Here is a 57671-nt window from a genome sequence, read left to right on the forward strand (position 1 = left end):
TGATACTTATTTTCATTAACTCTCTTAGGACTTAAATAAGCTTTAGTTCTTGTGTACTATTTTGGTGGCTTTTTTTGATGTGTGACAGTTAGGGTGCGGAAGGTGGGTTACATGTATATAATTTTGCTTACTTCAATAATTAATGTATTTACTTTACTTAGTTTGTAAGTCTAGATAGAATAGCAACATTGAAAGGTTGTTTTCGTAACTCAGTAAAAATTTTTCTGAATTAAAGATGATTTTTATAGCAAATCCAAAGTTTGATTTGACTTTTATAAAAAATCAGCTTTTATTTTCAAGCTTAAAAGTAACAATCTATTAACTGTATCTATTTATTAGAACTAAATTTTCTACAATAATTAAAAAGACTTTTATAAAAGGTGTAAGTAAAAAATAATGTCTAAAACTGTGGCAGACGTGATGAGCAAAGACCCTATTCTCGTCCGTCCTGAAACTCCTTTAAAAGAAGCAATCCAAATTTTAGCAGAGAAAAGGATTAGTGGATTACCTGTAATTGATGATGCGGGTAAATTGGTGGGGATTATCTCAGAAACTGATCTGATGTGGCAAGAAACAGGTGTTACTCCTCCTGCATATATCATGTTTTTGGATAGTGTAATTTATTTACAAAATCCTGGAGCTTATGAGCGGGATTTACATAAGGCTTTAGGTCAAACAGTGGGAGAAGTAATGAGTAAAAATCCCATTACTATTGCTGCTGATAAACCTTTACGAGAAGCAGCAAAGGTGATGTACGATCGCAATGTTCATCGTCTTCCAGTGCTTGACAGTAGCTCTAAAGTGATTGGTATTCTGACTCGTGGTGATATTATTCGTGCCATGGCATCAGACTAGGTAACAAGTGACAGGGAGAAAAATTACCCTTCACTCATTACCAGTTACCATGTTAAAACTTTAGGATAAGAAATTAAAATGACCGTTTCCGCTGAATCTGTTAGAGAATTACTGAGTTCGGAAAATTTAGGCGATCGCTTGCGTGCGGTCAATCAAATTCGCGAACTGGAACCCAAAGTGGGTTTTGAACTGGTTCAAATTGCTATTGGTGATTCTAGTTCTCGTGTCCGTTACTCAGCATTGAGTCAAATGGATACTCTAGGGGCACAGGATTTAGACTTATCTTTGCAAATTTTGCGCGATCGCTTACTCAATGATCCAGAAGCTGATGTACAAGCGGCAGCAGCCGATTGTTTAGGTGCATTAAAACTACAATCGGCCTTTGAAGATTTACAAAATCTGTACCACTCTAGTCCTGAATGGTTAGTAAAATTTAGTATTATTGCTGCCTTAGGGGAATTAAGTGATCCCCGCTCCCTAGAATTACTGAAACAGGCTTTAGTTTCTGATAATGAGTTAATCAAAACTGCGGCCATTAGTTCTCTGGGTGAGTTGGGTGATCCACAAGGTATTAGTTTATTAACTCCCTATGCCACAGACCCAGATTGGCAAGTTCGTTATCGAGTCGTGCAAGCCTTAACTCGTTTAGGTGGTGCAGAAGCTCAAGCTATCCTGAAGACTATGGTTGATGATGAAGTAGAAGCGATTGCCACAGAGGCGAAAAGAGCTTTGTTTTGACCAGTCACCACTCTCAAAGTTGTGTTTAGTAGGGGCGGGTTCACATATACCTTGGGTGATGAATACAAGATATTGATAAACCCGCTCGTACAATACTGCCCGTACACATATACCTTGGGTGATGAATGCAAGATATTGATACATTCAGCCGTACAATTACTGTCCGTACAATACAAGATATTGACAAACCTGCCTACCACACCCTTGATTGAGGGGTAAGCCTTTTAACGAGCCAATACCAAACGCAAATTTGGATGTACTCCGCCCTATTTAATTGCTTTTCATCTTTACTGCGTGGGTTAATTTCTACCATTGACAGTTAGGAATTCCACAAGCACGGATTAGGACGGGTTTCAACCCAAATTTTCTATAAAAAAATAGACCTGGTTGGTCAAGGATAAAATTTCCACCAGATCGACAGTTAAGGTATGGATATTAAACTCTGTTTTTTAAAACTAAGCTTTGACTAGCTTGCGACGACGAGCAAAGGTCATACCTGCACCTACTAAACCTAAGCCGAGTATTGTAGCGGGTTCAGGTACTTGTAAAGCTACTGACCCGTTATATGAACCACCACCTAGTGTATTAATATCTGAAAATTGAAGTGCCGAAGCAAAGAGTGAGAAATCAGTCTCTCCTATGTTCTCGACTAATGGCACTAATTGATTTGGAGCTAAGTCAAACTGTAAGGAGTTATTGGTGTTATGGAAACCTATAAATTTAGTGCCAATTCCCCAAGTCAGCTTTGCTCCATTAGTAAATTGAAACACCAAGTCGTTGACAAGTTCATAAGTATAACTACTGCCTAAAGTGCTGACCCATTTAAATTCAGCTTCAGAATTTGCTACACCTTGAACAGGGCTACCATCAAATGGAGGGGTAAAATAGCCATTTTGGGTAGTAACGAAGTTAATATTGAAAGGATTAAACTTCACAGAAAAAGTATCCCCTGCCCCTGGAGCTACTTCACTAAACCAATCATCAGTACCGTCAGCGAAGGAAAGAGTACCAACTACACCAGCTTGAGCAGAACCAGCGAAAGATACAGCAGCAGCAACTGGTAATACAGCAGCAACACCTAATAGTTGAGATTTAAAGTTAAACATCGTCGCCCAAAGCTCCTGTCAAAATAAATTGGGAAAATAGTTGCTTTACTAATCAAACACAGTCCCAACGGGTTGCTAAGATATACAAAATCTACAAGTAGTATTCCCTAGCAACTTGAGATTTTATTTTTTATCCTTTAAGTAGGGATTCTTAGGATGATACGCAAGTGAGGAATGTAAGTATTGGACTTAGACTATTCAGTTGCTTGTGTATTCCCTACAATTAGGATAATTACATATCTAAGTGTTTTTTGGCAATCTATACTTAGATATCTTGACACAATCTTCATCAAGGAGCTTCGTGGGTTTTTCCGTATTAATACATCAAATATGATGTTTATATCAAAACAATAATTATGTAATTCTCAGATTATTAAATATTTTTTATAACCTCTAGCTGCTATTTCCGCAACCAGACATCTGCAAAATCTTAAAGTTATTGTAAAGCTATTCTATGGGTATTCAGTAAAAAATCTAACCGCTATAGACTTGTGGCCAAGTTGACCAAATAAAAGTGATGAGGGCGCTAATGGCTAGTATACCTTGAATTAAATTACCTACTAGAGTGCCTACTGTAATTCCTATACCAGCTTTAACTGCTGCACCCAAGTTACGTTGATAGAGATATTCACCAACGATCGCCCCTAATAAAGGACCGATTAACATTCCTAGTAGGGGTCCTCCAAAGGGTAATGCGGGTAAAAGTCCGAAAATTCCTAAAAACAACCCCACTAATGCCCCAATTTGCCCCCACTTGCTAGCACCTGCTTGCTTTGCTCCCAGATAACCAGCTAAAAAATCTACTCCCATACTCAGGATTAAGACAATACCTGTTACCAATAAAGGTATCTTGATGGCAGCAAAGGAACTACTAATAATTCCCCAAGCAATGACAGCAATTAAAATTAAACTGCTACCAGGAATGGCTGGAACTACTGAACCAATCACTCCTACCACCATGACAGCAATTAACAGCCAATAAATCACAACCATAATAAATTTTGCTCACGCTTTATTCACGAAATATTTATTAATTATGAATGATGAAAACTCAGAGTAACAGCTAATTTATCACTAATGGCAGAAATCCAATTTTCATCTTGTTTGGTGTAACTACGTGGTGCATTAGCACCCAAAATGATCACCCCTTGTTCACCAATTGGTTGACAAATTACACCTTGGGTATTTTCAGGTAAATAATCAAATTCAATTTTGCCGGGATAAATTTGTAGTGCTACTAAATAAACTGGTTTTTTCGTGGCTAATACCCTTTGCACAATTGGCCCTGGAGTGATTTCTGATTTGGAACCCAGAATACCGCGACGTAACAAAACTTTGCCTTGATAGTAAACTACGAGCGATCGCGTGACGGTATTAGTCAATAATATATGCGATGCCCAAGCTAATTCTGTTTTCACGGCTTCTGGTAAATTCTCAGCCAGAAAAAAACCTTCCTCTCCCATTAGTTCTACAACCTCAGGCGATCGCGGCTGTACTTGTTGCCAAATTAAACCTGTTAAAATTAACACCGCGCTCAAAATTACTCCCAGGACATCCCCCCGCGCTTGGGAATCTGTGAGTTCCGGTGTTAATAACCGATTGACTAGCAAAAGTGTAGCTCCTAAGCCACCGACAGCTAGGGGTAGAAGACGTAAAACTCCATTGGGATCAGGTTTTTTCATCAGTCATTGGTCATTTGGCATTGAGACAATAAATTCTTTTTGCTCTCACCTGTCACCTACTCTTCTCCTGGTTCAATGATTCTCTGGAATAAATATCCAGTTCCTCTAGCAGTGAGAATTAATTCTGGGTTACTGGGGTCGTCTTCTAATTTTGCCCGTAAGCGAGAGATATGCACATCCACCACGCGAGTATCTACATGGCGTTCTGGCGTATACCCCCATACTTCTTGAAGAATCTCGGAGCGAGAAAAAGCTTCACCAGAACGACTTACTAATAGCTCTAATAAGCTAAATTCCATTCCAGTTAAGCGAATTCGCTCATCTCCTTTATATACTTGGCGCTTATTCGTATCAATTTTGATATTACCAACATGAATTACCCCAGAGCTAGGAATTCCAGTCGCACCGGTTTTATCTACACGGCGTAAAACTGAGCGAATTCGCGCTTCTAGTTCTTTAGGAGAGAAAGGTTTAACTACATAGTCATCTGCGCCCAATTCTAAGCCAGTGATGCGATCGGCTACATCACCCAAGGCTGTTAGCATAATAATTGGGACATCTGATTCCTTACGTAATTCTTGACAAACACCATAGCCGTCTAGCTTTGGCATCATCACATCCAAAACCACTAAATCAGGGTCAGCTTTACGAAATGTTTCTAAAGCTTCTTCTCCGTCACCAGCAGTTACTACATCGTAGCCAATCATGGAAAGGCGTGTTTCCAAAATCCGGCGAATGCTGGCTTCGTCGTCTACTACCAAGATTTTTTCTTTATGACTTTCCAAGTTTCTCAACTCTCCTTAACTAAAATTTTTCATGATTAATTTTTAATACCATAATATTAAGATATCATTCCATCTATTGATTGGTAAAAAGCTTGCAATTATCACATTATTCAAATTTCCTTGCATCGGATAAATTAATAAAAAATTAAGATTATTTGCTAAAATTAAAGAATGCCAAAGCCAAAAACTATTTACATTTGTAAAGAATGCGGAACCCAGTATTCACAATGGTACGGCAAATGTTCTCATTGTGACACATATGATTCCTTAGTAGAACAAACAGCTAGTCATTATTCAGTAGATATACTAGGTAGAGGTGGCGTAAGTAACTGGCAGTCAACAACGAGTAACGGTAAATCTCATGGACAACCAGCTAAACCTAGAGCGTCACTCAAATTTGACCAAATTACTGACCGCCAAATTGCTCGCTGGGAGTCTGGATACGGGGAATTAGACCGGGTATTAGGAGGGGGAGTTGTTCCTGGTTCAATGGTGTTGATTGGTGGTGATCCTGGTATTGGTAAATCTACCCTACTTTTACAGGTATCAAATCAATTGGCGCAAAGATACAGAATTCTCTACGTAACAGGAGAAGAATCTGGTCAACAGGTGAAATTACGGGCTTCTCGTTTAGGAGTTTCCACCCCTGTTAGTGTAGTCAACCAGGATAATGAGTCAGCAACGACAGATGTTGAACCACAACCAGAAGCTGAAGTTGCTAGCGCAGATTTATATGTGTTACCAGAAACGGATTTAGAAGAAATTCTCAGAGAAATTGACTCCCTCAAGCCAAATTTGGCTGTAATTGACAGTATTCAAACAGTTTTCTTTTCTTCTCTGGCTTCAGCCCCTGGTTCTGTGGCTCAGGTAAGGGAATGCACGGCCGCACTGATGAAGGTGGCCAAGCATGAAGATATTACTATGTTAATTGTTGGTCACGTGACCAAAGAAGGGGCGATCGCTGGGCCGAAGGTGTTGGAACATTTAGTGGATACAGTATTGTATTTTGAGGGCGATCGCTTTGCTTCCCATCGTCTATTAAGAACCGTCAAAAACCGTTTCGGTGCTACCCACGAAATTGGTATATTTGAAATGGTATCCCACGGCTTACGAGAGGTTCCCAACCCCTCAGAATTATTCTTAGGCAACCGTGATGATCCAGCCCCTGGAACTGCAATTGTCGTAGCCTGTGAAGGCACAAGACCAATAGTAGTTGAATTGCAAGCCTTAGTTAGTCCTACCAGTTACCCATCTCCCCGGCGGGCGGGAACTGGCATTGATTATAACCGCTTAGTGCAGATTCTTGCGGTGTTAGAAAAGCGGGTGGGCATTCCCATGTCCAAATTAGACTCCTATGTTGCGTCTGCTGGGGGTTTGAATGTAGAAGAACCGGCAGTAGACTTAGGAATAGCGATCGCTGTAGTAGCCAGTTTTCGCGATCGGATAGTAGACCCCGGTACAGTGATGATCGGAGAAGTGGGTTTAGGAGGACAAGTCCGGCCAGTTTCACAAATGGAACTACGTTTAAAAGAAGCAGCCAAACTCGGCTTTAAACGAGCCATAGTTCCCAAAGGACAAAAATTTCCCGACCTCAACATCGAAATATTACCAGTCTCTAAAGTAATAGATGCAATCATTGCCGCGATTCCTCAGCATTCCTTAGAGGATAGTGATTTAGATCCTGATGAAGAAGAATAAGCAGCATCTAAATTTAGATGAGGTTTTCACCCAGACTATCGGTATTTAGCCTGGGTAGGGACAATAGCTAGAACTATGACTTGGTTGCTTGTGTTTCTTCTGGTGGTACTTCCGCGGGAGGAGCAAGTACAGCATCAGGTGCAATTTCTTCCACAGGGATAGTTAGTTTAGCTTCAGGTTGAGGTTGTGCAGCTTCTACTAGTTCTGGTGCAGGTGGGTTTGGGGGAATCACTTCTGGTACAGTTTCTGATTCCTCTGTTGTAGGAGCAGTGTGATCAATAATTGTGACAGCAGGTTTGGTAGTTGGTGTAGTTGATGGTTGACTTACTGCTGTTTTTTCTGTGGGTGTGGTTTTACTTTTGCTATTACTAAACAAATTACCAATGAATGCTAGTAATTGTCCTAGCTTTTGCTGTAGAGAAAACTTTGATACTTGTTCTTGGATACTAACTTTGACTAATTCAGGACTGGGTATAGGTGTTTGTTGGATTTCCGGTGTCAGTTGCCGACGTAATGAGAGAGTTTGCCAACCGAACCAAACTAAAAGTGCCACACTGGCTACATGACCAAGTAAGAGTCCCCCTGTAATTCGGGGGGCAAAAATCCACAACACTAAAGCGTAGAAAAAACCAATACCACTCCAGACAAAATCATTCTTGCGGTGAATTTCTGGAAAGAAGAAAGCAGCCATATAAATAGCTAAACTACCTATTGCGACTATTGAGGCGAGAAGATATGCCAGCATTTTTAAATACTCCTTACTCTTTCAATTGTGCCAATATTTCAATTTTGCAAGTTCTGCACATAAATTGTTGACTTAGATACAAATAAAAATTGATCATCTGTGTTAATCGTGATTTTTTGACTTTTTCAAAAACTCTTAATGTCTTCTTTAGGAGTGAAGCCAAAATCTCGGATTACCCTTATAGATGAAAGGATCTGCAAGAGTTAGCCAAACAAATTTATGACACTACAAAGCTTTGGTGTGATTGGATTAGCCGTTATGGGCGAAAACATTGCTCTAAACGTTGAGCGTAATGGCTTCCCAATTGCAGTGTACAACCGCTCTCGCGAGAAAACCGATGCCTTTATGGCCCAAAGGGCCCCAGGACGGAACGTCAAAGCAGCCTTTACCCTGGAAGAGTTTGTCGCTTCACTAGAACGTCCCCGCAAAATTTTGGTGATGGTACAAGCTGGTAAACCAGTTGATGCGGTAATTCAGCAGTTAAAGCCTTTGCTGGAAGAAGGCGATATTATTATCGATGGTGGTAACTCTTGGTTTGAAGATACCGAAAGACGTACTCAGGAGTTAGAACCAACTGGTTTACGTTATATCGGTATGGGTGTCAGTGGTGGTGAAGAAGGGGCGCTAAATGGCCCTTCATTGATGCCTGGTGGTACAAAGAGTTCCTATGAGTATTTATCTCCCATTTTCAACAAAATCGCTGCTCAAGTCGATGACGGCCCCTGTGTAACCTATATTGGCCCCGGTGGTTCTGGTCACTACGTGAAAATGGTACACAACGGCATTGAGTATGGCGACATGCAATTAATTGCTGAAGCTTACGATTTGCTCAAAAATATCGGTGGTTTGAGTGCTGCACAGCTACATGAAGTTTTTGCAGAGTGGAATACAACCGATGAACTCAATTCATTTTTGATTGAGATTACAGCCAATATTTTCCCCTACGTTGACCCAGAAACCAAGATTCCTTTGGTTGATTTAATTGTTGACGCTGCGGGACAAAAAGGAACAGGTCGTTGGACTGTACAAACTGCTTTGGAGTTAGGCGTTGCTATTCCTACAATTACTGCTGCTGTGAATTCTCGGATTATCTCTTCAATTAGAGATGAACGGATTGCTGCTTCTAAACAATTAACTGGGCCTGTACCTAATAAATTTAAAGACACAAGAACTTTTGTGAACATGGTGCGTGATGCGCTCTATTGTTCCAAAATCTGTTCTTATGCTCAAGGTATGGCGTTGATATCCACCGCTTCTACCACCTATAATTGGGGTCTGAATCTGGGTGAAATGGCACGGATTTGGAAGGGTGGTTGTATTATTCGTGCTGGCTTCTTGAATAAGATTAAGAAGGCATTTGACCAAAATCCCACTTTACCTAACCTGTTGTTAGCACCTGAGTTTAAGCAAACAATTCTCGATAGACAAGCTGCTTGGCGAGAAATCATTGTCACTGCGGCCAAAACAGGTATTCCTGTTCCTGCTTTTAGTGCTTCCCTCGATTATTTCGATAGCTACCGTCGGGAACGCTTACCTCAAAACCTCACTCAAGCACAACGCGATTACTTTGGTGCTCATACTTACAAACGGACTGATAAAGACGGAACTTTCCATACAGAATGGGTTCCCATTACCGAAGCGAAGAAGTAAGTTGCGTCTGGTTTCAGGTCTAACTGATTGAGACTTACAAATTGAGAAAGTGACTCTGTTTATCAGGGTCACTTTCTTTGATGGGGGAGAAAAGATACTCCTGAACTCCTGTAAGGTTAAACCAACTTCAAATCAGGATATTCAGCTAGCAAATCATCTGAGGTGAGGGTATCACCTTCGGCTTGAGGAGTCCACAGGACTTCTATCGCTAATAGCTGTTCGCTGGGAAGACTGCCAATTTGACGTAAGGCTTGGCGTAGGTCTTCGGTGCTGTTAATGGGAGGAATGGAGAATTTACCCAAGGTTGCAGCTAATAGGGTGACGATAATGTATTCTCCTGGCCCTTCACTGATGAGACGGGTGGGGTTATCTAATTCTTCGGCTGAGGGTAATGCTTCTTTAGCCAGGACTGATTTTAGTTGGTTGTTGACGTTAGTGAGGGTTTCTTCACTAAATTTGCTGCGTTCTGCTAAGGAAAGACGGTTGAATTGAGATTCGGCTGAGTTTAATTTCGCCTGTTGTGTGCCACCTCCTGCATATACCCAGTATTCAGGATGGCGTAGTAAGGCTAGACTAGCTTCTTGTAAAATTTCTGCTCTACCTTGGGGGGTATTAGTATCAGCAGCTTCGGCGATATGGTTGAGTTCTGTTTGTAGGTTTCTTGCTTGTGCTAATAAACCGACTTGTAGACGGGTAATGGCTACGGAAGGGTTGCTGCTGTAACCTGGGTCTTCTGTGTCGTTGCTGGTGACACGACGGAAGGTTTGGAAGATAAAGTTAGCGATCGCCAAAAAGATTAAAATCGAGAACAGGCTACCAAATCCACCACCAAAACCCCACAAAGGAAGTAGGAAGGGAAAGCCAAAGCCTCCACCACCATAGGGAGAATAATAACCCCCACCAGGAGGTGCATAGGTACGAGGTGTGTAGGTACGGCTAGAGGGCATTCTAAAGGAACCACCGCCAATGCGTCCACCTGTACGGGCTGCTAATGCACCGTCTGCATGACTGAAAGCTAAAGTCAGGACTAAACCCAAAACAAGGAATGTTTTTAACAGGGGTTTGAAGGTTTGTTGTAATTTTTTACGCATAATACATACTCTGGCAAAGGAATATCTTATAGTTTCTCCCCCTGGTGGCAGGAGTTTCGCTGTGTGTGGGTAACACTATATTCAATCTACCGCGTTTGATTAGGGGCAGTTAGCGATCGCTAGGGGGATTTCTCGCGTTGATAACCGTACCGCGAAACCACTGCAAAATCCCCTAACTTTGGAATCAATTAATGATTTATCTCCGTGATTGTTACCTCTACGACTGGCAAAATGTCGGGATTCAGTCATAGAGATGAAGATGAAATTATTTTAATTATTAATTATCTTTGTAGATTTTTTCCCGGATTGATCAAAAATGTTGAGTTAATTATAACTAGAAGGATTTAAGTTATTTCTCAGTAAACTTACTGTAGAAATCACAACCAATGCCTAAGTTTATCCATCCGGTTAAATCACAATTCATACTCTTGTAGGTGAGATGTTTTAAACTCATTATTCACCCACAGAAATGGCTGATATTGATTCCTTCAGGGATAGCTAATCTTAACCATGATTTGCAGAATTTTATATCTGAGACATATTTATTTACCAACTGATACACACTGGTAAAAATTTTATTGTTGTTGCAGAGTAAAATATATTACAAAAACACATTAACCATGACGATATTTTGGCATTTTGGCACACAAAATCAACAGATTTGGGATAATATATGGTTATGGGTAAGAAAAAGTTGTGATTTTGCCATCAGCGTTATCTATCAAAATAACAACAGAGCCATTGGCTAATTGCCACAAGACTTTTCCGTCAGCTTCCAAGTCAGCATATACTATTGCAAATAGCTAGATTTAAAATCAATTCAATTGTGAATTGATGGATTTATTGTTAATCAAAAAAAACAAATTTAATTATCAGAGATATTTACTTATAATCCTTTTTACTTGAAGTTTTACATCTTCAAGACTATTGTTTTTAGATTTTTTAGATAAAAGCCAATTTCCATAAATGTATGAACTTAATTCGCAATTAAAAACATAAATTAGCTAATTTAGCAAACTCAATCATGGAACATATTTCACAACTAGGCACACAAATTCAGGAAAAAACTGCTAATCCAGAGATTTTGGTCATATCGAGATTTTTTCGCCCTGCGGAAGCTGTGATTGGTGAATATGTTTATAACCGCTGTTTACAAGATCCAGACAGAATAATTATGCTAGCGGCTGGCTGTTCTGGGGATAAAATCTTTGATCAAGCCCAAAAATTTCCAGTGTATCGCTGGCCTAATTTGCATGTTTGCCGAGGTAATTTACTAGGAAATATTCTCCAGCCTTGGTTGCATATCATTGGTTCTTTATTAATAGCTATTAAACTGTATTTTCGCTATCATTATCGCTATATTGAATGGTGTCATGGATACGATTTCCCAGCATTGTTGTTACTCAGCTATATTTTACCCATTCGGTTTTTTATCTATTTACATGGTAACGATTTGCTGAATGTAGTCCGTAATCCTGTATGGCGATCGCTCTTTGCCTTTACTTTACAACGGGCTGAAGGGATAGTCTGCAATAATTCCTATCTGCGCGATGCTTTAAGACAGAGTTTTCGGTTTGATACCCCCACCCACGTGATTAATCCTGTGGTTAGACCGGAAAAATTTGGCCATGCTACTAGTCCCAGTCATTTAGATGATTTACGCCAGCGCATTCGTCAAATATATAATATTCCAGAAACAGCAATTGTGATTCTTTCTGTTGCTAATTTAGTCACCTATAAAAGTATTGAACGAGTAATTGATAATATTCCTTTGCTCTTAACTGTAGGTGTAGATGTTCACTACATTATTTGTGGCGAGGGAGATGAGCAACTACATCTCAAATCCAAAACAGAAAGATTGCGAATAAATGACAGAGTACATTTTTCTGGGCATGTTGCCGAACGAGAATTAGCGGGTTATTTTGCTGCTTGCGATATCTTTGCTCAACTGAATGTGTGGGATAGAAATAACCAAGATATATATCACTTTAATCTGGTTTATTTAGAAGCAGGTTATTTTAGTAAACCAGTAATTGCCTCCCGCACAGGTAGTGTTTTAGATGTAGTGCGTCATGAAGAGAATGGTCTGTTGGTCAATCCTGAATCAGGATATGAAGTATTTCAGACCTTTAATCGTCTGTGTCAAGACCAACAGCTAAGGGAAAAACTCGGTCGTCAAGGACAAGAATTAGCCAAGCGTAGAACTTATTATCGCTGGTTATATGAGCCTGAATCTCGTTCTTCCTGCCTATTAAACTAACCACCACCAACAATGGTTACAACTTCCAAGCGATCGCCACTTTGCAGATGAGTCTCTGACCAAAACTGACGGTGGAGAATTTCGCCATTATATTCTACCGCCACTAAGCGAGGATTAAAGCCCAACTGCTGAAGCACTTCTGGTAAGGGAGTGTGGGAAAAACAGTTTCTCGTTTCTCCATTTACTAGTAAGGTAATCTGATTAGACATAAAATGATGTACAGAAAAATTGCCAAATTTGTGGATTGATTATACCAACTGCAAAAATGATGGTAAAAGTGGGAAAAATAACTAAGCCATTTTTCCCCAACCTAATTAATGTGCTGCCTCTAAATACCAACTTTGTAAAGCCAGTCGCTGAATTTCTCGCCAAGGAACTTGATATTTCCGAGCTAATTCGGCACAATCTTCATATTCTGGCTGAACATTGGTGATAATTTTTTCTTGATTATTGTTTGGCCACGCCACCTTCACCCGCACCTTACCATATTGAGTGGCAACGGTTTGGATTTCTCGCTGGAGGATAGACCGTTGTTCAGTAGTCCGACGAATTCCCAAGGTACTGGTTTCGCGAAAAATGACGGCTTCGCAACTAGCCAGGTTTTCTGGATGACAAATGACCGTTAACAGAATACCTGGACGGGATTTTTTCATGCCGATGGGTTGGGTAAAAACATCGACAGCACCAGCAGTAAACAAAGCTTCAAATAAATAGCCAATGGCTTGGGGATTTAAATCATCAATTTGGGTTTTGAGGACAGAAATAGTTTCTAAATGGGGGCTAGTATCCGTTCCATGGCTGTGATGAGTGTGGGAATTTGTACTTTCGCCCAACCAGAGACGGAGAATATTGGGAATTGGTAAATCTAGGGAACCTGCACCCAGACCCACTTGTTTGATGGTCATAGGCGGTGGTGGGCCAAAGTTTGTGGCTAAAGTAGTAGCGATCGCTGCTCCTGTTGGTGTGACCAATTCTCGCTCAATGCCATTGCTATAAACTGGGCAACTTCTCATTTCCCATAACTTCAACACCGCCGGTACAGGAACTGCCATTTGCCCATGGGCAGCCCTCACCGTCCCACCACCAGTTGGAAAAGCTGAACAGTAAAGTAAAGGTAATCCTGACTCCGTACTGTCAATCCCCAACCAATCTAAACCTAAACAAGTCCCCACAATATCTACAATGGCATCCACCGCCCCCACTTCATGAAAATGAACTTTTTCCGGTGCAATGCCATGTACAGCCCCTTCTGCCACTGCTAACTGCCGGAAAACAGCTAAACTCCATGCCTCTGCTCTGGCTGGCAAGTTAGCCTTAACAATCATGTCTTCTATCTCTGGCAGATGGCGGCCGTGATGATGTTGATGATGATGCCCATGACCATGATGGTGGTGATGATTCACCAAATCTACATTAATTTTTGTTGCTTGTTGAGTTTGACGGTGAACAAATTCTCCTCGCAATTGATATTCTTGCTCAATTCCCAAGCCATTGAGCTTGGCGATTAAATACTCTAAGGGCACCCCTAGACTTACTAAGGCTCCCAGACACATATCGCCGGAAATTCCCGTCGGACATTGAAGATAAGCGATTTTACTCATAGAGTATGAATTGGTGATTGGTGATTGTTAATTGGTGATTGGTGAGTCAAGCTGGTTTTGGCGAGCCACTGCGGTCTTGGAGTCTTACCCAGAAAAAACAGTGGTGTAGTTTGTCCCATGAACAACTGACAAAGCCCCCAGGGGTGATTGTTCTTTTTTCATCACCCATTACTAATTACCCATTACCCATACCATTGTTACTATTTTCCTGCCAATGCCAAAATCCTATCTCTACATCAGCATCTTTTATGGCAAAAATTTTCCCGATCCATCCTGATAATCCCCAAAATCGTAGAATAGAGGAAATAAAGTTGGCGCTATTAAATGGCGCGATCATGCTCTACCCAACTGATACAGTCTATGCAATTGGTTGTGATTTAAATGCCAAGTCGGCAGTGGAAAAAGTGCGACACATTAAGCAGTTAGCAAATGATAAACCACTGACTTTTTTATGTCCTTCTCTTTCCAATGTATCTACTTATGCCTTCGTAAGTGATACGGCTTATCGGATTATGAAAAGGTTGATTCCTGGCCCTTACACTTTTTTGTTACCTGCTACTAAATTAGTTCCACGGCTGGTACAAAATCCTAAGCGCAAAACCACAGGAATTCGTGTTCCTAATCACCCGGTTTGTTTGGCATTACTGGAAGCTTTGGGTAATCCCATTATTTCTACTTCCGCCCATGTCCCCACCAATGACTATGACATAGACGATGAGGAAATAGATGACAAATATAAACAACAAATTTTGTCTCAGGTAGAGTTATTTGATCGCTTAGATAAAGTGGTAGATATCATTATCGATACTGGTGAAGAACCAACGGATGAAGTCTCCACAATTTTAGATTTAACGACAGATGAACCATTAATTACACGGAGGGGTTTAGGTTGGGAAGCAGTCGCAGCTTGGGTATAAGAATCAGATTTTTTCGGTGTAACCCTCTGTTTCGGAAATTGTGATAAACATACTCCACTTTTAAAATTGTCATAATCTCAGGCGCTCTGATTACTAGACAGGTGATCGCGTCAAATCTTCACCGAGTAAGGAAATCAAGTAAATGGAGCGCCTGCGGTAGACCTACATGCCACCTTTTATCTAGTTGCTTGTGAAAAAGCGACACACTTGACAGGCCCTTAACTTTTTAAATTTCTTACAGTCTTATATGTGAGCAGTCCAGGCGGTGCATCTTGCTGGGGTTTATCCATCAAGATTTTATCGCTAGCTCTGCCATGAAGCACTGTGTCTGCATTTGAGTTAAGGTGCAATACCAATCCCAGGAAAAGTCATGAAAGCTAATATCGCTAATCTGCCAACTTCTACATCTGCTTTTGACCACCATATTTCCGTTGAAGATTTGTCAGCTAATAACACTGAGACATTGGTGCAACTGTTATGTCAGGAAATGCAATCTCAGATGAAGGCTACACCTGGATGTATACAAGCTGTAGCAAAACGTATTGCTAAAGAGGTAGAACGTATTTGCGATAAAAGCTCTCGCATCCAAACTTCAGGGCAAATTAGGTCTTGGCAGATTACTTTGGCTAGACATCGCTTGCAAAAGTGCTTGCGTTATCACCAACTAGGTTCAAAACAAGGGCGTGTGGAACTACATAGTAGTCTGGGTGCTATTGTTTATCGCCATGTCACCGTTGCTGGTTCGGATTTGGGTTTTGATGCCCGTTACAATTTGATTGAAGACTTTCTGCAAGCGTTTTATATTGAGGCGATTAAGGCTTTTCGACGGGAAAATGAGTTACCTGAAGATTACACTCCCCGGACGCAATTACAATTAGCCGAATACATGGCATTCACAGAGCAGTATGCCAAACGTCGGATTAATTTGCCTGGTGGTGCCAATCAACAGTTAATTGTGTTACGCGCTCAAGGTTTTGCCCGTCGTCAACCCCAAGAAACGACTGTAGATATCGAAATGGCAGTGGATTCTGCTAAGACTGAGGAAGCGGAAACTTACCAACGGAATTTGGCTGTACAACAGATTCGCTCGCAAATGATTGCTAAACCAACTTTTGACCCTTCTGAGGAGTCAGAACGCGATCGCGTCATTACTGAGTTGATGAAATATCTGGAGTCTCAAGGCCAATCTGATTGTATGGACTATCTCTCCCTCAAACTCCAAGACCTCTCCGCACCAGAAATTGACCAAATCTTAGGGCTAACCAGTCGTCAACGGGATTATCTTCAACAAAGATTTAAATACCATGTGGAAAAATTCGCCAAACAACATCAATGGCAATTGGTTCATCAATGGTTAGGTGCTGGTTTAGAACATAAGTTAGGTTTATCTTCCCAGCAGTGGGAATATTTCTGTAATCAACTCAATGAACAGCAGCAGCAAATCTTGGAATTGAAAATTGCTCGTCAAAATGACCAAGCGATCGCTAAAGCTGTACAATGTACCCCCAAACAGCTACAAAAACGCTGGACACAGATGCTCGAACTAGCATGGGAAATTCGCAACGGTCATACAGAAGCCAAAATTAATTAACAGCCCAGGTAAATCCGCTTAATTTCAGGTTAGTCTCTACTTATCACATGTTGCCAGAAAGCGTTTCTTTCCTCTCATTCTCCCCGCTACTCATGGGAGAATAGGAGGAGAAATTATGGAAGTTAGAAATTAACAATTAAAAATTTAAAAATATATATAATACAGTTGTTTTCTCTTCTTCACTGCTGCTGAAATTAACAAACTTGCTATTGTCGCCCTATCTATAAATTTACCCCTTATATAATACATTTGTTTCTTAAGTACGCAAGTACCCATTTAAATTTTAATTAAAAAACACATGCTTGTTAATTTTTATTCAATGGAATGAAATTCCGATTTGATCCGTTACTGAGTTTTAGTTTATGATTAACCGTAGATAAAATGTATCATTAAAAATGCGTATCTCTTTATAAGAGAGATAAAATTTCTAGCCTATTCTTAAACTCGAATACACTAGAAAGCTTATCCTGCACTAATTTATTAAATATTTTTTATTTGGATGCTTTTGCTCACAACCTTTGTAAGTTATATTTATTGGTTTCCTCACAAATATAAATCATGATACAATTGTACTAAAAGCAATTGAACTACAGGTTAAAAAATGGTTTCTGTCAATAAGCTGGTCAAACCTTTTCTGAAATGGGCAGGAGGAAAACGACAACTCGTTCCATTAATTCTGGGAAATTATCTTCCTAAAAATTACAATTACCAAACTTACTATGAACCTTTTCTTGGCGGAGGAGCAGTTTTATTCGCTTTGCAACCTAAAAAAGCTGTAATTAATGATAGTAATACTGAATTGATTAATTGTTATAAAGTTGTTAAAGAATCTGTTGAAGAATTAATTGATAGTTTAAAAAAACACCAAAATAATGAGAATTACTATTATGAAATTCGAGATTGGGATAGGGACAATGGTTTTCACAAAAGAACGCCAATAGAAAGAGCATCAAGGATTATTTTTCTTAATAAAACCTGTTACAATGGGCTATTTAGGGTTAATTCCCAAGGACAGTTTAATGTGCCTTTTGGTAAGTATAAGAATCCCAATATCTTAGATGTAGCTGTTTTAAAAGCAGTGAGTAAATATTTGAATGAAAACGAAATTACAATTTTAAATTCTGATTTTCAAGATGCTCTTAAAGATGCGAAAAAAGGAGATTTTATTTATATTGATCCTCCATATGATCCAGTTTCAGATACTGCTTCTTTCACGGGTTATGATATACAAGGATTTAATAAAGATGAACAAATTAGATTGAAAGAGACATTTGCTGCTTTAGATAAAAGAGGTTGTAAGGTTCTATTGAGTAATGCTTATACAAAATTTATTGTAGATTTGTATAATGATTATAAATGGTCTAAGGTTTCGGCTATTAGATCCATTAATTCCAATGCTCAAAAAAGAGGTAAAGTAGACGAAATTTTAGTAAGAAACTATGACTGATATATCGAAAACAAAACAGCAATCTAAGAATGATACTGCTTGGGAGAAATTATTTCTAAAATATAATATTTTAGAAGAGATATCCAAGACAGGTTTTTTTGAAATTGAATCTTCAAGTATTAATGAATTTAGAGAAAGTAGATTAATGGCAAAATTTGATCACTATGACACATTGCCTAAAATTTTTAAGAAAAATGGACTCTCTATATTATCTATATCCAGAAATAAATACATTATTGGTAAATTTGATGCTTATTTAAAAGTTATATACGATAATAAAATAGAAGCAATTCCTGTGGATTTTCCAACAGGAATAGAAAGTATAGATTATACAAATTTATATTCAGAAAGTTCGGCATTAAGCTGTGCTTTTAATACAGGTATAATGAATGACTTAGTTAACGGAGAAGATTTATATCATACAGTTTATGGAAGAATGTCTACAGGAGTTTTTAAATTTAGTATAAATAAGATAGTAGATGACCTTCAACATACTATAGAAGTTAATAATGCTCAATGCGAAATAGATGCAGGATTTGAAAGTGAACATTACTTTTTGCTACTAGAAGCAAAATTATATGATGTAGATGATTTTTTGGTCAGACAACTATATTATCCATACAGGCTTTGGTCTAGTAAAATTACCACTAAAGAAGTAATTCCTGTTTTAATGACTTATTCCAATTCCACTAATATATTTAGCTTTTTTATATATAAGTTTAATGACATTACGAATTATAATTCTATAAAATTATTAGAACAAAGAAATTATGTCATAGCGCCTGAAATTATCACACATGATGATGTAGATAAAATTTTCAACTGTGTTAACTTAGCTCCTGAACCAGATAATATTCCATTCCCCCAAGCAGATCAATTTGAACGAATTATAGATTTATTAACAGTTTTATTAGACAAAGAATTAACAAAGGAAGAAATAACAGCAAATTATCAATTTGATGAACGACAAACCAGTTATTATACTGATGCAGCTAGATATCTTAATTTAATGGATAAATATGTAGACCAAAATACTAAACAAATAACATTTCGCTTAAGTTCTGAAGGTGGCAATATAATTAAGAAAAAATATAAAACAAAAATACTCTGTTTAATTGAGCAAATTTTGAAACATCAGGTTTTTTATAAAACTTTTGAATTTACTCTTTTAGATGGTAAGATTCCAGATACGAGAGTAATTTGTGATATTATGAATTCCTGTAGTTTAAACATTAATCCTACAACTATTAAAAGACGCTCAAGTACAGTTAGGGGATGGATTACATGGATTCTAAATATGCTATCAGATGAATAAATTATAAAATTATAATTGATTTTTGCAGAAATTTTATGGAATCGAATAACAAAATAAAGCTTGATTTTAGTGAGTCTACAATCATTGCCACTCTAAGTTTTTAATTTTTTAATCTTTTGAAATTTTCTACGGTATGGTTATTTGATTTTAATGGCGTACCATCAAACCAACGAAAGAACCACTATGTTTAATGTTATTAAATACATCATGGTTAATTTTATATTGTTTAACTAGCTCTCTCATTGGTCTGCAAAAGGGACGTGGGCAAGTTTGTTTGGGGATTTGACTTACCATTTACTTTAGGATTTCACCACAACGAGCTATTTAATCAAGTTCAATATAACTAACGAATCATATTTTATCTGAACTGAGTAATTTTCTATCCCTATAGATTACAATTAAGCTAAACAACTGGTTGAAAATAAACTTACAGTCTATAACAAGGTAATCTGCTTTCAAATGTTTGACGGATTTTGGGATAATGTCTTTCGCTACCCCCGCTACTTTATTACCATTCTTGTTGGTCTTTTCGTTAACACCTTTGCACCCTTAGTACCACTGTTTAAACGTCCAGTTACTTTGGTGGCCCTCATCGGGTTATTTCTGGGTGGTATATTTTTCCTGACACTCACCCTCCGTGCCATGTTGGGCTTGAGTGCAAGCTAAACTAGGGTGATATGGACTTTTGCTAGGGCTATCTGAGCCGCGAGCAATGTCCTTTCATCAGCATCTATATCATTATCGTACAACCTCTGTGAGAAGGCGGAATCTATATGGCTACAAGTCGCCGCGTTTCCCGCGTAGCTGAATTAATTAAACGGGAAGTTAGCCAAATGCTAGTTAACGGTATTAAAGACGACCGTGTAGGAACGGGTATGGTTAGCGTCACCGATGTGGATGTTTCTGGTGATCTACAACATGCCAAAATCTTCGTCAGTATTTATGGAACAGAGGAAGCCAAAGCCGAAACAATGGCAGGATTAAGGTCTGCTACTGGTTATGTTCGGAGTGAACTTGGTGCTAGGGTGCGGCTGCGTCGCACTCCAGAGGTCATCTTCATTGAAGACAATTCTATTGAAAGAGGCACTAAAGTATTGACCCTATTAAACCAACTCAGACAAGAACGCACAAATACGCCAGAGGAAGACGAAGAATTTGTAAGTGAATAAAAAAGCTTTCTCATGTCCTAACTGGCTTGTCTACACTTATATTTCTCAAAATTTGTAAAGTTTTGTTCTGACACCAAAAACCTGGCCTAGTGCCAGGTTTTTATTATGGACAATTTTAAGTTTTGTAACAATTACTGTGGTTAACCCCTCTTCTGTTTTCCCGATAGGTAACTTCACTTGTGATGAGGAAGGTAATATCAAGGCTTTTAGCTGTTAAGTCGGGATTTTCGGGCGGTTACACAATGTCTGTAACGACGACCACAAAAATAAGCTGTTAATAGTAGTACGGTTAAAAAAATATGAATAGATTGATAACTACAAAGCTGGGTAGTGTAACTTAGCGTTTGTAACTAGCGATCGCTTATATTTGCTTCACTCAAAATAATATTCCCACAGAATTCTTTACCAAAATTTAAAGAACTCTGCTCAGAATAGAAATGGAAAGGTTTACACGCTGCGATGTGTAAATCCTAAAAATCTCAGGAAACACAGGCTGCTACGGTGTTTCTTTTATTCGTAATGGCCTGGCCATACAGACCATTAACTTTAGTTGACTGTCAATTACTGGGTTTTGGGCTAAAGTTTGCTAATAATTTTTACTTAAAATGGAGGTGGAAAGCAGAAAAGTCAGCGTTTGTTGACAAATTTAATATTTCTTTAGATAATTTACAAAGGTATAGCGTCAAAATGATAATAGTTCCGTATAGCAAACTACAAAACCCTAGCCACAGGTCTGTTTATTGCCATGTTTGTTCCTCAACCAAGATTGGGAACACTATCTAAGTGTAATTTTGTGAGTAAAAAAAATGAGTGTGAATACGGTGCCTTCTATCAATTACTACTCTTTAGACGTAATCCAGGACGAAGCACGACGACTTGTGCAGAAGGGGATGGTTAGCCGTCAGCAGCCAATATATACACTCTGCCAATTCATCCCAGCTAGAGAGTGGGTTTGTGTTGAATGCGAATTAGAAAAATGTGATTTTTTATTACGCGATCGCATTGGTGATTTGATTGGACGTGAAGAATGGGATAACGACTAATCATCTGCTCAGATGCTGGTTTTGAATTGGGTGTTTAATTTTGGGAATTTCAAAAAAAATCATTTAACGTCCATATCGAGATAGTTTCTCTCAATCTGAATAAGTTTTTCCTAATTCAAAATCATGTGTCGGGGCAGTTGTTCATTTACAGCTGCTCCGATCATTTATGTACCATACTGCTGGAAGATCCGGGATGTGGGGTGTGATCCCGATGACAAATGAGAAATTAAAAATTAAAAACTCTCAAATCTAGACGCTACAAGAGTTTTCCTGTTGAAATTTATTGCTGGATTATGGATTGAAAATTAACCAACTTGCTCTAAATATTGGTTAATATCCTCAATCATGCGGGTTAATTCCGCTTCTGTTGTCAAGCGAATACCCATATTGCGAATGGTTAATAGAACCTTGGCAGCAAAAGGGCTAGGCCAAATATTAGGATTGCAAAAAACCTCTAAAAACACATCCCCTGTGTAACGGTATTCCAAAGGGGTTTGGGGTGTAGCTTTTCCAGTACCTGGAGTAGGTTTAGCAGCAACAACTTTCAGTCGTGCCATCAATTCATCAATCGCTGCTTTCAATTCCCTTGCTGCTTGGGGTGAAAAGCTGAAAGAAACAGATCCTTCCGTCAAGTTGAGAGTAAGAGGCGTAGAAGACATAAGGAAGAACAACTCATAGCTACTTACTTATGTTACTGGACAAGGTTATCCAGTCTGATTCAGAAATTGCTAATTTGGCTCAATTCCCAACGCTCTTAATTGTGCTTCTAATTGTGCTGCCCTTTGTTTAGCAGCTTCGGCTTCTTGTTTGGCACTCTCAGCCTCTTGTTTAGCCGCTTGTGCACTTTCTATACCTGTGGGTAAAATCGTGCCAGTGTTGTCACACCACCGTAACCAAACATCTTGTTTACCTTCAAAGATGCCTTCCCACAAACTTAAGCCTAAACCTACCCCAGCAAACCAGAAATTTTCCATTTCTAGATATTGCCTAATATTTAGTTGGTAGGTTCGCAGCAACTTATCCCCCAACATTTGCAAAGGATCAAATACAGCATAGTAGGGGACTCCCATTCTGGCGTAATCTTTTAATTTAGAACCGAGTTCATTACCTTCCCGGTTAGAAACAATTTCTATGACTACATCAGGTGCTTTACCAAACTGCCAAGTAAAATAACTACGATTCTTTTTTTCTCCCCAATCTTGAGGCATGGTTACATCAAGACTGAGAAAAACATCTGGGACAAGTGGTGGCAACCCAATATTATAAAATACTCCCACATTAGCAGAGGCAATAAAACTTTGTGTATCTGTGGGAGGAACCCAACCGTTGTATAAAACTTCTGTTAGTAGACGCTGTTGTTTTTCAGAAAGAAAATTATCCACTGGTGTGTCGTCTTCAGTAACAACATGGCTGAGATCAATTTCAGGAGCGAGTTCTGAAGATAAGGCTTCTTGTACCATGGCTGTCTCCTTGACGAGGGGCCTGCTTTATATCGTACCTGTTTCAATATCGTTAGTGCAGGAAGCAAAGTGCTGTATTTGACCAAATACTAGGAAATATTGTCATATTTCCATGAGGTTATTTTGTATGATTGGCCTGCTATTTTCCTGTTAATTTCACTAAGAAAATTCCACCAAAATATAAACCTAAAACGGCTCCAGCTAATAAACTTTGCGTGAGTGGGTCAGTGGAAGGTGTGATAACTGCACCTAAAACTACTGCGGCCATAATTACATAGCGCCAACCAGCCAACATAGTTTGAGAAGAAATGATTCCCAAATTAGCTAATATTAATTGGATGACGGGAATTTGAAATGCTAACCCAGTGCTGAATGCCAGTAAGAGTACGAATTCAAAATACTTTTCAATTGACCATAGTTGCTCAACTACGTCTGCACCATAGCTGATGAAAAACTGCAAAGCTGCGGGGATTAAAATTAAGTAGGCAAAAGCTAACCCACCAACGAAGAGAATACTAGAGCCAAATACGACTGGGCCCAACAGACGACGTTCTCGACGTGTTAGACCTGGTAATACAAACTGAATAATTTGATAAAGAATGAAGGGACTGGCAACGACTAAACCACTGTAACCTGCGACTTTCAGGGATACAAAGAAATACTCACCAGGTGCTAGTTGCAAAAATTTGATGCCTTTGGCTGGAACTTCTAGCAGTCTGACTAAAGGTTTAACTGCGATGAAACAACCAACCATACCCACTGCTACAGCGATGAGGGCATAAAAAATTCTTTGCCGTAATTCTTCAAGATGGTCAAACAGTGACATTTCCACTTCATCAGGCAATTCATCCAGGGGATTGACTGCCGAGTTGTTGTATGATTCTGGGTCGAGATTGGGGGAATTGATAGTATCTACCTGTTGTGAATGCGTCATGGATTAGCAAATGGGCAACATTCCTTCACTATTTTATCTGTGTGGGTGTCTAGGGGATGGGGTGAATGGTCTGAGGTGGGGAAATTAGGCTACATTTTTATATTTGATTAAATAAGTACAAGTAATTTTAGTTAAAAAAATATTTATTGATATGTATTATATAAGATTAGAAATACTCTCATTTTCATTGGTATTTGGTTATAATACTAATTAGTTATTAAACAATTTTTTGTGGTGATCATTAAATTTTCCTATGGCAAATACCAAGCCACCTCAGCCTGACTCACCGATTTTTGTGGCAGTTGCTGACTATTTTAAGGTGTTATCAGAAGTCAGTCGGCTACAAATTTTAACTTGTCTGAAGTCAGGCCCGATGAATGTGATGGAAATTGCCGAGGTAACTGGACTGGGACAAGCAAATCTGTCTAAACATTTGAAGGTGTTAACTCAGGCAGGAATTTTATCTCGTCAAACTAAGGGTACTAGCGCCTTTTATGAGATTACAGACCCGATGATTTTTGATTTGTGTGAGCTAGTATGCGATCGCATCAGTGAACGCATCCAGCAGCAAGCAGCAAGTTTGAAAGCCCTGCGTGGCAAAAAAGCCATGTTCTAAATCCACTCTATAGCCAGTAATTTATCTATGGTTAGCATAGATATTAACTATGTAATGTTAAAATTACTGATCAGCTATTTAGTCAATTACTGAAATATTTGTCTATGTCTTCAATCCTCCATCCCTTGCGGATTGGCAACCATATTGCCCGCTATCCCATTATTCAAGGTGCTATGGCGGTGCGGGTATCGGGTGCAAAACTCGCTGGTTCTGTAGCCCAGGCTGGTGGAGTGGGGGTGATTGCTTCCTGGGGGTTAGGTTTGCATTCTCCCTACTTTAACCAACGCAAACGTGGGGGTTTTTTTGCTGCTAATCGACTGGCTTTAAAAGATGAATTACGCAAAGCCCGCGCTATTAGCCCTGACGGTATCATTGGTGTCAATGTAGTTGTTGCCACTAAAGATTACTCAGTTTTAGCTCAGACTGCGGCCGCTGAAGGTGCAAATTTAATTGTGACTGGAGCAGGTTTACCCCTGAACTTACCAGAATATACAGCCGATTATCCTGATGTTGCCCTAGTGCCGAGTGTATCTAGTGTGGAAACTGCTCGATTAATCTGCCAGGCTTGGCAAAGTCAATATAACCGTCTTCCTGATGGCTTTATTGTGGAAAATTGTCAGATGGTAGGTGGTCATTTTTCGCAGTGTGAACAAATCACCTTACCAGGATTTTCGATTAAGTTTGTCATTGCCCAATTGCGAGAATATTTAGAGCAAGAACTAGGAGTTTCCATTCCCTTAATTATCAGTGGTGGAGTTTGGGATCATGGTGATATTGAAAAAATGTTAGGGATGGGAGCCGATGGAGTACAAATCGGCACACGCTTTATTACCACTGAAGAATGTGATGCTGATGAGCGTTATAAAGAATTTCACCTCAAAGCCACCAAGGAAGATATTGTCACCGTACCTAGTCCAGTGGGAAAACCCACCCGGGCTTTACGTAATCAATTTGCCGAACAAGCAATTATCGGCTCATCTAATTTAGAGCGACGCTGCATAGCCAATTGTTTAGAATCATGTTTATGTCGCGACACAGGTAAAACTTATTGTATTCTCCAGGCACTAGACCAAGCCACCCAAGGCAATTTAGAACAAGGTTTAATTTTCTCTGGTGCTAATATTGGTGACACTGAACGCATCATGTCTGTTTCTGAATTGATGACAGAACTCACCCAATCCCATCAATTGTTGTACATTTAAAATTCCCCATCTTGGCTTTGGGTGTAAAGTGTGGGATAGAGCAGAAAATAATTTGTACTTTTTCATTCCACACTATCAAACCTAATTTTTAATTTTGAATCATTTATGAATCTCGATGAAATTATTAAATCCTATGCTGCTGGAAAAAGAAATTTTCAAAGACTGAATCTGCTAGAAGCAGAGTTAACCAATGTAAATCTCAGTGGTACTGATTTTAGCTATGCTGATTTGCGGCAAACACGACTGGGTAAAACGAATTTCAGTCGTACTTGTTTACGGGAAGCTAATCTCAGTGAAGCATTGCTTTGGGGAACAGATTTAAGTGGTGCAGATTTATCTTGTGGGATTTTGCGAGAAGCTGATTTGACCGGAGCAAAGCTAATTCAAGCAAATTTGACAAACGCAAATTTAATCAAAGCTAGTTTGTGTGGTGCTAATTTGACTGGGGCAAAATTGACTGGTGTGCTGTTGTTTCAAGCTGATTTTCGTCCGAGTTCTGACCAAAGGACTGATTTGGGATATGCAGTCTTGACTGGGGCAGACTTGAGTTATGCTGACCTGAGAGGCGCTTCCTTGCATCACACAAACTTAGATCGGGCCAAGTTGTGCCGAGGGAATCTCAGTCCCAGACTACAGTGGGGAGATGTGGAAACGGATTTAAGTGAGGCGAGTTTACAAGGGGCAGATTTAAGTTATGCCAATCTGAGTCATGCGATTTTACGCAAAGCAAATTTGCAAGGTGCTGACTTAACAGGGGCAATTCTGACAGATGCTGACTTAACAGGGGCAATCATGCCTGATGGTACAGTTCACGATTGAAACCATCCAGGAATGTAGGAGAAATCAAGGGAGGAAACAGCCTTGTATTGTGTATAGCAATGGACAGAACGGTTAGGACATTAACTAACACTAAAACAGAGACAACCAAAGGGTTCTAGCACTGTCACCCCGTTCGCGGAGCGTGGCGTTAGCCATAGGGGTGCGCCAGTCGCTCATGGGGAAACCCCCAAGACCGCGCTGGCTTACCTGTCACCTGTTAACTGTCACCTGCTATATATTCCTCCCAGGTAGGATTATCAATAGATAAAAATATGCAAAAATAATATTGAGAGTGTGTTTTAGGAAACAAAGGTATGGAAGCGTGAGGGTGTAAGGATGTGGTCAAGAAAAACAGGAAATATAGTGATGGGTATTAGGTTTTAGTGAAGATAGAGGCTAATTTTACTGCTGTTTTTGACATCGATAACTAAGATTGAGATGTTATAAAATTAATGTGATCATATTTACATATATTTTCCAGTGACCAAAGTAGTTGTAGGGCGAGTATTTTGAACAGGTGCTGGATGTAAACAATGTATTTCGAGCCTTGAATTTCTATCCTCAGAGGAGGTGAAATCATGGAAAACCAAAATCTTAGAATAGTTTCCCTGTTACCTAGTGCAACGGAAATAGTCGCGACCCTGGGGTTAAAGGATGCAATTGTGGGGCGATCGCATGAATGTGATTATCCTCCAGAAGTTGCCGAATTACCAGTTTGTACAGAAGCTCGTTTAAATAGTAACGGTTCTAGTCAAGATATCCACAATGAAGTAAATAATTTACTGGCATCGGCTTTAAGTATTTATCAAATCAAATTGAATGTTTTAGAAGAACTAAGACCTACCCACATTATTACCCAAGACCAATGTGATGTTTGTGCAGTCAGCTTTTCTGAAGTGAAAACCGCAGTCAGCAAACTGATTCATAGCTCACCGGAAATTATCTCCCTCCAACCTAACACCCTGCAAGATGTATGGAATGATATTGAACATATCAGCCATACCTTTGATGTTGATTCAGTCAAAATTCTCGAAAATCTAGAAGCCAGGGTGAAAATTTGCCATCACCGTATTCAAGGATTATCTTTAACCGAACTACCCAAAGTTGCTTGTATTGAATGGGTTGAACCCTTAATGACTGCTGCTAATTGGGTTCCTGAAATCATTAATCTTGCAGGAGGACAAACACTATTTAGTATTGTTGGTGGGACTTCTGCTCATGTCAATTGGGAAACCTTAGTAGCCAGTAATCCAGATGTAATGATTTTTATGCCTTGTGGCTTTGATTTACAGCGCACGAAACAAGAAGCACAGCTATTGCTTCAACATCCAGAATGGAAAAAACTCCACGCTGTACAAAGCGGTAGAGTCTACATTACTGATGGTAACTATTACTTCAATCGTCCTGGTCCACGACTAGTAGATTCTTTAGAAATTGCCGCAGAAATATTACATCCAGATATCTTTGATTATGGCTACAAAGGGACGGCTTGGGAACCTTTAACCGTGTAAATTTGACCCGATTAGCTACCGAAAATGCTCATTTAAAAGTCTAAACTTGGCCAGTCAGTTTGACGATAATAGTTGGTCATGTCATCAAACTTTCTTAATTCCACACGCTGGATCATCAACTCTGGAGAATCTGCCAGCCATTGTTGATTTAACTCTGCAATCTTTTGACCGAATTTTTTTCTGTCGAATTCAGGCGGAATTTCGCCAAAATAGGCCAAGGTGATATGGGCAGTTAAATGATAATGTTGTTCAATACCCAAGGCCATGAGTTGGGGATTTTGATAAATTTGCCGACGGAATTGGACAATTTCTTCATAGCATCGCTCATCTTTAGGTACTAAACAAACACCTAAAGCCCTGGGCATCACCACCAATCCTAACATTTGCCAGGCAATTGGTTGCACTGGTTTGTTGAGTGACGATTGATACTGGCTAAAAATGTCCTGGATACAAAGTTGTAACTCCTCTGGAAACTGAGGATTTTCTTCACAAGCATGGTAGTAGGCACTATCCCAGATTAAGTCCGCTAAAGTTAGATGAAAGCTAGCGGGAGGGAGAGGTACAATTAATTCACTGTCACCAGTTAACTGGAGGAGTTGGTTTTGATAAACCTCTAGTTGTTGATAAAAGGCAGAATTTTGAGTATCTTCTGCTGCTGGTGGTGTGATGAGGGTATAACCAGGAAACGGTGCTGCTTTTCTGATTCCCGAATAGGGCTGAAATTTAGACGATGTCTGGATATGCTCAACCTGGTTTTTGTAAGCTTCTGGTAGCATCATTTTTGCTACCCGATTTAAGTAGGTTTGGTAGTTGTCGTCCAATCTTCTATAGCCTCAAGCTCTCTTGATAGATTGTAGGGAAAATTCTTGAGGATCAGAGCATAGTGTAAAAAGTATTTAGATTTTGTTTGTATGCCGATTTATTTTTATTGGGGTGAAGATGACTTTGCTATTGAGAAAGCTGTAGGGAGTTTACGCGATCGCATTTTGGATTCTGTCTGGCTCAGTTTTAACTATACTACATTCCCCCCTGACCAAAGCGACGCGGTGATCCAAGCCTTAAATCAAGCTATGACACCTCCTTTTGGTAGCGGTGGACGCTTGGTATGGCTAATTAACACTACTTTATGTCAAAGCTGTCCAGAAAACATCCTGACGGAATTACAGCGTACTCTTCCCGTCATTCCCCAAGATTCTCATTTATTACTTACCAGTCGCAACAAACCTGATGAACGTCTCAAAGGGACTAAATTTTTGAAACAACACGCTACGGAGTTTCGAGAATTTCCCCTGATTCCCCCGTGGAAAACAGAATTGATAGTTCAAGCGGTTCAAGAAGTAGCTGCAAGTACAGGAGTGAAATTAACTCCCCTAATTGCCGAATTTTTAGCGGAATCTGTGGGTAATGATACAAGGTTACTTTACAATGAAATGGAAAAATTACGTTTATATACAGAGAATAGCCATCAACCTTTAGATGTAAAAATAGTATCTCAATTAGTAAGAAATACTACCCAAAATTCCCTACAGTTAGCTGCGGCAATTAGAGGTGGAGATACGGCGAAAGCATTAGTAATATTAACAGATTTATTGAATGCAGCAGAACCAGGATTAAGAATAGTCGCAACCTTAATCGGTCAATTTCGGACTTGGTTGTGGGTAAAAATCATGATGGAAAGTGGAGAAAGAAACCCCCAAGCGATCGCTCAAGCCGCAGAAATCAGTAACCCAAAACGTATTTATTTTCTCCAACAAGAAGTTAAAAATATTACAGTTCAACAACTCCTAGATACCCTCCCCCTCCTACTAGAATTAGAAGTAAGTCTCAAGCAGGGTGCATCGGAAATAATTACACTCCAGACTAAAGTGATAGAACTTTGTCAATTATGCAAAACTACCACCAGTAGAATCTGATTCAGTATATACGGAAAGTTTTATAAAGCTTTGATGAAGTGTTGTTTAATTGGAACTTTTGAACTTTTAAATCATTCAAATCCCCTATACTATCTTGACTATACTAGTGTGTCACCTATCTTATGAAAGAAATTTACCGTTTTTATTTGCAAATTCCTTTGGCTGGGATGCTTTTACGCTCATTAATAGTTAAACCTCTAGCTACAACTGGTTTTATTATTGGTCTTGTGAGTTTTAGTACCCCAACTCTGGCTCAAAATTTAAAAGTCGATAGTAGAGAAGTTACTAGCTATGCTCAAGCAGTATTAGCTATGGAACCAGCACGTCAACAAGCTTTTGAAGAAATTAAGAAAGTCATTGGTAGTAAAGAAGTACCAAAAATAGTTTGTAATGATCCCAACAGCATCAATGCTCTGCCCAGTAAAGCTAGAAACATTGCTGTTAATTATTGCAACCAATCTCAACAAATAGTTTCTAGTCAAGGTTTAAGTATTGACAGATTTAACCAAATTACTATTGAGTTGACAAATAATGAGGCATTAAAGAAACAGGTTTATAACACCTTATTAATGCTCCAAAAAAATCCTCCATCTCGATAGATAAATAGAATATTATTACCTGAAAATTAGATGAATTTTCCATCTAAAGCTTAGTAATTTGCTTGCATAAATTAATCAGTTTAGATTTCCCCAGTTTGGGGAATTATATAGAATATAACTTTGGCAAAAGTCATTATTTGTCTTCTTGTTTCTGCACTTTTGTGTGAATGAAAAAAAATATTTATTTATCAATACCTTTGCCAAGGGGGCTACAGGTGGGTGTTATTATGTGCATCTTCAGACAAAATTAGGATGAAGCGAGAAGCGTTAATGATAATTCCTTAACTGCTTGTGAACTACAGACAAATACCACATATAATCATCAATTTTATATTGGTCAGCAGCTTTGACTATATATTCCTGTGCCAAATCAATTTGATTAGCCACTTCATAATACAATCCTAAATAAAGATGGCTGTAAAAATTGCCTTTTTTCCCCTCAGTACGACCAATATTTAAAACATCATCTGCTTGACAAATACCAGCATAAAAATCATAGACACAACGCATAATTCTTCTAGGATCATTTTTGACTGGTAATAAAGCATTACGTGCTTGTTCTACACCAGTTAAACGAGCCATACAAAGATATCTCCACACAGTTTCTTCCACATCTTGAGCATTGACAGTTAAATCAATTTCAAACTGTTTCACTCCTTCAGCAAATCTTTCCACATAATAATAAGATAAACCTCGTTGCCAAAGATAGGGTGTGAGGCGAAAATCTATCTTTTCAGCACTGTCAAAATCTTGAATTGATTCCTCAATTTTGCCCAGTTTAAAATAAACCATACCCCTGCGAATATAAGCATTAGGGTTATGGGGTTGCTGACTAATGGTATAATTCCACTGCTGAAGTTGACTTTCTAGAGAATTGAGGAAAAACATAAAAACTCTGATTTGTATAGATAGTTATTCTCAATGAATCAGATGGCTATCTCAGCCCATCTTCAAAATACATGATTCTCAGTATGATATTTTTTCTAGAAAATGAACAGCATAGTTGAATTTCCTTGGCAACAAGCAGCAATAATTATTCATAGTCAACTGATCATCAAGAGTTTTCAGCGTTGGTTAGGGCGTTCTTTGCTGGATGTAGATGGTTCACCAGTAGATATAGCAAAAGCACTATTTGAAGCCCCCTTTGTCTTAGCTGCCCACGGCATAGAGGCTGATCCAATTTTTAACTATGGTAATCGCAAAGCTTTAGAACAATGGCAAATGTCTTGGGAAGAATTCACACGCACACCTTCTCGGAAAAGTGCTGAAGCGGTAGAACAAACAGAAAGAAATCGTCTCTTAGCAGAAACGACAACTCAAGGTTTTAGCTACTTTTCTGGAGTCAGAATTACTAGCACTGGTCAACGCTTTCGCATTGAAGATGGTATTGTCTGGAATCTTCTGGATGAAGAAAATCAATACTGCGGTCAAGCAGCTGTTTACTCTAAATGCCAATTTATTTGAATTACCGACCCAGAAACCACAGTATGAACCAAGGACTAGAGGCTTGGTATTTATTCCTGTTGATGAGATTAATAGCAAATAAAGAAAGTCAAAGACAGGAATATGGTTATTGAACCAATTAAGCTATTAACAGGAAGTAAACGAGGTAAAACACATGATCCTACCTGGAGCAACTGTTCGCGTCACAAATCCAGCTGACACCTATTATCGTTTTGAAGGACTCGTGCAACGGGTAAGTGATGGTAAGGTGGCAGTATTATTTGAAGGTGGCAACTGGGATAAAATTATCACTTTTCGGCTGCCTGAATTAGAACTAGTAGAGACAACAGGCAAGAAGAAAGGCAAGTAATTCAGGTAATCCACTTGCAAGTTGTATGATGATGGTGGGCTGGGCTGTTCAGCCCACAAGAGTTTTATTTATAGGCAAAAATCACTAATAACATTGTTAGTTGACGGGGAAGAAGTGATGGAGTAAAAATGAGTTTTCTTCCTGTTGTGTCTCACCTGTAACCTGATTCCCAACTCAGCAGTTAACAACCAGCAGTAACATGCGACTACCCTTACCACAGTTTGCCACAGGCGATCGCCATCCTCTTCATTTTGCAGAGGTGATCGAAACTGCTACAACTGAATTTTTGGCACAGTGCTTGGAACCAGAAGACCTGAGTTTCCCAGCTATGCCACCTTTTGGCAGTTGGGTGTGTGCTGTGGATGAGGAATCTGGCAATCAAGTTTATGGTGTGGTGTATCATGTCACAACTACACCGATAGATTCTGTACATCGGGCCGTCGCTTTAGGCCTGTCCCTACAAACTTTACGAGAAGAACAACCCCAAATATTTGCTATGCTCAAAACTGAGTTTCGAGCAGCGATTGTGGGTTTTGTTCAACCTGCGGCAGTGACAGGACATAGGCCAAAAATTTATCAGTATCTACCACCCCGTCCACCGCAAATACATCAAGCCGTTTATCGGTGTGAACCAGAAGCAATTATTCAGTTCACCCAGGAACTTGACTTTTTAAGAACATTACTTTTAATCAACAGTGCTCCTGTAGAGTCTTTGGCCGCAGCAGCGATTCGAGAAGTATACCAGCTACGTCAGGCTGATCGAGAATGGCTGATTAAAGCTGGCAGAAACCTCAGTGTATTATTGAAAGATGATTACGATCGCTTGCGATTCATTTTAAGCCAAATCCATCCGTAGGTAGTTTCACGATCATTACCTAACTGTGTAAGTTGAAGTTTTTTCATTGTTGTCAGGGAAATTGTGACTTTGCTTTGAGTTAAGCAATTGACTGTTGTTTATCGCCTTTTAACTGATGGAACTACTTTCTTGATCAGGAAGTCAGGTTTTCTATGGTTAAAGGTGCTACTCCTTAATTCCCTCCCTACACCCAGATCCAACCTTGATTGCCCAAACTTCTACACCTAGTGTCTAGAGTTGGGTGATTTGCCAAACAACAACAAGCTGCAAGTTAAATGTGGAATAGCTTATTACAAGTTCTGGCTTTGGAACTAAATTCCCAAGTACGTGGACAGGAACTAATTGTTCCTATGTTGATATTACTGGTAGTCATTCTCATTGTACCGATGCTCTTTGACCACCTTAAACTACCAGGATTAGTAGGTTTGGTGGGTGCTGGGGTATGCTTTAGTCAATTTGATGGCAATTTATTTCGGCCTGATGGAGTAATTCTAGAACTACTATCAGAGATTGGGTTAGTCTACTTAATATTTATTGCGGGGTTAGAATTTGACTTACCATTGCTACGACAAAATCAAGGTCGTTCCTTGTGGTTTGGGGGTTTGAGTTTTGGATTAACTTTATTTTTGGGCACTGGTGTTGGACAAATTTGTGGCTATAGTTTGATTCCCTCTGTACTCATTGGCTGTTTACTGACTTCCTCTACTTTGTTAGCCTATCCAATTCTCAATGGTTTGGGATTGATTAAACATCCAGCGATCGCTCTAGCTGTGAGCAGTACAATTGTTACAGATATGGGAACCTTGCTAGTCTTTGCAGTCTTGGTAGCAGTTGCCCATGTGGAAACCCTCACCCTTTCCCAACTACTCATTACCTCTGCTTGGGTCATAGCCTACTTCCTCGCTGTTGTACTAGGCTTCAATCAAGCAGGTAAAGCTTTCTTTCTCCATTCTGGAGATGATAATAGTAATAAATTATTGTTTGTGTTGCTATGTATCTTTGTGGCGACAATGGTAGCTCAAGTGATGGGTATTCCCACAATTGTCGCTGTGTTTTTAGCTGGGGTAGCAGTCAATGAAGCTATTGGGGAAGGCCCAGTCAAAGAAAAATTAGTTTTTATTGGTAGTTTTTTATTTATTCCTATTTTTTTCTTCCGTTTAGGCTTAATTCTCAATATATCTGGACTCATCCATCAGCATTTACTATTGTGGCTGACATTGATAGTGGCAATTGCTAGCAAATTTCTTGCCGCGGGGTTAGCTAAATTCCTCTACCGCTACCGCTGGACAGAAACCCTAACTATGTGCTCAGTATCTATTCCCCTAATGGGGACAACATTAGCAGTGGCTGTAGAAGGGGTAAAGTTAGGCTTTTTACCACCACCAATTTTAGACACCGTGATTATTTTAATGTTGATGACCACAACCTTGGGTGTGTGGTTGACTAATTATGTGGGGGTAAATTTAACCAATTATCCAGCCTCAGAATCAGCAATTGCCATTCCTACACTCTATCATCCACCAACAATAGAAAACGGCACTATCGTTGTACCTCTGGTTAATTCAACAACTCAACAAAACTTAATCGAATTAGCTGCATTATTAGCTTCCCAAACTCATGGCAAAATTGTACCCTTAGCGATCGCCCCGGCAACAGCCCAAATGGATGCTCCCCAGTTAGAGCTAGCTTGTCAGCAAAGTGAGCGGTTGCTGGCTAGAGCTACAGCCCAAAGCCAATTACTGGGAGTCCCAGCCAAACCATTGTTACGCATCGATGATGCCATAGCATCAGGAATTACTAGAGCCGCAAGGGAAAAAAAAGCCGATTTAATTATTCTCAACTGGGATCAACATCACAGCTTGCGGGCGCGGTTATTTGGTAACTTGATTGATAATGTGCTGTGGTCTGCCCATTGCCCGGTGGCATTGACCAGATTAGTAGAATCACCGAAACGAGTTCAGCGCATACTAGTTCCCATCGAAAACTTAATTACGCCCACATTAGAGCCTGTGCAGTTAGCCCAAACCATAGCACAAACCAATCAAGCTCAAGTGACGGTATTGAATGTGTGTGTGAATGAAGCTTGCCGCAAAAATCACCAAACTGCTGCTACTCATATTGCCGCCAGGCGATCGCATCTGGAGCAAATCTTAGCACCACTAGCTTTAGCTAATCCGCCAGAATTGCAAATCATTATCCATGATAATTTTACCCAGGCAATTTTGCAGGCAGCAAGATTGTATGATTTAATCGTCTTGCCTTTTCATCGTTATCGTCATCTTCCTGGAGGATTAGTGATGAGTGATTTGACAACCCAACTAGCCAGACAACTGACTTGCTCAATGATTATTCTCAGTCAGCCACCGCACAATTACCCAACGGTGTTGCCGACACGAACATCTCGCACTAACCTCCTAATCAGCTAAAGGGCAACACAGATTTATACAACGACATATAACGATGAAAACCCATAACAGCTTGTGACTCAGGCCTTACTGTAAAAACAGCTTATATCCTTGTTGAAGATTTGATAAATTCAGGACAAAAACGATACCTGAGATTAGACAATGTAGTTTAATTTATTTAAGTAAAATATGTTTGCTCCCTGTATAAAGATGAGATTTTTGTGGGAACCAAAGATATGCAATTGACCACAAAGAGTAGTCTGAATTAGTTTAGATAGGCTACTTTTTTACAAGCAACCCTCAAGCATGTAAACAAGCGAAAATCTACTGAAAATAGCTGGAAATAACTGGAAAATTATGAGAATTTTAGTCACAGGTGGCGCTGGGTTTATTGGTTCCCATCTCATTGACAGACTTATGAATGATGGCCATGAAGTAATTTGTCTAGATAACTTTTACACAGGACATAAACGCAATATTGCTAAATGGTTAGACAACCACAACTTTGAGCTAATCCGTCACGATATCACCGAACCAATTCGCTTAGAAGTAGAGCAAATTTATCATTTAGCTTGTCCAGCTTCTCCAGTTCACTACCAGTACAACCCCGTCAAAACCGTGAAGACGAATGTCATGGGAACATTAAATATGCTGGGGTTAGCGAAACGAGTGAAAGCTAGGTTTTTACTAGCATCTACCAGTGAAGTCTACGGTGATCCAGATGTGCATCCCCAATATGAAGAGTATCGGGGCAATGTCAATCCCATCGGCTTACGTTCCTGTTATGACGAGGGTAAAAGAATCGCCGAAACCTTAGCATTTGACTACTACAGACAAAATAAAGTAGACATTCGTGTGGCCAGAATATTCAATACCTATGGCCCTCGTATGCTGGAAAATGATGGTCGTGTAGTGAGTAACTTTATTGTCCAATCATTACAAGGTATTCCTTTAACTGTCTACGGGGAAGGAACACAAACTCGCAGTTTCTGCTACGTCTCTGACCTAGTAGAAGGTTTAATGCGATTAATGAATGGTGAGTATATCGGGCCCATCAATTTAGGAAATCCCGAAGAATACACAATTTTAGAATTAGCCCAGGCAGTTCAGAATCTAGTCAATCCAGAGTCCAAGATTCAATTTGAACCATTGCCATCAGATGATCCCCGTCGTCGTCGTCCCGATATCACTAAAGCCAAAACTTGGTTAAATTGGGAACCAACAATTCCTCTAACAGCAGGTTTGAAGTTAACAATTGAAGATTTTCGGGCACGAGTTAATAGTCAAAATTAGTAAATATTTGGTGGTCTATGGGTTCACTGCTGACCACTGAGTATATGTGAAAAAACTTGAACTATCTAGGAGTATAACAACATGCGTGTTTGCGTTATTGGTACTGGTTATGTGGGTTTAGTAACAGGGGCATGTTTAGCTCATATTGGTCATGATGTAATTTGTATAGATAATAACGAAGAAAAAGTAAAGCTCATGAAGTCCGGACAGTCTCCTATTTTCGAGCCAGGACTGTCGGAGATTATGCAATCTGCTATTCATGCTAATAAAATCCAATTTTCTACAGATTTGGCAGCGGGTGTAGCCCATGGGGAAATTTTATTTATTGCCGTGGGAACACCACCATTACCCACTGGCGAAAGTGATACCCGTTATGTAGAAGCTGTGGCCCGTGGCATTGGTGCCAACCTGAATGGTGGTTATAAAGTAATCGTCAATAAATCTACGGTACCAATTGGTTCTGGTGACTGGGTACGGATGATTGTTTTAGATGGGATTGCAGAACGTCAAAAAACTTTGGTGACAGCGGGTGGTGGCATTGAAGAAAAATTACCAGAAACGAATGTTCAGTTTGATGTAGTCAGCAATCCTGAATTTTTGCGTGAAGGTTCAGCAGTGTATGATACCTTTAACCCTGATCGAATAGTTTTGGGTGGAAACAGTCCAAAAGCGATCGCCCTGATGAAAGAACTATATGCACCCATCGTTGAGCGCAAATATGCAGAAGACCAGTCCCTGCCACCAGTGCCGGTGCTTGCTACAGACCTTAGTTCCGCAGAAATGATCAAATATGCGGCCAATGCTTTTCTAGCCACCAAAATCAGTTTCATCAATGAAGTTGCCAATATATGCGATCGCGTGGGTGCAGATGTTACCCAGGTGGCTAAGGGCATCGGTTTAGACTCCCGCATAGGCAACAAATTCTTACAAGCAGGCATTGGTTGGGGTGGTTCCTGCTTCCCCAAAGATGTATCAGCGTTGATTCATACTGCCGATGATTATGGCTATGAAGCACAACTACTCAAATCTGCCGTCAGCGTCAATGAACGTCAACGTCTCATTGCCCTGGAAAAACTGCAACAAGTTCTGAAAATCCTCAAAGGTAAAACCGTTGGTTTACTTGGTTTAACCTTCAAACCAGACACCGATGACCTACGTGATGCACCCGCATTAAATTTAATTGAACAACTTAACCGCTTGGGTGCTAAGGTCAAAGCCTACGACCCCATCATTTCCCAAACAGGTATGCGTCATGGCATTTCTGGTGTTCTTGTCGAAACTGATGCGGAAAGATTAGCTGATGGTTGTGACGCTTTGGTACTCGTTACTGAATGGCAGCAGTTCAGCACCTTGGACTACACCAAAATGGCAAAATTAATGGCCCATCCAGTCATTATTGATGGTCGTAACTTCTTAGATCCAGAGGCGATGGCCAAGGCCGGTTTCCAATATGTAGGTGTAGGTAGATAAGCTGTTATTCCTGCCATAATTATGCCGTCTGGATGATTCTAGACGGCTTTTGTAGTTTCTCAATTGACGGATATTGTTTGGTAGCTAAGTTGAGAAAATAGACCTCTGGTGAAAATGAATGTAGAGATTTTCCGACAGAACGTCTCTACTACAAGGGTTTCAAACCATAAGTCTAGTGTAATTATTCATTGCTGATTTATCATCATGCTCAAACAGCAGCGCAAATCAAAATTGTCCAAAAAGCAGTCATCAGGAGAAACACCAACCCTGAGCCTGAAAGAACAATTAGCCCAAAAGCGCAAAGCTATTCAAGCTCGAAAGGAATTTATCAGCTTAATCTCTACTTCTACCGCGATCGCCTTATTTTTAGGAATGGTGTTGTTTTTTGTTGGTGGAATCAAAGCAGCAGCACCTGCGGTCATGGGAATTTTAGTATTTTCTCTATCCTACAAATATCACCGTCAAGCTCTATATGCTTTTATCCTCTACGTACCTTTGAGTGGAACCATAACTTATTACTTGGGCAACAGTCCCATTTTGCAATTAGCTAAAGATGCTTTTTACCTTCCTGCTGCCATTGGACTATGGCAAACTTGCCGTCAAAAAAAATTACCTTTTATTATTCCCCCAGGTATCAAAGTTCCACTTTATATCGTGTTGACTACATCTTTACTTACCCTCGTATTTATTAATGGAGGGCAGCAATTATCACAGGGAGGAGGTTCGGAAAATCCCATAGGTATGGGGATTTTGGGGTTAAAAGTATTTTTAGGCTATGTTCCTTTAATTGCTTGTGCTTACTATCTGATTCGTAATCAGCAGGACTTCTTATTATTATCCCGCCTCCAAATTTTGATGACTCTTTTTTGCTGTTTCTTAGGATTAATTCAATATCAACTATTATTATCAGGTGTTTGTCAAGGGACTAGAGGGTTAGAAGGAGATGCTTTATTTAAAGCCTCACTAGAGGCCCGATGCTATTTTGGTGGAGCACTGCTGTACTCACCAGAACAAGGAGTGATTCGCCTCCCAGGCACCTTTGTTGCACCTTGGCAGTGGGCTTGGTTTTTAATTTCCAGCACTTTTTTCACTTTTGCGGCTGGTTTTACAGACCCATCAATGATTTGGCGGGCTATCAGTTTATTATCTTTGGCATCTGTATTTGCTAATGCAGTGGTTTCTGGGCAAAGAATAGCCTTAGGCTTAGTGCCTGTCTTCTTTGTGATTTTGCTATTTTTTACTGGTCAAATTGGTAATCTGAAGCGATTCATTCCTATTGGAGCCGGACTAGCTTTGATATTAGGAATAGCTATGGCTGCTAACCCTACAGTTGTACAAGAGAGAATCGACAGTTTTACAGGACGTTGGGAAGCGTCTCCTCCACAGCAATTTATTGTTGATCAATTTCATGAAAACTGGAAAAGTGTTGATACTCCCATTGGTAATGGTTTAGGAAGAGCAACCAACTCAGCACGGGCAATGGGTTCTACTAAGCTGGTAGAAACATACTATCCTAAAGTTCTTTATGAAGTGGGTATTATCGGCTTATTAGCTTTTGTGGCATTAGTTACGACATTAACAATTTTGGCTTTTAAAGCATATAGAAAAATCAAAAACCGTAATTACCGTGCTTACGGAGCTACATTATGGATATTTATATTGTTTATTTCTTACAACACTTATTATTATCCCCTAGATGTTGATCCAGTTTCTGTTTATTATTGGTTTTTTGCTGGTGTATTATTCAAATTACCAATAATTGACAAACAAGAACAGAAAGAAAATCCACAGCTTCAGTCAATAAGAAGCAAAAAATCCCGTAAAATTAGGGCAAAATAGTTTAATTTTTCAAAAGTATCTATTGCCATTATTTGAGTTTAAAATCATGGAAAATCAACCTTTAATTTCTGTTGTTATTCCCACTTATAGAAGAGAAAAGTTACTAGTAGATAGTATTGTCGATGTCTTAAAACAAGATTATCCTCATTTTGAAGTATTGGTAGTAGACCAAACCCAAAATCATGAACCAGAAACTCAAGCTTTTCTGGAGGAAATGGCTAATACAGGTAAAATTAAATTCTTTCGTTTAGATTGGGCTAGCTTACCAGGTGCACGCAACTATGCAGTGAGAAGGGCAGCAGGTGAAATAGTTTTATTTATTGATGATGATGTCCAGTTAGTACCTGGGTTTTTAGCGGCACATGCTCAAAATTATGTGCAGAACCCGGAGATAGGTGCGGTTGCTGGTCGGGTATTTGACAGAATGAAATTAGGTGATTCTGGGGGAGGCTTGGAGATTGAATATTTACCACCAGCAGCAATGGACCCAGGTATTGCTTGGTATCACATCGATTTAGTACATACTACTAAACCCCAACAAGTTCTAACAGCTAGGGGTTGCAATATGTCTTTCCGACGGGAAATTTTTACTCAATATGGACTGAAATTTGACGAAAGATTTCGTGGTAGTGCAGTCAGGGAAGAATCGGATTTTTGTTTAAGGATACGACAGACAGGGTACAAAATTTGGTATGACCCACAGGCATATTTAGTGCATTTAGGGGAAGAGACAGGGGGTTGTCATGATATTAGTATGCGATCGCTCCAATATCAACTCACTTTCTACCATAATCATTTCCTCCTCGGCTTAAAAAACCTCACCTTTACCCAAGCTTTACGCCTCTATGCCCGTCTCTTTGATTGTCACGTCCTTGGCAACCCACCTTGTTATAAAAGCGGTTCTCCCATTAAAGTTGCCACTCGTGGAATATTCTATCTTTTGGGTTTTCTCAAAGCTTTATTAACCGTGATTCAAGCATTATGGAATGATGGACAAATTTATAGTCGCCTAGATACACAAAGTTAGAATACTTGCCACTCAATTTTGTTGTCCAACATTTCTAAATCCCCAAGAGTAAACCATGAGAATTTTAGTTGCTAGCCATACCTATATAGTAGACTTAAACTGTGAAAAGCTGCGTGCTTTGGCAAAACTTGAACCTGGAATTGAAGTCACGGTAATTGTTCCCAAAAAGTGGAAACCAGGTGGTGTACAAAACAAGATTATTGAATCTCAATATCGAGACGAGGGAAATTTTAAAATAGTGCCATTGAGCAATTTTAGTCAAAATCATCAAGGACTGTTGACGTTTGGATTTGATTTAGTTGCTTTATTACAAAAATTTCGTCCCCATATTATTCAAGTAGAACAAGCTTCTAGAGGACTTGCTTACACCCAAATGATTATTTTGAATCATTTACTGGGGTTAAAAGCTAAGAATATATTTTTTACTTGGTGGAACTTACCTTATGAATTAAAGTTACCCATAGAATTATTAGAAAAATTCAACTTAAACAATAGTCACGGCATTATTTCTGGAAATCAAGATGGCGCAGATATTCTCTACCAAAGAGGATATCAGGGAGCGATTAAAGTCCTGCCCCAATTGGGAGTAGATGAAAAGGTTTTTACACCTCAACCACAGCCGGAGTTGGCAGCCCAATTAGGCATTAAGTCTGATGATTTTGTTGTGGGTTTTGTGGGTAGATTTGTACCAGAAAAAGGTTTAATAACCCTCTTAAAGTCCTTAGTTAATTTGCAAGAAAAGAAATGGAAATTACTGTTGTTAGGACGGGGAGATTTAAAAGAAGAGTTAATTAAAATATCATCGGAAAATAATATTCAAGATAGAGTAATTTTTGTAGAAAGTGTACCTCATGACCAAGTACAAAATTATATTAATTTAATGAATACTTTGGTATTACCTTCCGAAACGACTTATAAATTTAAAACCCTGACGGCTGTGGGTTGGAAAGAACAATTTGGTCATGTATTAATAGAAGCAATGGCTTGTAAAGTACCTGTTATTGGTTCTGATTCTGGAGAAATTCCCCATGTCATAGGTGATGCAGGATTAATCTTTCCTGAAGGAAATTCTGCTGATTTAGCTAATAGACTCTGCCAATTAATGGATAATCCAGCCTTAGCCCAAAAATTAGGCGAAATGGGATATCAACGAACAATGTTAAATTACACTAATCAAGCTTTAGCTAAACAACAGTTAGAGTTTTATCGAGAACTTGTGAACCAAGATAATTAATCAATGATTTTTGATGTTTAAATATGCAAATATTGCAAATAGTACCTTCAATTTCCTTAATTTATGGTGGGCCTAGCCAAATGGTATTAGGTCTAGCCCCGGCTTTAGCAAAAGCTGGTGTAAAGGTAACAGTGATTACCACAGATAGTAATGGTGATACTGGTCAAACACCTTTGGATGTACCTTTAAATCAACCTGTGGACCAAGATGGATATGAGATTATTTATTTTCGATGTGCACCATTTCGCCGCTATAAGTTTTCTCTCGATTTATTAAAATGGCTAAATCATCACGCCCAAGATTTTGATTTAGCTCATATTCATGCCCTATTTTCTCCAGTTAGTAGTGCAGCAGCTACTATTTGTCGTCAAAAAAATTTACCTTATATTTTGCGTCCTTTAGGAACTCTTGACCCAGCTGATTTACGCAAGAAACAACAATTAAAAAAGTTGTATGTAGCAATGATAGAACGTGCTAATTTAGCAGGGGCAGCAGCAGTTCATTTCACCAGTACACAAGAAGCCAAAATTTCCGAAAGATTCGGAGTGAAAACCAAAGATTTAGTTATTCCTTTGGGGGTAAATCCGCCTATTTTGTCAAATGAAGATGTACTCAGTCGATGGGGTATTGCCAAGGATAAACCTGTGATACTCTTTATGTCGCGAATTGACCCGAAAAAGGGTTTAGAATTATTAATTCCTGCCTTGGAAGAGTTATTAACAGCAGGTTATGATTTTCATTTTGTTTTAGCTGGGACAAATCCCCAAGACCCTGGTTATGAAGAGAAAATAAAAACTCAAATCGCCAATTCATCTTTGCGATCGCACACTAGTATCACTGGTTTTGTGACTGGAGTTGCTAAAGCTAGTTTACTCCAAGCTGCTGACATATTTGTCTTACCTTCCTACTACGAAAATTTTGGCATTGCTGTAGCGGAAGCGATGGTAGCAGGAACACCCGTAGTCATTTCTGATCAGGTGCATATTTATCAGCAAGTAGAGGATAGTGCCTCTGGATGGGTAGGGACTACAGATACCCAATCTCTAGTAGAGTTACTCAAACAAGCTTTATCAAACCCAGCAGAACGCCAACGTCGGGGTGAGAATGCCAGAAATTACGCCCTAGAAAATTTTAGCTGGCAAGCGATCGCCCTGCAAATGATCCAAGCTTACAAATCAATTACCAAATTATAAAATTGTCAACTTAACATTTTGTTGCCAAGCGCGTCATTCCGATGGGGTAATCGGTGTTTTATGTCATGATTACAAGGTAGAATACAATATGTCTTTCTAACCACAGGGAATCTCGCATGACTCTCCGTCTTGGTGATACAGTACCAAACTTTAAGCAAGCCTCCACACATGGCGAAATAGATTTTTATGAATGGGCAGGTGACAGCTGGGTAGTGCTGTTTTCTCACCCTGCTGACTTCACTCCAGTATGTACTACCGAATTGGGTACAGTTGCAAAGCTCAAACCAGAATTTGATAAGCGCAATGTCAAAGCTATTGCCCTCAGCGTTGACGATGTGGACTCCCATAAAGGATGGGTAGGGGATATCGAAGAAACCCAAAACACCACTCTCAACTACCCCATCTTGGCAGATCCAGATCGTAAAGTTTCTGAACTTTATGACATGATTCACCCCAACGCTGCTGCCACTGTGACAGTCCGTTCAGTATTCATCATTGACAACAACAAAAAACTGCGTCTCTCCTTTACCTATCCCCCCAGCACTGGACGCAACTTTGATGAAATTTTGCGAGTCATCGACTCTTTGCAATTAACTGATAATTACAGCGTTGCTACCCCCGCAGATTGGAAAGATGGTGACGACTGTGTGATTGTTCCATCCCTCAAAGATCCTGATGTTCTTAAGGAAAAATTCCCCAAAGGTTATAAGGAAGTCAAACCCTATTTGCGTTTAACTCCCCAACCCAACAAGTAATTTTGTCAAAATCTGACTTCAAGTTCTCAGATGTGGAACTTGCAGCAAAACAAATAAAGTCCGCGCAGGCGGACTTTAGTTTTATTCAAAATACCAATGAACAGAGTGGTTAGGACATTAACTAACACTAAAACTTATACAGCCAAGGGCTTTTAGCACTGTCACCTGTCACCTGTCACCTGTCACCTGTTCCCTGTCACCTGTCACCTGTTCCCTGTCACCTACTATACCAGTTAACCACTGCGGGGAATCCGCTCTATTTCTGCATAACCGCTAAAAATTAACCTTTGACCATCTGTTTCTAATCGATTCAGACGCATTTTTACACCATCTAGGTCAAAACGGTCTAAATCCACCATATTATCTAAAATTTCCACCAAGGCTAGACTCAATGTTTCACCAACTTGGCGTTGTGCTGACGATAGTTCTGAACTAAGCTCAATATTTGGTGATTGAAAAGACACTCTGCGCCTTTTTTCAATACCGATAGTCAGTGTCATACACAAGGGAATGGTTTCCCCATTGTTTAAATCAGCTATAGCAGCCAGATTTAAGCAATTATTTGGTAATAATTTAACTTGCACATTTGTAAAGGAAATCGGTTGACCACCAGATACCGTTGTTAAAGCTGGTGCAGATAAATTCAATAGACGCTGTTTTACTAATTCTGCCTGAAAAGCTTGGTTTATACCGTCTTCTGATAAAATTACCTGTGCTACCGCTTGGGTAGGTTGTTTTAGCTTGAGTTTACCGCTTAACACTGATGCAAAGTCAATAGCAACTGCGTCGGTTTCAAAGGACATTTCTTCCACGGCAAAATCTTTGCGAATCACCAAGCCGCGACCGTTCATTCTAAAACTATCAATGCTGCCTTGCAATAATTTACTGGAAGGATAACAGCGCACAAAGACTTCTACTGACTCGCTTTGGCTAAATAAGTGGCGAATCGTTTGGCTGGCAACTGTATTGAGCATCTGCTCGCCCCAATCAGTGCCTTTGGGATCTGTCAAACCAGTAAGTCCGCCGAACATGGGGTTGTGCGTCTCTAGAAGTTCTTTGTACTTTTGTAACAAAATGTGACGAACAGTGCAACCCCTCAGCTATAGGTTGTGCTGATGAATGGCTTTAGAATTTCTGAGCTAACAGAATTCTATACCATCAACCATCAGATTTTTTAGTGCTTTTTAATACAATTAAAGATTAAGCCATGCTTAATCTCTAAAGTTAGACTATCACACTATATTCCATGAATATGCACTACAAAGCTACCCTAATTCCTTTGTTTATTGGCATTGTAGTAGTAGTTATAACTTTGGTAATTAGTTCTATCTGCGTTGGCAACAATTCCTAAAATATTAATTGGGGCAACTCTCAAGCTATCCTGAAGCTGCATCAATCCTGATTTATCTGTTTGTTCCAATCTTACTACTAACACTACTCCATCACTTTGTGGAGCAAGCAGTCTTGCATCTACTAATCCCAACATAGGTGGAACATCATAAATCACTAGGTCAAAGTTTTGATGGAAATTCGCCATGAGTTGTTTCATCTTATCTGATGATAACAACCGGGCTGGATCTGGTGGGGTGGGGCCAGAAGTAATGACAAATAAGTTATCCATCACAGGTGATTGCTGAATTACCTGCTCTACGGGCATATTAGTAGAGATTAAATTACTTAATCCCCACAAGTTATTCAAATCTGTTAGGTTATGGATTTGGGGACGACGCAAATCAGCATCTACCAGTAATACACGTTTCCCCATAGCTGTAGCGATTTGAGCTAGGTTAAGGGCGATCGTACTTTTACCATCACCAGGCATTGCTGAAGAAACTACAAGGGAGCGAATAGACTCATCGGAACCAAGGAGTTGCATATTCGCATAGAGAACTTGTAGGGATTCCCAATATTTACCTTGAATGTAGTAGCGATCGCTTGCAGATTTGCGATTAAACATTTTGGATAAACCACCACTGCTGCCTGGTAAACTTGGTGGCATCTTTCCTTGTGTAATCGTTTTACCATCCAAGCTTGATAATTGATACCCTTGAATAGCCTTATCAAAAGGCAAAGTTCCCAGGACAGGTAGTTGAATAGTCTCTTTCAAGGACTCTACAGAATGATAGGTATTATCTAGCTTCTCTCTGAGTAAGGCTATTCCCAGTCCAGAGGCTAAACTAGCAATAAATCCTAATAACAAACTGCGTTGGATGTTGGGTGATAAAGGTGTATTGAGCAACGAAGGTGCTTTGATTAACTCCCAAGGTAGTTCTGTTTGTGCTACTTCGATTTGTAGGTTTTCACGAGTAGTTAAAAACCGATTTAAACTTTCATTAGCTAGTTGTAAATTGCGTTGAATTTCACTATATTGCCTAGCCAAAACAGGTAATTGTTCAAATTTCCGCTTTAACTGCTGTTCTGCGGTCGCTAATTCTTGACTTTCTACTTCCACCTTTTGGATCATGGTTGCTGCTTCAGCCACCTTAATCATCACAGAACGTTTTGCTTCCTCTTGTATAACAGGTAAAAGATTTTGTCTTTTGTCCTGTAAAGTTTGGATCATAGGATTATCTGGTTGAAACCTTGCTAATTCTCCAGAGATTTGCGAATCTAATTGCCGTAACTGACCAATTAACTGTTGATATATCGGTGAATTATTAATTACCGCTAATTGACCTTCCTTCGTTTGTAAACTACTGAAGTTAGCATTGGCAGCAGCTAGTTTTTGATTAATTGTTAGTCTTTTTTCTGACAAATTTTGCATTTGTTGGGCAATTGCTGCTGCTTGATTCTCTGGATCAACGAAGTCGTATCTCTGCCGGAAATTTTGTAATTCTTGTTGTAATTGCGTAACTCTTTTTTTGATATCAGGTAGTTGAGCTTCTACAAATTGCGCTCCTTGGCGCAACTTAGTTTGTCTTTTTTCTAAACTATATTTTAGGTAAAAATCTGATATAATATCTAGGATTGATTTAATTTTTTGAGTATCTTCACTTTTATAACTAACTTCTATAATCTTAGTTTGCCCTAAGCGTCGAATAGTCAAATTTTCAATTAAGGAACTATAATTAATATCAGGATATTTACTATTTAACTGATTAACCACACTACTTAAGAGTTCAGGACTCTTCAAAACCTGGATTTGACTTTCATAATCTAAAGATTGCTTACTAATATTAGAATCTGCTAGAGTCAGTCCATCAAGCTTGTCGTCGTTATTTACCCCTTCTACTAATAATTGAAAAGACCCTTGATATACTGGCTCTTCATGTAAAGTCTTGTAAATAACAGCACTCATTAATACTGCTACAACACCAGTAATTACCAACGCTTGCCGCTTTAATAAGCCTAAAAATTGTTTGGGATTGAATTCATTAACCTCAGGAGCAAAAAATGGCACTGGTTGAGGATTCAACAATGCTGGAGCAGGAATTAAGTTGCCAGGAACACTTGAGGTTATCTGGGAATGCTTCTCAATCATCGATTTCTATTATGATTAACAGATTGGGGGATGTTATCTGTAAGGGAAAATATTAAATACAAGTTTTGTATAGCAAATGCCAAGGAAGTTAGAAAATTGACTGTTCATCAAACATACATAAAAGTTTTAAGCCTGTCACCTGTCACCTTTTCCTTCGTCATTGCTATATCGGTAGCATCTAATAAATATGCTCACATTTTACACGCTGTTTCATTAGTGTGTATCTCATTTTGGCAGAAATATTTCACATCCGCCCTAAGAGCTTGATTTTTCGCCCTTGTTCCTCTGTTTAATAGGTTTGGCTGGATTACCTGCGTAAATTGTTAAAGGTTTTAAGGACTGACTAGTAACACTACCTAATGTCAGTACAGAACCATAACCAGTAGTTACACCTGGGCCAATGACAGCCTTAGCAGCGATCCAACATCCTTCTTCGATCTGAATAGGTGCAATCATCAGTTGGAAATTTGGATGATTCCAGTTATGGTTACCAGTGCAGAAGTAAACTCCTTGGGATATACAGACATGGTTTTCAATGCAAACAGAAGCCAGGTTATCAATCCAAGTATTTTCCCCTATCCAAACATAATCACCGATGCTTAAACGCCAAGGAAATTTAACCTTAACTCCTGGTTTAATTCGCACACCTTGGCCAACACTAGCACCAAATAACCGCAATACACCTACTTTGACTGATGAAATAGGTATGTAATAACTCTCCACTAACGGAGAGCCAAAAAAATACCATAAAAGCTGCTTCCAGTAAGGCGCACCAGGGGTATAATCACCAAGCGAGTAATTATCAAGACGCATGAAAAAAATAGGAATTAAGCTAGTTCAATCAGCATAACCGAAATCAAGCTAGTGTAGCTTCATTCACACTTTAGGTCTTTCCCCTCACGATCAAGACGGTATCAATCTTTTAATTTCTCTGCTTCTATTAAATGTATAGAAAGCAGAATCTCTGCCAAAACACGTTGAAAAGCATAGTAAAGTCCATGCCAACCGTCGAGAATACCGCCTTTAATAATCAAGCAGTAGACTAGGATAATGAAAGGAGCGAGGATTTTTTGCTTACGGATGCGATCGCCCAAACTCAGTTGATTATTTGGTGTTTCTAAAAGCTTTTTACTTTCAAGAATCATATAACGATCTTGCGCCCATAGCCAACGACTCAAAGGTTTGCGATCATCATGATGAATGTAAGCAGATAGTTGAACAGAAGATCCCTGATTTTTTAGTAGTTGAGTATGACCATCATCAATATATATGGCTTTATCTTTGCGAAATAGTACCTCACGGGGTGGGAGTATAGTCCCACGTAAAGGCTTACCAAATACACAATATTTAAATTTAACAAAGTAGCCATCAATACTAATATCTAGAGATAAAGTATTAATTTTATTAATCAGTTCATCTGTGAGGACATAATCAGCATCCAAGGATAAAGCCCATTCTGTTTTCACTTGTTCTAACCCATAATTCCATTGATTAGCATGGGTATCAAATTTTCTTGGAAATAGTTCTACTTGAGGGTAGTAAGACACTATTTCTAATGTTTCATCTGTACTGTAACTATCAATGACAACTATTCTTTTTGCCCATACAAGTTTTTCTAAAGTACGCTTTATGTTAAGTGCTTCATTATAGGTAAGAATAAGTGGGGTAATTTCTTCTAGCATTTTTTAAAAATATTTATTTAAATGTATTTTAAAATAATTATTTTATTGATAATGGATTGCTAGCACATAACATTGATTTCCAAAGATAAGGAAATCTACCTGCAAACCTAAACTTGATATTGGTATAATTTTCTGATTTGAGTAAAGTGGTCATGGTTGCTACTGAGAAAAACTTAATATGACCTCCATCCCACAAAGTTGTCAAATGTTGATCCATTTTACCTATAGCGGCAATAATCAAATTTTTTAAATAGCCATTATATGGTGTAGTAATGATTAAAACTCCATTTGGCTTGAGACATTTTTTTACATTTCTAACTAATTCTTTTGGATAATATAGATGCTCGATCACTTCACAGGCAATAACCACATCAAACTTATTTCCTAATTCTGGATAGGGGATATTGTAAATACTTCCTTGTATAAAACTACAATTGGGAAAAGATTGATTTGCAAACTTAACACCGGATTCCGATTCCTCAAGCCCAATCACTTCATATCCATTTTGTGGAATTACATTAGTCAAACTGCCATTACCACAACCAATATCTAAAATCCGAAGAGGTTCTTTATCTCCACGAAGAGTAGCAAATTCAGAAATCATATCTAAAAGAGGTTTAGTAAGATAAGCATGATGGTGTCCGAGTTTCGCATCACTATAAAAATATTCGTATTCTTGATAAGTTATAATTTCATTCGATTTTGGTTTATATAACAATGTAAGTAATTTGAGTGATTAAGTATCACTTTATAGGAGTACCATTAATAATGTCTTTATACAGTGATACCATTTTTGATGCTACCCTATCCCATGTATAATTTTCGAGGATAAACTCACGAGCGCGATCGCCCATTTTTTTAGCTTCATCAGTATCTTGTAAAAGTTGAATTAACGCATCAGCTATATCATCAGCATTAATATCAACCACGCTGGCAACCTCAGCCGCAGCAGCTTCAGGGAAATTACAGCCAGTGGTGATGACACAGGGTAAACCAGCAGCCATTCCTTCCAAGACTGACATACTAAAACCCTCGGAATAGGAAGGAGCAACATAAATGTTAGCTGCTGCTAAAGCTGCATACTTTATATCACCTGTGACCATTCCCGTAAAGGTAACAGCATTTCTACAGCCTGCTTCAGTAAAGTAATTTTCAGCTGTAGGTAAAAATCCTGTATTGTCCGGACCAGCAACAATCAGGTGAGTTTCAGGGAATTTTTTATGCGCTTTAGCAAAAGCAGGAGCTAATAAATCCAATCCTTTTTTGGGATCAATGCGTCCTAAAAATATAATTAGTATTTGATTACGAGTCTCAGGAAACTGCTGATAAAAAATATCTGGGTTAGGGAGAGAGAGAAAGTCTGCACTATGAATACCATTAGGTACAAAAACTAAGGGATTTTTTAAGCCAAGACTTTTGATGTGCATAGCTTCTGTAGAAGCTGTCATTTGCAGAGCATTGGCTTTTTGTAGTGATGGCTTTTCCAAAAAAGTAAAGTAAAGTTTTTTCTTCCAAGCTTTATAAGCTAATGCCCAAGGCTCCATCATACCGTGAGGAGTTGCAATATATGGAACTTTATGACATTGACAAGCCCAATGAGCTGCTAGAACTGGATAGGAAAATATCGCATTAGTATGTACTATATCGTAATTAGGCACATTCTTAAATAACCATTTACTCATGGACAAACTAAACTTGTAATCTAGTACATCCAAATAGGGAAAATACTGCACACGATAATAATCTTTTATTATCCATTGATGTAATGGCAAATCTAGCTGAGTCAAACCATTTGCATTCGTAGCAACTATATCAACACTGATACCTAATTTACCAACAGCTTCTGCCAACTCAAGTACAATTTTTGTTGTACCACCATAGACATTTCCCAATGCAGGGATAACCATTAAAACTTTCATATTTGTTTATATTTAACAATGTACTAAAGCATATTTCACTGCTTGCACTAATCCTTGAGAAAAATAGTGAGGAGAATATTTTTGAATATGCTCTAGAGAAGCGTGGCTCATTTTCTTCAAGTCAATTTTTCCTGAACTAATTTTCAGCATCAAATCAGTTAGCTCTTGAGGATTTTCTGGGTCAAAACCAAAACCGTTGACTCCCTCAATCACCAAATCTTCAAAACATCCACAGCGATTCGAAACCAATACTGGTAAACCTGCTGCCATTGCTTCATTTACCACTAATCCCCACTGTTCCTGAATACTGGCATGAATGAAACACTTAGCATGGGCAAAGTAAGGTAAAAGTTGCTCCTGTTGCAGAAATCCAGGAAGATGAACATAATCCTTGATACCCTGTGTGGTAATTTGCTCTTCTAGTTGTAAACGTAATTCACCATCACCACAAATAACTAAATCCCAGGCATTAGCATCTACTGTTTGACGATACTTAGCATACGCTGAAAGTAGAAATGGTAAATTTTTTTTCTCAACAAATCTATTAATAGCTAAAAAGAATGGTTTATCTAATGGACAAGATAAGAATTTAATCTGATGAGGGTGAAAAACATGATTACCAACAATGTCATAACCCAGAAAAATAGCATCTGAGGGCATTCCTAATTTGACTAGGTAACGCTTATGTGGTTGCCCTCCTACTAAAGCAGCTTTGTAGAGTTTAACCAGCAAACTTTTTATTTTTTCTTTCCACCAAGAGCGTGGTTCATCATACTCTGTAGTTTCAGAGAAAAGAATAGCTGGTTTGCGGTTCCAGAGACACCACAATAGTGCAGCAAGCATAGATGGACGAGCATAACCAGAAATTGCTACAACTTCTGGTGAGGTTTGATTTAAAATAGAGATTAATTTAGCCAATAATTGGCTAAACTTTGCCTTTTCCAGCGGACAGTCATTAATTACTGAAATCAGTTCACAGGGAAATTGTTCAGCTTGAGTTTGCCAAGGATACTCTTCTTCACAACGAGCTAGTTCAATGCCAACTACAGTTGATCTTTGAGAAGAATAAGCTTGATAAGCTGCCTTCAGTCTAGCAAGATGATAAGGTCCATAATTAGCAAATAAAATTGCTATTTTAAGGTCATTATGAGTGTGATTCATTGTCAAAATAATAAGACTGAGTGGCAAATTTTTTAAGTAATCGGCGACGCTCAAGGCGTTCTAAATAGCGGACAATAACATAGCCAAAAATCATAGGCCAAAGCACAAGTAGTGTAATATCCCGCCCTAAGTTTGGTGTAATTCCCAAACCAACTAAGAAAAGTGCAAGGCGTAATATTGATACTCTCTGAGTCCAAAGACGTGCTAGAAAACCAGCCCACACTCCTAGTAAAATAGCAGGTGCAATTGGTCCCAAGCAAGGACCGAAATTCATGACTCCACGCCCAATAAACCCAGCGGCGATTGTTGCGTTAATGCCACTAGCAGGCGCTCGCAGAGCATTGTATTCGTATCCTATCAATGGTTTATCTGGCAAGATAAATCTGGGTATAATATTCATGGCTTCAGCCCAGTAATCTAATCCATACTGTAAAGTTAACTGTTTTTGTTCGTAAAAATTATTGATATAAAATAACTCCTCAGCCATGTTTAACCCGTTATGCTTAACTTCAGGATTTATAGTAGCATTACCTTCAAAATAAGCTAGAATACCTGAGTCACGAAAGTTAATTATGATTAACATCAGGTAGTTAAAAACAAAAAATATTCCGACTGAAATTCCTGCTTTCACCCACCACTTGTGACGAGAAGTAAAAATATATGTCATATAGGCTGGCACAGATACAGCGAGAAAGGTGTTTCTTGTACCGGAAAGTAAAAAAGAAGGCCAGCTGATAATAATCATGATTAAATTAATAATTTTAGCTTGGCGTTGACGTTGAAAGAAAATCAAAACCCCAAACATTGCACATACTAAGGAGTATATGTATCCAGCAGCAGAAATAATAAAGTCACTTCCTTCTCCTACAGCACCGCGAGCCCAAAGTTTTGCAGACCAACGTCCACCTTGAGGGAATAAAGCTTGCAAAAAATTCCAGTCCAAGCGGCTCACACCATAAATGAATAAAAATATCCAGAAAAATAATAAAATTTTCAGCAGTTGATGAGGATTTAACGTAAACCAATTGAACGCTGTGACTTTAGATGGATATCTGACTATACTACTGGTACAGTAGGGCAGTAAGCAACGGAACACAATTAAGAAAATGCAGACTTGATAGTATCCTTGCTCTAAAATATGGGGTTCAAAAATAGTCAGTCGTTCAGGGGTATAGAATACCTCTGTAAAGTACCACATTCCTGTGGTTAGGTAGATAATCAAGGAGGGTATTGCCCAATGCTTGGATATCTTACTTACTGCCTCTACAGAGAAACAGAATAATATAGCAGCTGCAATGTAATAACTAAAAGGAATTTCGAGATTTACGGGCATGGTTAAAGGTTAAGAAGGTGTTCTGCCAGAGTTGCGAGTGTGAATTTGTTAGTAATTTGGGAATTTTTTGATAAAACTGTGAGTTTTTCAGGATGATCAAGACAGATTCTTAAGAGATTTGCGATCGCTTCACCGCTGACTTCAGGCAATATCCAACCATTTACACCGTCTACAACTACCTCACCACAATTACGAGAAGCGATAATTGGTAATTGCCAAGTTTGTGCTTCTAGTTGAGTTATCCCAAATCCGTCGGAGAGAGTAGGAAAAAGAAAAATATCAGCAAGCTGGTAATATTTAGCGGCTTCACTGCGGTTTACATGACCTACCCAACGAACTTGAGTATGGCTTTGGAAGTATGACGTAATTTCAATTTGTTGAGAGCCTACAATCCAAAATTCAATTGGCAATCCTTCTAGAAGCTTGATAGATTCTAATACAGATGCAATTCCTTTTCTTAAAATTACTTGCCCCAGAAATAAAACACGCAACGGTCGCTCCTGATTGTAAGATGTTGGATAAGTTCGGATAAAGTTTTTTGCTTTTTCTGGCGGAGTATAAACCAGAGGTACTACTTGGAGTTTGTTTGGTGAAACTCCTGATTTTTCAAGCAGTTGACGTGACCAATGAGAATTTACCACAATAGCATCAGCCAACTTACATTCCTCTTCCCATATTTGCCAATATTCTAGGGGCGCAGTTTGCCATTTTTTAGCATACTGGGGATATTTTTCATGCTCTTGAATAACAACTTTTTCTTCCCATAAACCAGGGTCAATTTGACCTAGAACAGTGTACCAACCTTGCTTTTTAGCAAATCTAAATAATTCTAATGCAGCGTAGCTATAGGAGAATAAAATTGGAGAATTAGTTAACTTGGAATTTAACTTTACAAGTTTATTAATGGCTTGTTTTTGAAACCAATGGTTCCGGGCAATAATTCTTTCCCAACCGAAATTATTTTTAACCTTTTGAGTAGCTTCAAAAGCAATTAGAGAACTGTTAAAACTGTAGACTTTTACCTGAGCCAAATCAGGATGAAAACGTTCTCTGAATCCCGTTATCGGGAAAATCGTGAAAGGAGAGGAAGGAGAAACCCAAGCATCAGTGATTAGGTAAGCTAATTTTTCCTGCTCATTTAACGCTCTGGGAATTGCATAGTGTTCTCTTGCACCAATTTGGCAGCAAATCCAATTACTATAATTTTTCTTCATGACTTAGATGCTAATTTGCGGCTTAATTCTAGTGTCTGAACCTTCACTGGATCACGCTGATCACGATAGCGTGACAATAGACCTGGTATTTCCCATAACCCTCGGCTGATGCCGTTCCATCTTCCTACACTAGCTGCATATCGCATTCTGTTAAAGACCTGAAGTATTCCCAAAGGCCAATAAGTAATTGGATAACGCAAATAAGCTAACAGGGCTGTATTAGCAATATGCGCTGCGTTAACTGATGGATTGTTATGATGCTCTAAGGCTGTATCGTGAAATACGCGCAAATTAAACGATTCTAGTATTTGCCAATCAAGTTCTAGAAGTTGTAGAGCAACATCAGCTTCTTCCATGCCGTAAGCATAGCGCAGAGGTAAATAGCCACGGGTTTGTAAGAAAGCCTCTCGACGAATTACACAGGCACAGTTTTGAAAACAGTTAGCTTCTTCTACATAACTGTTATCTATATTACTTTTATCAGGCTGTGGTGATACACTAGGACGTATCTCTTGGGCAAGAATTACAGATGCTTGAGGATAAAGAGAAAAAAGTTCTATAGCTGTGGCAAAGTAATTTTTATCCAAAGGCCAAGAGTCATCATCAAAAGATGCAAGAATCGGGGACTTTGCTTGCTTGATCAACTTATTCCTACCTCCACCCGGACCTTGGGTGATGGCGCTGCTGAACCAACGAACAAGGGGATAACTTTTAGCGGTAAGAAAAGATTCTGTTTCGGAATCACCTGCATCAATATGAATGATAATTTCTGATGGGAGGGGATCACAGGCAAGAATTTCTTGGAGACAAGTTTCTAGTTTATCAATTCGCTTATATGTTGGAATTATGACCGAAATTGTGGGAGAATTTAACATCTGTATTCATCATCAAAAACTTATATTTCTAATTTAAATAGCTGCTTGGATGATGGCTGATATGATTTCTCAGTCTTGCCAACTGCTTTTAGAGACAAGAGTGGAACATATCCATATAGGCTGGAATCAAATTTTTCCAACTAAAACGTTTCCGAACATACTCACGTCGATGAATTATTGCTTGTGGTGATTGTGGTTGTTGTAAGATTTGAGCGATCGCTTGAGTCATTGCACTAGGTTTAGATAAGTCAGCAAATGTTCCCTCAGAACCCAGTACATAACGCATTACAGGGTGGTCATGGACAATACAAGGCAATCCGTGAATCAGTGCCTCTAAATAAACTCGCCCGAACCCCTCCTGTAGTGACCCAAGCACAAATATGTCAGATACTTGATAATATTGACTCACCTGTTCATACGGCACAGAAAGGGCAGTAAATCCTTCCTTTCCTAGACGCAATGTGGCTTGATTAATAATAGTCTGACTATCTTCATTTATATGTCCCAACATCACCAAATAGGGGCGTGGTTCAGGCAAGGCTGCTACTTCATCCACTACATAATCCATACGCTTATGGGTAGCACTAATCCAACCTACACTAATAATAATTGGGCGATCAATTGGCAACCCTAACCTTTGCTTAAGATTTTGTCTTTCATTCTGATTGAGCAAAGGATTTCCCTGTGGCACATTAATACCGTAAGGAACAAGAAAATGTTTTGAAGGTGACTCTCCTGCTTTTAAAGCTTGCTCCAAGTAAAATGGGGCTACCTGCTGAACATAGTCTGTTCTACTAAACGGTGGATGACAAGGACCTCCATTAGAAAAAATCAACCGATAAGGCACACCAATTTGCTTACGCCACCAGTAGAGTTGAAACCCAAGGTTAGAATCACTGTAGAAGATAATATCTGGTTTGCCCTTTTTAATTTGGTAGACAAAAGGCAGGAAAGAAGATAATTGTTCAACTACATAGCCGTTGCGCTTGATCAACTTACCTAATAATTGTGCTATCTTTCCATTGCGTGGCACATTCCACAATCGTTGTTCATCTGTTTTTTCCTCTCCTGCACCTTTAAATAGTTCAATTTGTAATCCTTCAGTACCATGTAGTCCATCAAAACATTCACGGGCAAATGTTTCGATACCTCGATTAATTATCCCTACGCCTGTGCAGGCAAGATATACTTTAAGCTTTTTTTTCATAATTACTCAATTTTAATTAAACACACATTTCGATACCTCGATTAATTATCCCTACGCCTGTGCATTTAATTTCAAGACTTAAGTTTTAAATCTGCGCTTAATTCTTTTATAAGTAACTGATTAATTTCTTCTGAAATTGGTTGTGGTTGAGTATGATTAGAGAATCC

General features: G+C 39.1%; 55 protein-coding genes (1 of these 55 running past the window's edge). 29 read left to right on the forward strand and 26 right to left on the reverse strand.

Translation table 11 applies throughout. The features are described from left to right. Window positions 1-396 precede the first annotated feature (396 nt). Both H6G73_RS16655 and nblB read left to right on the forward strand, forming a co-directional pair. Window positions 397-855: a CBS domain-containing protein gene (locus tag H6G73_RS16655; RefSeq protein ID WP_190606476.1), complete on the forward strand. Its 459-nt coding sequence runs from the start codon at window positions 397-399 to the stop codon at window positions 853-855. Window positions 856-933: 78 nt separating this feature from the next. Further along, complete coding sequence (gene nblB / locus H6G73_RS16660; protein WP_190606478.1) at window positions 934-1593, forward strand: phycobilisome degradation protein NblB; 660 nt, start codon at window positions 934-936, stop codon at window positions 1591-1593. Between the two features lie 455 nt (window positions 1594-2048). On the opposite strand, the gene H6G73_RS16665 is transcribed toward nblB, so the two are convergent. The 4 genes from H6G73_RS16665 to rpaB all read right to left on the reverse strand — a co-directional run bounded on the left by H6G73_RS16665 (window position 2049) and on the right by rpaB (window position 5166). Continuing rightward, window positions 2049-2699 (reverse strand): PEP-CTERM sorting domain-containing protein, encoded by a 651-nt coding sequence (locus H6G73_RS16665; protein ID WP_190606480.1) that lies wholly within the window; start codon window positions 2697-2699, stop codon window positions 2049-2051. A 474-nt stretch (window positions 2700-3173) separates the two neighbouring features. Then, the gene (locus H6G73_RS16670) at window positions 3174-3692 is read right to left on the reverse strand and encodes a DUF456 domain-containing protein (protein WP_190606481.1); all 519 of its coding nucleotides are present in this window, start codon (window positions 3690-3692) and stop codon (window positions 3174-3176) included. A 41-nt stretch (window positions 3693-3733) separates the two neighbouring features. Further along, on the reverse strand, window positions 3734-4381 hold the full coding sequence (locus H6G73_RS16675) for a cofactor assembly of complex C subunit B (protein ID WP_190606483.1): 648 nt from the start codon (window positions 4379-4381) through the stop codon (window positions 3734-3736). Window positions 4382-4437: 56 nt separating this feature from the next. Then, window positions 4438-5166 (reverse strand): response regulator transcription factor RpaB, encoded by a 729-nt coding sequence (rpaB, locus tag H6G73_RS16680; protein WP_190606485.1) that lies wholly within the window; start codon window positions 5164-5166, stop codon window positions 4438-4440. A gap of 171 nt (window positions 5167-5337) precedes the next feature. Between rpaB and radA the strand changes: the two genes are divergently transcribed. Continuing rightward, the gene (radA, locus tag H6G73_RS16685) at window positions 5338-6864 is read left to right on the forward strand and encodes a DNA repair protein RadA (RefSeq protein WP_190606487.1); all 1527 of its coding nucleotides are present in this window, start codon (window positions 5338-5340) and stop codon (window positions 6862-6864) included. A gap of 73 nt (window positions 6865-6937) precedes the next feature. On the opposite strand, the gene H6G73_RS16690 is transcribed toward radA, so the two are convergent. Further along, window positions 6938-7609 carry a Ycf66 family protein gene (locus tag H6G73_RS16690; RefSeq protein ID WP_190606488.1) on the reverse strand — a complete coding sequence of 224 codons (672 nt, stop codon included), beginning with the start codon at window positions 7607-7609 and terminating at the stop codon, window positions 6938-6940. 219 nt (window positions 7610-7828) lie between these two features. On the opposite strand from H6G73_RS16690, the gene gndA reads away from it, so the two are divergent. Further along, window positions 7829-9259 (forward strand): NADP-dependent phosphogluconate dehydrogenase, encoded by a 1431-nt coding sequence (gene gndA, locus H6G73_RS16695; protein ID WP_190606490.1) that lies wholly within the window; start codon window positions 7829-7831, stop codon window positions 9257-9259. 116 nt (window positions 9260-9375) lie between these two features. On the opposite strand, the gene H6G73_RS16700 is transcribed toward gndA, so the two are convergent. Then, window positions 9376-10350: a DUF1517 domain-containing protein gene (locus H6G73_RS16700; RefSeq protein WP_190606492.1), complete on the reverse strand. Its 975-nt coding sequence runs from the start codon at window positions 10348-10350 to the stop codon at window positions 9376-9378. A 99-nt stretch (window positions 10351-10449) separates the two neighbouring features. Next, entirely contained in the window at window positions 10450-10599 is a 150-nt protein-coding gene (locus H6G73_RS16705) for a hypothetical protein (protein WP_190606494.1), read from the reverse strand. A gap of 775 nt (window positions 10600-11374) precedes the next feature. Between H6G73_RS16705 and H6G73_RS16710 the strand changes: the two genes are divergently transcribed. Next, on the forward strand, window positions 11375-12610 hold the full coding sequence (locus tag H6G73_RS16710; RefSeq protein ID WP_190606497.1) for a glycosyltransferase family 4 protein: 1236 nt from the start codon (window positions 11375-11377) through the stop codon (window positions 12608-12610). Here the strand turns inward: H6G73_RS16710 and thiS are convergent. Further along, window positions 12607-12819 (reverse strand): sulfur carrier protein ThiS, encoded by a 213-nt coding sequence (gene thiS, locus H6G73_RS16715; RefSeq protein ID WP_190606499.1) that lies wholly within the window; start codon window positions 12817-12819, stop codon window positions 12607-12609. The two genes, H6G73_RS16710 and thiS, sit on opposite strands and share 4 nt — an antisense overlap. A gap of 105 nt (window positions 12820-12924) precedes the next feature. Then, window positions 12925-14211 (reverse strand): nickel pincer cofactor biosynthesis protein LarC, encoded by a 1287-nt coding sequence (gene larC, locus H6G73_RS16720; protein ID WP_190606501.1) that lies wholly within the window; start codon window positions 14209-14211, stop codon window positions 12925-12927. Window positions 14212-14459: 248 nt separating this feature from the next. Here larC and H6G73_RS16725 point away from each other — a divergent pair, with 248 nt between their 5' ends. The 7 genes from H6G73_RS16725 to H6G73_RS16755 all read left to right on the forward strand — a co-directional run bounded on the left by H6G73_RS16725 (window position 14460) and on the right by H6G73_RS16755 (window position 21693). After that, window positions 14460-15128 (forward strand): L-threonylcarbamoyladenylate synthase, encoded by a 669-nt coding sequence (locus tag H6G73_RS16725; protein WP_190606596.1) that lies wholly within the window; start codon window positions 14460-14462, stop codon window positions 15126-15128. Window positions 15129-15498: 370 nt separating this feature from the next. After that, a complete protein-coding gene (locus tag H6G73_RS16730) occupies window positions 15499-16719 on the forward strand; it encodes a HetZ-related protein (protein ID WP_190606503.1) in 1221 nt (406 codons plus the stop codon). Window positions 16720-17320: 601 nt separating this feature from the next. Beyond that, window positions 17321-18166 carry a DNA adenine methylase gene (locus H6G73_RS16735; RefSeq protein ID WP_190606505.1) on the forward strand — a complete coding sequence of 282 codons (846 nt, stop codon included), beginning with the start codon at window positions 17321-17323 and terminating at the stop codon, window positions 18164-18166. Next, window positions 18159-19481, forward strand: coding sequence for a type II restriction enzyme (locus tag H6G73_RS16740; RefSeq protein ID WP_190606507.1), 1323 nt, complete (start codon window positions 18159-18161; stop codon window positions 19479-19481). Before H6G73_RS16735 ends, H6G73_RS16740 begins: the two co-directional genes overlap by 8 nt. A 459-nt stretch (window positions 19482-19940) precedes the next feature. Continuing rightward, window positions 19941-20147, forward strand: a complete 207-nt coding sequence (locus H6G73_RS16745) for a DUF751 family protein (protein WP_190606509.1) — start codon at window positions 19941-19943, stop codon at window positions 20145-20147. Between the two features lie 107 nt (window positions 20148-20254). Beyond that, the gene (rbfA, locus tag H6G73_RS16750; RefSeq protein ID WP_190606511.1) at window positions 20255-20650 is read left to right on the forward strand and encodes a 30S ribosome-binding factor RbfA; all 396 of its coding nucleotides are present in this window, start codon (window positions 20255-20257) and stop codon (window positions 20648-20650) included. An 806-nt stretch (window positions 20651-21456) separates the two neighbouring features. Next, on the forward strand, window positions 21457-21693 hold the full coding sequence (locus H6G73_RS16755) for a DUF4327 family protein (protein ID WP_190606512.1): 237 nt from the start codon (window positions 21457-21459) through the stop codon (window positions 21691-21693). A 305-nt stretch (window positions 21694-21998) separates the two neighbouring features. On the opposite strand, the gene H6G73_RS16760 is transcribed toward H6G73_RS16755, so the two are convergent. From H6G73_RS16760 to tatC, 3 genes are all read right to left on the reverse strand, one after another. Next, window positions 21999-22352, reverse strand: coding sequence for a hypothetical protein (locus H6G73_RS16760; protein WP_190606514.1), 354 nt, complete (start codon window positions 22350-22352; stop codon window positions 21999-22001). 69 nt (window positions 22353-22421) lie between these two features. Then, entirely contained in the window at window positions 22422-23153 is a 732-nt protein-coding gene (locus H6G73_RS16765; RefSeq protein WP_190606516.1) for a Uma2 family endonuclease, read from the reverse strand. 139 nt (window positions 23154-23292) lie between these two features. After that, window positions 23293-24087, reverse strand: coding sequence for a twin-arginine translocase subunit TatC (gene tatC, locus H6G73_RS16770; protein ID WP_190606518.1), 795 nt, complete (start codon window positions 24085-24087; stop codon window positions 23293-23295). A gap of 253 nt (window positions 24088-24340) precedes the next feature. On the opposite strand from tatC, the gene H6G73_RS16775 reads away from it, so the two are divergent. The 4 genes from H6G73_RS16775 (at window position 24341) to H6G73_RS16790 (ending at window position 28235) form a co-directional block, all read left to right on the forward strand. Beyond that, entirely contained in the window at window positions 24341-24703 is a 363-nt protein-coding gene (locus H6G73_RS16775) for an ArsR/SmtB family transcription factor (protein WP_190606520.1), read from the forward strand. Window positions 24704-24807: 104 nt separating this feature from the next. Beyond that, window positions 24808-25905, forward strand: coding sequence for an NAD(P)H-dependent flavin oxidoreductase (locus H6G73_RS16780; protein ID WP_190606522.1), 1098 nt, complete (start codon window positions 24808-24810; stop codon window positions 25903-25905). A 105-nt stretch (window positions 25906-26010) separates the two neighbouring features. After that, window positions 26011-26724, forward strand: coding sequence for a heterocyst differentiation pentapeptide repeat protein HetL (gene hetL, locus H6G73_RS16785; RefSeq protein WP_190606523.1), 714 nt, complete (start codon window positions 26011-26013; stop codon window positions 26722-26724). Window positions 26725-27302: 578 nt separating this feature from the next. Next, window positions 27303-28235 carry a cobalamin-binding protein gene (locus tag H6G73_RS16790; RefSeq protein ID WP_190606527.1) on the forward strand — a complete coding sequence of 311 codons (933 nt, stop codon included), beginning with the start codon at window positions 27303-27305 and terminating at the stop codon, window positions 28233-28235. A gap of 32 nt (window positions 28236-28267) precedes the next feature. Here the strand turns inward: H6G73_RS16790 and H6G73_RS16795 are convergent, their stop codons facing one another. Next, window positions 28268-29014, reverse strand: a complete 747-nt coding sequence (locus H6G73_RS16795) for a DUF1868 domain-containing protein (RefSeq protein ID WP_190606529.1) — start codon at window positions 29012-29014, stop codon at window positions 28268-28270. A gap of 132 nt (window positions 29015-29146) precedes the next feature. Here H6G73_RS16795 and holA point away from each other — a divergent pair, with 132 nt between their 5' ends. Both holA and H6G73_RS16805 read left to right on the forward strand, forming a co-directional pair. Next, a complete protein-coding gene (gene holA / locus H6G73_RS16800; protein WP_190606530.1) occupies window positions 29147-30148 on the forward strand; it encodes a DNA polymerase III subunit delta in 1002 nt (333 codons plus the stop codon). A gap of 122 nt (window positions 30149-30270) precedes the next feature. Further along, entirely contained in the window at window positions 30271-30747 is a 477-nt protein-coding gene (locus H6G73_RS16805; RefSeq protein ID WP_190606532.1) for a DUF4168 domain-containing protein, read from the forward strand. Window positions 30748-31014: 267 nt separating this feature from the next. Here the strand turns inward: H6G73_RS16805 and H6G73_RS16810 are convergent, their stop codons facing one another. Then, on the reverse strand, window positions 31015-31635 hold the full coding sequence (locus tag H6G73_RS16810) for a tetratricopeptide repeat protein (protein WP_190606534.1): 621 nt from the start codon (window positions 31633-31635) through the stop codon (window positions 31015-31017). A 102-nt stretch (window positions 31636-31737) separates the two neighbouring features. Between H6G73_RS16810 and H6G73_RS16815 the strand changes: the two genes are divergently transcribed. The 11 genes from H6G73_RS16815 to H6G73_RS16865 all read left to right on the forward strand — a co-directional run bounded on the left by H6G73_RS16815 (window position 31738) and on the right by H6G73_RS16865 (window position 44632). Continuing rightward, a complete protein-coding gene (locus tag H6G73_RS16815; protein WP_190606536.1) occupies window positions 31738-32211 on the forward strand; it encodes an MEKHLA domain-containing protein in 474 nt (157 codons plus the stop codon). Between the two features lie 154 nt (window positions 32212-32365). Continuing rightward, window positions 32366-32560: an NAD(P)H dehydrogenase subunit NdhS gene (locus H6G73_RS16820; RefSeq protein ID WP_190606537.1), complete on the forward strand. Its 195-nt coding sequence runs from the start codon at window positions 32366-32368 to the stop codon at window positions 32558-32560. A 199-nt stretch (window positions 32561-32759) separates the two neighbouring features. Further along, on the forward strand, window positions 32760-33416 hold the full coding sequence (locus tag H6G73_RS16825) for an HAS-barrel domain-containing protein (RefSeq protein ID WP_190606539.1): 657 nt from the start codon (window positions 32760-32762) through the stop codon (window positions 33414-33416). 275 nt (window positions 33417-33691) lie between these two features. Next, window positions 33692-35842, forward strand: a complete 2151-nt coding sequence (locus H6G73_RS16830; protein WP_190606541.1) for a cation:proton antiporter domain-containing protein — start codon at window positions 33692-33694, stop codon at window positions 35840-35842. Between the two features lie 336 nt (window positions 35843-36178). After that, the gene (locus tag H6G73_RS16835) at window positions 36179-37114 is read left to right on the forward strand and encodes a UDP-glucuronic acid decarboxylase family protein (protein ID WP_190606544.1); all 936 of its coding nucleotides are present in this window, start codon (window positions 36179-36181) and stop codon (window positions 37112-37114) included. Between the two features lie 81 nt (window positions 37115-37195). Further along, complete coding sequence (locus tag H6G73_RS16840; RefSeq protein ID WP_190606546.1) at window positions 37196-38584, forward strand: UDP-glucose dehydrogenase family protein; 1389 nt, start codon at window positions 37196-37198, stop codon at window positions 38582-38584. A gap of 204 nt (window positions 38585-38788) precedes the next feature. Continuing rightward, window positions 38789-40423 (forward strand): hormogonium polysaccharide biosynthesis protein HpsL, encoded by a 1635-nt coding sequence (gene hpsL / locus H6G73_RS16845; protein WP_190606548.1) that lies wholly within the window; start codon window positions 38789-38791, stop codon window positions 40421-40423. Between the two features lie 46 nt (window positions 40424-40469). Next, the gene (hpsN, locus tag H6G73_RS16850) at window positions 40470-41450 is read left to right on the forward strand and encodes a hormogonium polysaccharide biosynthesis glycosyltransferase HpsN (RefSeq protein ID WP_190606550.1); all 981 of its coding nucleotides are present in this window, start codon (window positions 40470-40472) and stop codon (window positions 41448-41450) included. A gap of 55 nt (window positions 41451-41505) precedes the next feature. Next, the gene (gene hpsO / locus H6G73_RS16855) at window positions 41506-42684 is read left to right on the forward strand and encodes a hormogonium polysaccharide biosynthesis glycosyltransferase HpsO (RefSeq protein WP_190606551.1); all 1179 of its coding nucleotides are present in this window, start codon (window positions 41506-41508) and stop codon (window positions 42682-42684) included. Between the two features lie 23 nt (window positions 42685-42707). Beyond that, window positions 42708-43877, forward strand: a complete 1170-nt coding sequence (gene hpsP / locus H6G73_RS16860; RefSeq protein ID WP_190606553.1) for a hormogonium polysaccharide biosynthesis glycosyltransferase HpsP — start codon at window positions 42708-42710, stop codon at window positions 43875-43877. 116 nt (window positions 43878-43993) lie between these two features. Beyond that, window positions 43994-44632 carry a peroxiredoxin gene (locus tag H6G73_RS16865; protein WP_190606554.1) on the forward strand — a complete coding sequence of 213 codons (639 nt, stop codon included), beginning with the start codon at window positions 43994-43996 and terminating at the stop codon, window positions 44630-44632. 233 nt (window positions 44633-44865) lie between these two features. Here H6G73_RS16865 and H6G73_RS16870 read toward each other — a convergent pair whose 3' ends face one another. The 12 genes from H6G73_RS16870 to H6G73_RS16925 all read right to left on the reverse strand — a co-directional run. Next, the gene (locus H6G73_RS16870; RefSeq protein ID WP_190606556.1) at window positions 44866-45663 is read right to left on the reverse strand and encodes an LmeA family phospholipid-binding protein; all 798 of its coding nucleotides are present in this window, start codon (window positions 45661-45663) and stop codon (window positions 44866-44868) included. Between the two features lie 239 nt (window positions 45664-45902). Continuing rightward, window positions 45903-48113: a GumC family protein gene (locus tag H6G73_RS16875; protein ID WP_190606558.1), complete on the reverse strand. Its 2211-nt coding sequence runs from the start codon at window positions 48111-48113 to the stop codon at window positions 45903-45905. A 255-nt stretch (window positions 48114-48368) separates the two neighbouring features. Further along, window positions 48369-48926 carry a WcaF family extracellular polysaccharide biosynthesis acetyltransferase gene (locus tag H6G73_RS16880; protein WP_190606559.1) on the reverse strand — a complete coding sequence of 186 codons (558 nt, stop codon included), beginning with the start codon at window positions 48924-48926 and terminating at the stop codon, window positions 48369-48371. 101 nt (window positions 48927-49027) lie between these two features. Further along, window positions 49028-49795 carry a glycosyltransferase family 2 protein gene (locus H6G73_RS16885; protein ID WP_190606561.1) on the reverse strand — a complete coding sequence of 256 codons (768 nt, stop codon included), beginning with the start codon at window positions 49793-49795 and terminating at the stop codon, window positions 49028-49030. A gap of 37 nt (window positions 49796-49832) precedes the next feature. Then, window positions 49833-50513, reverse strand: coding sequence for a class I SAM-dependent methyltransferase (locus H6G73_RS16890; protein WP_242034228.1), 681 nt, complete (start codon window positions 50511-50513; stop codon window positions 49833-49835). Window positions 50514-50538: 25 nt separating this feature from the next. Beyond that, window positions 50539-51714: a glycosyltransferase gene (locus H6G73_RS16895; protein WP_190606564.1), complete on the reverse strand. Its 1176-nt coding sequence runs from the start codon at window positions 51712-51714 to the stop codon at window positions 50539-50541. Window positions 51715-51726: 12 nt separating this feature from the next. After that, window positions 51727-52875 (reverse strand): glycosyltransferase, encoded by a 1149-nt coding sequence (locus tag H6G73_RS16900; RefSeq protein WP_190606566.1) that lies wholly within the window; start codon window positions 52873-52875, stop codon window positions 51727-51729. Further along, window positions 52859-53818 carry a hypothetical protein gene (locus H6G73_RS16905; protein ID WP_242034229.1) on the reverse strand — a complete coding sequence of 320 codons (960 nt, stop codon included), beginning with the start codon at window positions 53816-53818 and terminating at the stop codon, window positions 52859-52861. Before H6G73_RS16905 ends, H6G73_RS16900 begins: the two co-directional genes overlap by 17 nt. A gap of 392 nt (window positions 53819-54210) precedes the next feature. Next, window positions 54211-55422, reverse strand: coding sequence for a glycosyltransferase family 4 protein (locus H6G73_RS16910; RefSeq protein WP_190606570.1), 1212 nt, complete (start codon window positions 55420-55422; stop codon window positions 54211-54213). Continuing rightward, window positions 55419-56297 carry a glycosyltransferase family 2 protein gene (locus H6G73_RS16915; RefSeq protein ID WP_190606571.1) on the reverse strand — a complete coding sequence of 293 codons (879 nt, stop codon included), beginning with the start codon at window positions 56295-56297 and terminating at the stop codon, window positions 55419-55421. Before H6G73_RS16915 ends, H6G73_RS16910 begins: the two co-directional genes overlap by 4 nt. An 88-nt stretch (window positions 56298-56385) precedes the next feature. Further along, window positions 56386-57504: a glycosyltransferase family 4 protein gene (locus tag H6G73_RS16920; protein WP_190606573.1), complete on the reverse strand. Its 1119-nt coding sequence runs from the start codon at window positions 57502-57504 to the stop codon at window positions 56386-56388. 71 nt (window positions 57505-57575) lie between these two features. Next, window positions 57576-57671: the end of a glycosyltransferase family 2 protein gene (locus H6G73_RS16925; RefSeq protein ID WP_190606575.1), read on the reverse strand. It continues 876 nt past the right edge of the window; only the last 96 of its 972 coding nucleotides appear in the window; its start codon lies off the right edge, out of view; the stop codon is at window positions 57576-57578.

This window comes from Richelia sinica FACHB-800 (assembly GCF_014698825.1).
Taxonomy (GTDB): Bacteria; Cyanobacteriota; Cyanobacteriia; order Cyanobacteriales; family Nostocaceae; genus FACHB-800.

Excerpts from the sequence above, each read along its gene's own strand:
- H6G73_RS16820 (WP_190606537.1), top strand. The coding sequence starts at position 32,366 with ATGATCCTACCTGGAGCAACTGTTCGCGTCACAAATCCAGCTGACACC.
- H6G73_RS16655 (WP_190606476.1), top strand. The coding sequence starts at position 397 with ATGTCTAAAACTGTGGCAGACGTGATGAGCAAAGACCCTATTCTCGTC.
- hpsP (WP_190606553.1), top strand. The coding sequence starts at position 42,708 with ATGCAAATATTGCAAATAGTACCTTCAATTTCCTTAATTTATGGTGGG.
- H6G73_RS16835 (WP_190606544.1), top strand. The coding sequence starts at position 36,179 with ATGAGAATTTTAGTCACAGGTGGCGCTGGGTTTATTGGTTCCCATCTC.
- H6G73_RS16725 (WP_190606596.1), top strand. The coding sequence starts at position 14,460 with ATGGCAAAAATTTTCCCGATCCATCCTGATAATCCCCAAAATCGTAGA.
- H6G73_RS16730 (WP_190606503.1), top strand. The coding sequence starts at position 15,499 with ATGAAAGCTAATATCGCTAATCTGCCAACTTCTACATCTGCTTTTGAC.
- hpsN (WP_190606550.1), top strand. The coding sequence starts at position 40,470 with ATGGAAAATCAACCTTTAATTTCTGTTGTTATTCCCACTTATAGAAGA.
- hetL (WP_190606523.1), top strand. The coding sequence starts at position 26,011 with ATGAATCTCGATGAAATTATTAAATCCTATGCTGCTGGAAAAAGAAAT.
- gndA (WP_190606490.1), top strand. The coding sequence starts at position 7,829 with ATGACACTACAAAGCTTTGGTGTGATTGGATTAGCCGTTATGGGCGAA.
- H6G73_RS16665 (WP_190606480.1), bottom strand. The coding sequence starts at position 2,699 with ATGTTTAACTTTAAATCTCAACTATTAGGTGTTGCTGCTGTATTACCA.
- H6G73_RS16690 (WP_190606488.1), bottom strand. The coding sequence starts at position 7,609 with ATGCTGGCATATCTTCTCGCCTCAATAGTCGCAATAGGTAGTTTAGCT.
- H6G73_RS16700 (WP_190606492.1), bottom strand. The coding sequence starts at position 10,350 with ATGCGTAAAAAATTACAACAAACCTTCAAACCCCTGTTAAAAACATTC.
- H6G73_RS16910 (WP_190606570.1), bottom strand. The coding sequence starts at position 55,422 with ATGAAGAAAAATTATAGTAATTGGATTTGCTGCCAAATTGGTGCAAGA.
- H6G73_RS16705 (WP_190606494.1), bottom strand. The coding sequence starts at position 10,599 with ATGACTGAATCCCGACATTTTGCCAGTCGTAGAGGTAACAATCACGGA.
- H6G73_RS16875 (WP_190606558.1), bottom strand. The coding sequence starts at position 48,113 with ATGATTGAGAAGCATTCCCAGATAACCTCAAGTGTTCCTGGCAACTTA.
- hpsO (WP_190606551.1), top strand. The coding sequence starts at position 41,506 with ATGAGAATTTTAGTTGCTAGCCATACCTATATAGTAGACTTAAACTGT.
- tatC (WP_190606518.1), bottom strand. The coding sequence starts at position 24,087 with ATGACGCATTCACAACAGGTAGATACTATCAATTCCCCCAATCTCGAC.
- H6G73_RS16900 (WP_190606566.1), bottom strand. The coding sequence starts at position 52,875 with ATGAATCACACTCATAATGACCTTAAAATAGCAATTTTATTTGCTAAT.
- H6G73_RS16755 (WP_190606512.1), top strand. The coding sequence starts at position 21,457 with ATGAGTGTGAATACGGTGCCTTCTATCAATTACTACTCTTTAGACGTA.
- H6G73_RS16790 (WP_190606527.1), top strand. The coding sequence starts at position 27,303 with ATGGAAAACCAAAATCTTAGAATAGTTTCCCTGTTACCTAGTGCAACG.
- H6G73_RS16735 (WP_190606505.1), top strand. The coding sequence starts at position 17,321 with ATGGTTTCTGTCAATAAGCTGGTCAAACCTTTTCTGAAATGGGCAGGA.
- thiS (WP_190606499.1), bottom strand. The coding sequence starts at position 12,819 with ATGTCTAATCAGATTACCTTACTAGTAAATGGAGAAACGAGAAACTGT.
- H6G73_RS16920 (WP_190606573.1), bottom strand. The coding sequence starts at position 57,504 with ATGAAAAAAAAGCTTAAAGTATATCTTGCCTGCACAGGCGTAGGGATA.
- H6G73_RS16815 (WP_190606536.1), top strand. The coding sequence starts at position 31,738 with ATGAACAGCATAGTTGAATTTCCTTGGCAACAAGCAGCAATAATTATT.
- H6G73_RS16805 (WP_190606532.1), top strand. The coding sequence starts at position 30,271 with ATGAAAGAAATTTACCGTTTTTATTTGCAAATTCCTTTGGCTGGGATG.
- H6G73_RS16670 (WP_190606481.1), bottom strand. The coding sequence starts at position 3,692 with ATGGTTGTGATTTATTGGCTGTTAATTGCTGTCATGGTGGTAGGAGTG.
- H6G73_RS16760 (WP_190606514.1), bottom strand. The coding sequence starts at position 22,352 with ATGTCTTCTACGCCTCTTACTCTCAACTTGACGGAAGGATCTGTTTCT.
- hpsL (WP_190606548.1), top strand. The coding sequence starts at position 38,789 with ATGCTCAAACAGCAGCGCAAATCAAAATTGTCCAAAAAGCAGTCATCA.
- H6G73_RS16745 (WP_190606509.1), top strand. The coding sequence starts at position 19,941 with ATGTTTGACGGATTTTGGGATAATGTCTTTCGCTACCCCCGCTACTTT.
- H6G73_RS16825 (WP_190606539.1), top strand. The coding sequence starts at position 32,760 with ATGCGACTACCCTTACCACAGTTTGCCACAGGCGATCGCCATCCTCTT.
- H6G73_RS16865 (WP_190606554.1), top strand. The coding sequence starts at position 43,994 with ATGACTCTCCGTCTTGGTGATACAGTACCAAACTTTAAGCAAGCCTCC.
- nblB (WP_190606478.1), top strand. The coding sequence starts at position 934 with ATGACCGTTTCCGCTGAATCTGTTAGAGAATTACTGAGTTCGGAAAAT.
- H6G73_RS16915 (WP_190606571.1), bottom strand. The coding sequence starts at position 56,297 with ATGTTAAATTCTCCCACAATTTCGGTCATAATTCCAACATATAAGCGA.
- H6G73_RS16880 (WP_190606559.1), bottom strand. The coding sequence starts at position 48,926 with ATGCGTCTTGATAATTACTCGCTTGGTGATTATACCCCTGGTGCGCCT.
- holA (WP_190606530.1), top strand. The coding sequence starts at position 29,147 with ATGCCGATTTATTTTTATTGGGGTGAAGATGACTTTGCTATTGAGAAA.
- H6G73_RS16710 (WP_190606497.1), top strand. The coding sequence starts at position 11,375 with ATGGAACATATTTCACAACTAGGCACACAAATTCAGGAAAAAACTGCT.
- H6G73_RS16740 (WP_190606507.1), top strand. The coding sequence starts at position 18,159 with ATGACTGATATATCGAAAACAAAACAGCAATCTAAGAATGATACTGCT.
- H6G73_RS16775 (WP_190606520.1), top strand. The coding sequence starts at position 24,341 with ATGGCAAATACCAAGCCACCTCAGCCTGACTCACCGATTTTTGTGGCA.
- H6G73_RS16765 (WP_190606516.1), bottom strand. The coding sequence starts at position 23,153 with ATGGTACAAGAAGCCTTATCTTCAGAACTCGCTCCTGAAATTGATCTC.
- H6G73_RS16830 (WP_190606541.1), top strand. The coding sequence starts at position 33,692 with ATGTGGAATAGCTTATTACAAGTTCTGGCTTTGGAACTAAATTCCCAA.
- H6G73_RS16810 (WP_190606534.1), bottom strand. The coding sequence starts at position 31,635 with ATGTTTTTCCTCAATTCTCTAGAAAGTCAACTTCAGCAGTGGAATTAT.
- rbfA (WP_190606511.1), top strand. The coding sequence starts at position 20,255 with ATGGCTACAAGTCGCCGCGTTTCCCGCGTAGCTGAATTAATTAAACGG.
- H6G73_RS16795 (WP_190606529.1), bottom strand. The coding sequence starts at position 29,014 with ATGATGCTACCAGAAGCTTACAAAAACCAGGTTGAGCATATCCAGACA.
- H6G73_RS16895 (WP_190606564.1), bottom strand. The coding sequence starts at position 51,714 with ATGAAAGTTTTAATGGTTATCCCTGCATTGGGAAATGTCTATGGTGGT.
- H6G73_RS16870 (WP_190606556.1), bottom strand. The coding sequence starts at position 45,663 with ATGTTCGGCGGACTTACTGGTTTGACAGATCCCAAAGGCACTGATTGG.
- H6G73_RS16780 (WP_190606522.1), top strand. The coding sequence starts at position 24,808 with ATGTCTTCAATCCTCCATCCCTTGCGGATTGGCAACCATATTGCCCGC.
- larC (WP_190606501.1), bottom strand. The coding sequence starts at position 14,211 with ATGAGTAAAATCGCTTATCTTCAATGTCCGACGGGAATTTCCGGCGAT.
- H6G73_RS16885 (WP_190606561.1), bottom strand. The coding sequence starts at position 49,795 with ATGCTAGAAGAAATTACCCCACTTATTCTTACCTATAATGAAGCACTT.
- H6G73_RS16675 (WP_190606483.1), bottom strand. The coding sequence starts at position 4,381 with ATGAAAAAACCTGATCCCAATGGAGTTTTACGTCTTCTACCCCTAGCT.
- H6G73_RS16840 (WP_190606546.1), top strand. The coding sequence starts at position 37,196 with ATGCGTGTTTGCGTTATTGGTACTGGTTATGTGGGTTTAGTAACAGGG.
- radA (WP_190606487.1), top strand. The coding sequence starts at position 5,338 with ATGCCAAAGCCAAAAACTATTTACATTTGTAAAGAATGCGGAACCCAG.